Raw genomic sequence first — 56,938 nt, 5'->3', positions numbered from 1 at the left:
GGCCACCGAGCTTGGACGAGTCGGCGATCACGACGACCCGCTTGGCGCGCGCGACCATCAGGCTGTTCATCGACGCCTCGCCCTCGTGATGGGAGGCCGCGCCGAGTTCGACGTCCAGCGCGTCGACACCGAGCAGCACGATGTCGAGGGTGACCTCCTTGAGCAGCGCCCCGCCGAGCGGGCCGACCACCTCGAAGGACTGGGGGCGCACCACACCGCCGGCCACCACGATCTTCATGCGCGAGCGCAGCAGCAGCTCGTTGGCGATGTTGAGGGCGTTGGTGACCACGGTGAGCTGGGAACCCTCACCGCCGGCGTTGAGATCGGGGCGGACCGCCAGCGCCCGGGCCACCTCGGTGATCGTGGTGCCGCCATTGAGGCCGACCACCGTTCCCGGGGTGACCAGGCGGGCGGCGGCCTCACCGATGCGCTGCTTCTCGGCGGAGTGTTTGGCGCTCTTGTAGCGCAGCGGCAGGTCGTACGACACCCCGTTGGCGACCGCGCCGCCCCGGGTCCGGGTGATCATCTGCTGCTGGGCGAGCTGGTCGAAGTCGCGGCGGATGGTGGCCTGGGACACGTCCAGACGCTCGGAGGCCTCCTCAACGGTCACCCGGCCGCTCTCCGTCAGTAGCTCAAGCAGGGCATTCCACCGCGCGTACCGGTCCACCCACCACTCTCCGATGCACGTTCCATGATAAGTGTGTGCACATTAGTGCGCGAAAGGCCCGGAAGCAAAGCCATCTGATGCGCGAAGGGCGTTGGGAGCTTGCCCCCGCGGCAGCACTCTGAGCACAATAACGCGCGAAAGACCCGGGAACCGAGCGCGAATGCGCAGCACCTACCGGTGAGGAACCGACATGAGCCATGTCAAAGCGGAGATCGCCACACAGGCCGAGTGCTGGCGGCAGGCGGCGAAACTAGCCGAGTCACCCGGACTCCCGGCCCGTGGGGAGCGCGTCGCCGTCGTCGGCTGCGGCACCTCCTGGTTCATGGCCAAGTCCTACGCGGTGCTGCGCGAACAGCTCGAACACGGGGAGACCGACGCCTTCCAGGCCTCCGACTTCCCGTACGCCCGGCGCTACGACCGGCTGATCGCGATCACCCGCTCCGGCACCACCACCGAGACCCTCGACGTGATGCGCACGGTCGGTGAGCACACCCCGGTCACCGTCTTCACCGCCGACGCCGCCCAGCCGGCTGCCGAGATCGCCGGCCACGCCGTCGTGCTGGACTTCGCCGACGAGAAGTCGGTCGTGCAGACCCGGTTCGCCACCAGCGTGCTCGCCACTCTCCGTGCCCACCTGGGCCACGACATCGAGGCCGCCGCGGCCGACGCCGAGGTGGCCATCCGGCTGCCGCTGCCGGTGCACCCGGCCCTGGTCGACCAGATCACCTTCATCGGCCGCGGCTGGACCGTCGGTCTCGCCGAGGAGGCCGCCCTCAAGTGCCGGGAGACCGCCGGGTTCTGGACCGAGTCGTACCCGGCCATGGACTACCGGCACGGCCCGATCGCGATCGCCGGGCCGCGCCGGGTGGTGTGGGCCTTCGGTGACGTCCCGGCGGGCCTGGCCGAAGAGGTCGAGGCGACCGGCGCCGCGTTCGTGCACTCCCGCCACCACGGTGGGTACGGGTCGATCGGCCGCTGGGTCGGCAAACGCGCCCCCCTCGACCCGATGGCCGACCTGATCCTCGCCCAGCGGGTGGCTCTCTCGCTGGCCACCACCCAGGGTCTCGACCCGGACAACCCACGCAACCTCAGTCGTTCCGTCGTCCTGCCGTGAACGATCCGATAGTCGTCGCCCTCGACGTGGGCGGCACCGGGATGAAATGCGCCCTGGTCCGGCCGGACGGCACCGTTGCGCACGAGGAACGGCACCCGACCCGGGCCGAGCGCGGCCCGGAGGCGGTCACCGAGACGATCCTGGCGGTCGCCGGGGGACTGGCCGCCCGGGCCCGCGCCGACGGGTTCACGCCGGTCGCGACCGGTATCGCGGTTCCCGGTGTCGTCGACGAACGCAACGGCGTCGCGGTGTGGTCGGCGAATGTCGGCTTCCGGGACGTACCGCTGAAGGAACTCGCCGAGCAGCGCCTGGACCTGCCCGCCGCCCTCGGCCACGACGTCCGTGTCGGCGCCCTCGCCGAGGCCCGCCTCGGCGCCGGGCGCGGCCGGCAGCATGTGCTGTTCGTGGCGATCGGCACCGGCATCGCCGGCGGCCTGGTCATCGACGGCCGCGGCTATCCGGGAGCGCACGGCGCCGCCGGAGAGCTGGGCCACGTCGTCGTCCGGCCCGGCGGGGCGACGTGCGGGTGCGGGCTGCGCGGCTGCCTGGAGGCGGAGGCGTCGGCCAAGTCGATCGGGCGCAGGTACGCCGAGCTGTCCGGTGAACCCGGCGCGACCGCCTTCGACGTGGCCACCCGCGCCGCGCGGGGCGACGAACTGGCCCGCCGGGTCTGGCAGGACGCCGTGGAGGCGCTCGCCGACGGGCTGCTGACCGCGCAGGCGCTCTACGACGTCGGAGTGGTCGTGCTCGGCGGCGGGCTCGCCGAAGCCCGCGACGACCTGCTGCTGCCGGTCCGGGCCGCGGTCGCCGGCCGGGTCACGTTCCACCGCTCCCCCGAGATCGTGCGGGCCGAGCTGGGCGACACCGCCGGCTGCCTCGGCTCCGCCCTGCTCGCCCTGGACAGCCTGAAAGGTTCGCCGTGACCCGAATCTCCGGCCGGATCGTCACCCCCGGCGGGGTCGTCCCCGGCCACCTCGACCTGGACGGGGAGCTGATCACGGCGATCGTGCCGGACGACGGTGTGGGCGACGACGTGATCGTGCCCGGATTCGTCGACCTGCACTGCCACGGCGGCGGCGGGCACACGTTCACCACCGGCGACCTCGCCTCCGCCCGGGAGGCCGCGGCCTTCCACCGGCGCCACGGGACGACCACGATGCTGGCCGGCCTGGTCAGCTCGCCGTTCGAGCTGATGCGGTCGGCGACCCTCGGGTACCGGGAACTCGTCGACGAGGGTGTGCTCGCCGGCATCCACTTCGAGGGGCCCTACCTCTCCGAGGTGCGGTGCGGCGCGCAGAACCCGGCCCACCTGCGTGACCCGTCGATGACGGAGATCGAAGAGCTGATCAAGATCGGCGAGGGCGCGGTACGGATGATGACCGTCGCCCCGGAACTCCCCGGTGCCCTCGACGCCATCACCTACCTGGCCGAACACGGCGTACTGGCGGCGATCGGGCACACCGACGCCACGTACGACCAGACCCGCGCGGGGGTGGCCGCCGGTGCCACCGTGGCCACGCACCTGTTCAACGGCATGCGCCCGCCGCACCACCGCGAACCCGGCCCGGTCGTCGGACTGCTCTCCTCGACGATCGTGTGCGAACTGATCGCCGACAACATCCACCTGCACCCGGGCATGCTGGCGTTCGCCGCACACAGCGCCGGCCCCGACCGGGCGGTGCTGATCACCGACGCGATGGACGCCACCGGCATGCCCGACGGGCAGTACGAGCTGGGCGGCCAGGAGGTCGTCGTCGCCGGCCGGGTGGCCCGGCTCGCGCACAACGGCTCGATCGCCGGCAGCACCCTCACCATGGACGTGGCGCTGCACAACGCGGTCGCGGCCGGCCTGCCGCTGGTCGACGCGGTGGCGATGGCCTCGACCACGCCGGCCCGGATGCTCGGCCTCGCCGACCGGGTGGGCGCCCTGGCCCCGGGCCTGCGAGCGGACGTCGTCGTCATGTCCGCCGAGCTCACCCTCAAGCAGGTTCTGCGAGCCGGTACCCCTGCCTAGAGCTCGTTCCGCCTCGGGCCGCGCGAGCCCGGGGCGTGCAGGCGGGTGAGGCGGGAGGCGAACGGGACCGGGAGGGCCAGCGCGGCTTCCCACGGCACCCGCTCGATCAAGCGGGCCAGAACCACACCGAGGAACAGGGCGGCGACCGAGTCGGTCAGCCAGTGGAAACCGGTGTAGACCGTGGTGACGAAGACGATCGCCACCGGCAGGACGCGGACCGACAGCGTCTCCCGCCGGGTCAGGGCACGCCCGAGGACGCCGGCCAGGAGAACGGCGATCACCGCGTACCAGACCAGTGAGTTGGCGACGTGCCCGGACGGATAGCTCACCGACAGGATCCCGGACGCGTCGGGATTGAAGAGGACGGTCCGGTTCTCCAGCGGGAACTTCGGCGCGGCCCGGTCGAAGAAGATCTTCGCGGGGCCGATGGTGAGGGCGGTCAGTGCGGCACCGGCGGCGAGCGGCAGAGCCGTCCAGATCGACCGGGTCCGGCGCCACCACAGGACGGTCAGGACCGCCGCCACCGGCATCAGCACCGATCCGCCCTGGCCGAGGTAGTTGAAGACCCGGGCGGTCCAATAGACCTGCCGCTGGTGGTGCTGGTCGAAGGACCAGTCGGCCACCCGTTGATCGAGATCCAGCAGGTGGCCGCGGGCCAGGGCGACGGTCAGCGCCACGAAGGCGACGACGGCCAGCAGATCGGGCCACCAGCTGCGGGTGATCTTCTCGGACACCCCTCCAACCTAGAGGTGCGCGCGCAACCTTCCGGCGAGCAGATCCCCGCGGACCCCGGAGTTGGGGCATCCGCCGAAGTGATGCAGGGCGACCACCCGGTTGGTGGCGCGGGAGATCACCGGCGAGCCCGAGGATCCGCCGGAAGTGTCGCAGAAGTACGAGATGTCCGAGTGTGCGGCGTACCCGGTGTAGTCGGGGTTGTCGACGGCGCAGTTGCCGGCCGCCTCACCCTTGCTGCCGGCGATCCGGGCCGGTTCACCGGCGGGGTGCTGCGGCACGTAGAGCTCCTGTCCCCGTTTCGGCCGCGCGGTGTCCAGCAGGAGGTAGCCGAACTTCTGGATGGTGGCGAACCCGTCCACGGTGAACAGCGTGTAGTCGTAGGTCTTGTCGGTGGCAAGCACCTTGTCGCCCCAGACCTTGGTCGGCTTGAACACGTCGAAGCCACCACATTTGGCGCACTGGTAGTTGAACCACACCTCGGTGTCGTACGCCTCGTCGGAGTTGGTCAGGCAGTGGTTGTTGGTGATCATGCGGTTCTTGGCGCCGACCCGCCAGCCGGTGCACAACTCGGTCCCGTTGATCAGCAGCCGGGCGATCGCCTTCGACTTGGTGTAGGCGAGCGGGTCGTTCGACTCGTAGCAGACCGCGTCGGTCGACGTGTCGGTGCCGCAGACCGACTCCTCCCTGCCCGGACCGGCCGGGCCCGGACCGCCGGCACCGGTACCGCCGGAGTCGCGCGCGTTCCCACGGGCCACCCGGTCGATGTCGACGCCCAGGCCGGCGAGCACGCCGCTGAGCGATTCGGCCCGCCGGTGCACCTCCACGACGGCGGTGTCCCCGGTGATCGACATGGCCCAGCGGCCGTCGGCGTCGGCCTCGTACCGGTACGACTCGGTGCCGGCCGGATTCGACACGGTCACGTAGTCACCGGCGGGTACGGCGATCCGCTCGAAGTGCACCTTCACGTAGGAGGCTCCGGGGTACGAGAGCTCCTGCCGTGCCGGGCCGGCCTGATAGCCGAGCAGCTCGTCGACGCGGTGCAGGGTGCCGATCCGCTGCCGGCCGGAGGGTGGCGCCTCGGTCGACTCGAGCCGCCGGTCCTGCACGTGCTCCGGGGTCGGCGGCGCCGCGGACGGTGCGGCCGACCCGCCCGAGGGGTCCGATGTGGCCGATGCGGCCGAAGAGGACGCGGTGACCGAGGGGGCCGATGTGGCGGCCGTGGTCAGCGGGGCCCCCGGGGCGGCGCCGTCCGGGACGACGCCGTGCTCCGCCATCGGGGCGGGCGCCACCGCCGGCGCGTCGTGCCATCCGGCCGGTTCGTCGTTCTGCGCCGCGACCACCGCGCCGGCCACTCCGGCCAGGGCCAGGGCGGCGCACGTTCCGATGACGATGCCTGTCTTGCGTCGCATGCCACTCCCGTTACGTCGTGGGCCGTTTCGCACCTGTGTAACGAGCCACGTGCGGGCACGACGCGCCGTACGAACCGGCACACTTGGTCCGTGCGCATCACCTCTGCCGTCGTCGACCCCGCGCTCCTGGATCTGCCGTGGCACATCCCGCTGGAGGAGTGGCCCGCCGATCACCTGGTCGCGCTGCCGCAGGGCATTTCGCGACACATCGTCCGGTTCGTGAAGCTGAACGGCGTCGTCTACGCCATGAAGGAGACCCGGGAACGGATCGCCGAGAAGGAGTACGACCTGCTCCGCGCCCTGGAACGGATCGACTTCCCGGCCGTGCAGGCGGTCGCGATCGCCACCGACCGGCAGACGCCCGAGGGTGAGCCGCTGGAGACGGTCCTGGTCACCCGGCACCTGCAGTTCTCGCTGCCGTACCGTGCGCTGTTCTCCCGGGTGCTCCGCCCGGAGACGATGAGCCGCCTCCTGGACGCTCTCGCCGCGCTGGTCGTGCGGATGCATCTGACCGGCTTCTCGTGGGGTGACTGCTCGCTGTCGAACACGCTGTTCCGGCGGGACGCGGGTGCCTTCGCCGCCTATCTGGTCGACGCCGAGACCGGCAACCTGTACCCGAAACTGTCCGAGGGTCAGCGCAGCGAGGACATCGAGATCCTGCGGCTGAACATCTTCGGCGAGTGCCTGGATCTGCAGGCCGCCGAGCTGCTGCACGAGTCGATCGACCCGGAGACGGTGGTCGACGACATCGTGGCGCGCTACGACCGGCTGTGGCACGAGGTCACCTACGAGCAGGAGGTGGCGAAGGACGCACGCCACCACATCGAGCGGCGCATCCGGCGGCTCAACGAGATGGGCTTCGACATCGCCGAGGTGTCCATGTCCACGGTGGACGGCGGCTATCTGGTGCGGCCCAAGGTCGTCGACGCCGGCTATCACACCCGGCGGCTGATGCGGCTGACCGGCCTGGACGCCGAGGAGAACCAGGCGCGGCAGCTGCTCAACGACCTCGACGCCTATCGCGCCGAGAGCCACCTGAAAGACGAGCAGCAGGCCGCACACCGCTGGCTGACCGAGGTGTTCGAGCCGGTGGTCCGGGCCGTTCCGGCGCCCCTGCGCCGCAAACTGGAGCCGCAGGAGGTGTTCTCGCAGATCATCCAGCACAAGTGGCTGCTCTCCGAGAAGGCCGGGCGCGACGTCGGGATGGGCCCGGCGGTGCAGAGCTACCTGTCCGACGTGCTGGTCAACAAGCCGGACGAGCAGGCGGTGCTGGGCGTGGAGGCCGAGGAGCTAAGCGGGACGCTGTAACGGCGGACTGGCCAGCTCGACGAGCGCGCGCAGCCCACCGCGGCGGGCCACCACCAGGATCCGGTCGCCCTCGGCGAGCACCCGCCGCCGGTCCGGCACCCAGTCGACCCACTGCTGCCCGGCCGACGACATGCCGAGCACCCGCGCCTCACCCGGATGGTCGGCGTGCTCCAGGGGCGCACCGTCCAGGGGGGACAGCGCCGCGACGGTGACCGTGGCGACCAGCACCGAGTGCCGGTCGACCGGGATGGTGGCGTGCACGTCGCGTTCCAGCAGGGCGGCCGCGAAGACCGGTGCGCAGATCCGGGAGACGCTGCGTGAGGTGTCGATCTGGAAGGCCGACTCGACCCGCTGGGCGAAGTCGTCGTCGAAGAGCCGCAGCACCACCCGCAGGTCCGGGCGGGCCAGCCGGGACTGCAACGCGGCCTGGAGGTTGACCGTGTCGTCGGTGGAGAGCACGACGAGCGCCCGGCAGGTGTCGATCGAGGCGGCCCGCAGGGTGGCCTCCGCGGAGGCGTCGCCCACGATCACCGGCACGCCGCGGCGCTGGGCGGTCTTCACACCGCGGGCGTCGGCGACCCGGTCGATCGCCACCACCCGGACGCCCAGGTCGGTGAGCTGGCGCAGCACCTGGGTGCCGACGTTGCCGAGACCGACGAGCACGATGTGGTCGCTCATCTCGCCGGCGATCCCGCCCCGGCTGAGTGCCAGGCGCGCGTTCACCATGCCGTCCACCACGGCCGCGGTGATCAGCGGAATCAGCGCCAGCCCGGCGATCGTCAGGACCAACTGCGCGGCCTGGGCCACCGGGTCCCGGCCGATCTCCACATCGGACGAGCCGACCGCGGTCAGCAACGTCATGTAGATGGACTCCCAGAGCCCGTGCCCGGACCCGTCGTACTCGGCGAGCACCAGCCCGGCGACGAGCGTGGTGGCCAGGGTGATCAGCACGGCGATGCCGAGTTTGCGGCTGAGTGCGGCGCGCAGCGCGTGCCCGATCGCGCGGCCCGGCTGCCGGCGGCGCCCGGCCCGTCTCAGCAGCTTGCGGGTCACGTCCTCGCCGGCCGGGCGGCCGACCGCCTCGGCCAGCACCAGATCGCGCGGCCGCGCCGCCGCAGGCACCGGCTCGGCTGGCAGGACGCTCACCTCACCCTCACCGTTGGTGCTGGTCAGGGTCAGGACAAACGATCGCTCGGGTACGTCTGCCCGCTCAGCGACATAGAGGGTACGCCCGGCGCGCCGGAAGTGGGTCGGAGCGACCTTCCCCAGAGCCGCCGCGACGAACGCCGGCGCGGCCATCTCGGCGTCGGACAGCACCGCACAGTCCGGGAAGAGCCGGACCACGCTCTGCCCGAGCCCGGTGTTGAACATCCGCACCACCACACGCAGGTCCTCCTCGACCTCGCGGGCACAGAGCGCGGCGTGCAGGTTGACCATGTCGTCGGGCATGACGAGCGCAAGCGCCGAGGATCCGGTCAGCCCGGCGTCGCGGAAGGTACGCTCGTCCAGCCGGTCGGCCTTGAGCCAGACGACGTCGCGGTCGGCGAGCTGGGCGAGGTCGGGCACGTCCGGGCGGATCCGGTGCGGAGTGATCACCGTGATGCGGATCCGGTGGCGGGAGTTGGCCAGTTCCTCGGCCAGCGTGTACACCAGCGCATCGGCGCCGCAGAGCACCAGGTGAGGCCGGGTGTCCTCGTCGGACTCGGAACGGTTGTGGATCTTCTCGGTCGGCGCGGCACTCACATTCACGAATCGTAGTCAGCCGGAACCCGCCCGTGGGGCCGCTCGTTGCCCCCACCGACACCTGATGTCCGACTTGTCGGGTACAACCAGCGGGAGAAGATCAGTGCGCAAGTTGTGGTGTACCGGAGTGATCGCGAGCGGCGTAGTCCTCTTCGGGGCCGCGCCGGCCTGGGCCGACGACACCCCCACCGCCGCGGTGATCCGCACCGTGCCGTTCGCCGGTCTGCCGATGCAGGTGGCCGGTGTCGCGCAGATCATGCCGGACGACGGCGCCCTGCCTGCCGTCCCGGCCCCGGGCATGCCGGCCCTGGACGATCCGGCGCCGGGCACGCCGGCGGACCCGTCGGCTCCGCGAGATCCGTTCACCGTGGAGGGCCCGGCCTTCCCCGGCGACCCGGGCGTCTCGCCGGACCTGTCGACCCCGGAAGACCCCTTCACCTCGCAAGACCCGTCCACCTCGGAAGACCCTTCGACCTCGGAGGATTCTGGGACCTCGCCGGACACGGACGCTCCGGGTGCTCCGAAGGTTCCGGCGGCCGCACCGACGATCGCGCCGACCGCCGGCACCGCGTCGGTCTCCGCCCCGCCGCCGGCCGACGACCCGGACACGGCCGCGCCCACGCCGTCGGCGGCCGGCCCGGCCGCTTCGGGCGCCCCCGTCGCCTTCGCCGCCGCGCAGAGGCGCAAGGCTCCCACGCTGCCCGCCGTCGACGACCCCCGCCTGCTCGAGGAACCGGTCGACGGGTTCGTCAACCGGGAGAAGTGGAAGCGGTAGCGGCCTCCGCGCGGAAGCGGAGAATCGGAGGATGCAGACGTTCCTGCCGTTCGCCGACTTTCTGGCCAGCGCGCGTGCGCTCGACCCGAAACGGCTGGGCAAGCAGCGGGTCGAGGCGATCCAGGTGCTGCGGGGCCTGGTCCGGCCGGGCTACGGCTGGCGGCACCACCCGGCGGTCAAGATGTGGCACGGATACGAGGAGGGTCTGGTCCGCTACGGACTCGACATGTGCGCGGTGTGGACCGCCGAGGGCAATGCGGACACCTGCGCGGTGACCCTGGTCACCGATCTGCGGGCCACGATCGACATCGCGGGGGTACGGGACCAGGCCGCCCTCGCCGCGGCCGGCGACCTGCCGCCGTGGCTCGGTGACGCGGACCTGCACCTGAGCCACCGCTCGGCACTGATCCGCAAGGACGCCGCCTTCTACCGTCCCGTCTTCGGCCCCGACGTACCCGACGACCTGCCCTACGTCTGGCCGTCCTCGGACCGCCCACCGACCCTGGTCCCCTCGTGACCCCCGGCTGGCTCCCACCGCTGTCTCACCGCGGTTGAGACAGCGGTGGGAGCCAGCCGGGGATCTTCGGCGGTGCGCTTGAAGATCTTCGGTAGCTTGTGCCCATGCGTCCGCGGGCCGATCTGGCGATTGCTCCGGTTTACCTGCTCACCATGCTGGCCTTCACCGCCCTGATCGTGCCGGTGGCCACCACCTGGGTGCGGTCCGACGTCGACCCGATCGTCGGCATCGTCATCCTGACCGGGCAGATCCTGGTGTTCTACCTGATCGCCACACAGAGCGAGCGCCCTCCACGGATCGTCCCGCTGGTCGTGGCCACCCTCCTCAACGCCTTCCTGATGGGCGTCGTGGCGATGTCCGTGCAGCTGTCGCTGCTGGAGGACGGCCGGCAGGTCCGCGCCACGGTCGCCGTGGTGTACGACGGGCACAGCGGCCCGCCCGACTACGACCTCGCCGTGGACGGTGACCCGATCCCCGGCCGGCTCTCCGCATGGCCGGGCGACGGCACCGGCGCACCCGGCGACGAGGTGCTGGTGGTGCAGGACCGGAAAGGGCTGGCCGATCCGCGTCTGCCGGACGTTCTGGCCGAGGATCTGGAGGACGACGTCCGGATCCTGATCCTGCCGATCGTCGGCATCCTGGCCGCGCTGTGCCTCGCGGCGGTGTGGCCGAGTCGTCGTCGCAGGACCGATGGGTCCACGGCCGGCGGGTATCGGGCGGGTTCGCGGTGACGGTGCGCTTCAGCCCGGCGGACGCGTCACGGCCGGGACGGACCGCCCACCTCGCGGGGTGGCCCCGGGACGGGATCGTCTGCGGTCGGGGGCCCCTGGTTCGTACCGGATGCGGGGGTTCAGTCTTTCGTCAGGTCCCAGCTGAGAAGTGTGAACGTCATCTCCTCGTCGGCGCCGGCCCGGCGGTAGGTGGCGAGGGCGGCCTTGTTGTCGGACTCGGCGGCGACCCACATGCCGTAACAACCGTTCTTGCGGGCGATTGCGGCCAGCGCGTCGACCAGCGCCGTGCCGACACCCTGCAACCGGGCGACCGGCGCGACCCCCAGCTCGTAGATCAGCATCTCGGTGCCCTTGTCCGGATGGGTGGTCTCGACGCCGGTGATCATGCCGACCGGCCGGTCCGCGTCGTCGTAGGCGAGCAGCAGATGATGGGTGGGATCACTGAGGAACCGGCGGGTCACCGAGTCGATGGGTGGCGCGTCGAAAAGATCAGCCGCACGATGAACGTCGGCCTCGACGGTGACACGTTCGATGCGCATGACGCCACGATAGCCACGGATAAATCACGACTCAGCACTTGCCTTCCGGCCGTCGGGCGTCCGGTCGTTCGCAGGACTGATCGTCAATGCCCTGCTCGGTACCATGGCGGGCCGGTAGGGCGGATGAGGGGCGGGAACATGGCAGGTCAGGGGGACGAGACGCAGCCGGCCGAGGCGGAGGCCACGCAGGCGCGCTTCTCGCCGGGTGTCTCCGAGGCGGCCACGCCGACACCCACGCCGGTGACCGTCCCGCAAGGGCCCGTCTATGCCGAGCCGGTCGACCCGTGGGCGACCGCCGAGGCCGCCGCGATCGCCGCGGGCGGTCAGCCCGGTGGCTACACGCCGCATCCGCATCCGGAGGGCACCTGGACCGTCCCGGGCGCCACCGAGCCGACCGTCGAGAAGCCGTCCCGGCGCCGGCTGGCACTGATCATCGGCGGGGCGGTCGCCGCGGTGACCGCGATCGCGACCACCGCCGCGGTCGTCCTGCTGTGGCCGAAGTTCCCGGCCCTCGACTACCACGCGCTGCGCGAGATCAAGCGGATCACTCCGACGGCACCGTTCACGTCGACCTTCATCGACAGCGAGATGTACGGGGAGCGGGCGTTCTTCGCCGGCGTCACCGAGGCCGGCGTGCTGCACACGGTGGCCGCCGACACCGGGACCGGCACGGCGCTCTGGGAGAACGACCTCGCGGGCCGGGCCTACAGCTGGAAGGGGATGTACGCCCGGGAGTCGGTCGTGGTGTTCCTCTCCGGCATCGACCCCACCACCAGCCGGAGCCGGATGGTGGCGCTGAGCAGCGAGAACGGCCGGCTGGTCTGGGAGCGGGACCTGGGCTCCTCCGACGAGGTCCAGGTCACGTCGGACATCGTGCTGTGGGCGGACCGGGAGGCCAAGAAGCTGACCGGCCTCGACATGTCGGACGGAACGGTCGAGTGGTCGGTCGACGACGCCGACAGCACCACCCTGCAACCGGTCACCAGCCCCGGGGACCTCAACGGGCCGGCCGGCTCGGAGGGACGGCCGTTCACACCGGCCGCCGACGAGAAGCAGAGGTTCGTGCAGATCGACGCCGACCGCACGGTCACGGTCCGCGACGTGCACACCGGTGACGTCGTGCAGACACGCGCCGAGGTGGCGTCCACCAGCGACAAGGTCGCCGCCCACGACGGCCGGCTGTACGTTCTGGAGCCCGGCACCACCAAGCGCGTCTTCCAGTACGACCTGGCCCGGTTGACGGAGACCCAGCCGGTCACCCTCTACACGGCCGGGGACTCCGAGGACGTCAGCCGGCTCACCCCGTGCGGCGAACTGCTCTGTTTCGTCGTGACCACCGGCTACGACCGGAAAGCCGCCGTGATCCGGGCGGTCGGCGGGGAGGGCGCGTGGGACAAGGCCGTACCCGGCGCCGAAGAGCTGGTGGCGGTCGGCGACGACGGTCTACTGGCGATCGGCGACGACGGCACCACCCTGCTCGTCGACGGTGAGGACGCGTGGTACCGGCTCGGTGTCGCGGTCCGGCTGGACGCCCGCAACGTGCTGAGCTTCTCCGGAGACATGACCAGTTCGGTGAACGACCGGGAACTGGCCGGCACCCACCTGGGCGAGAACCCGGTGAGTCTCGGCGTGCTGTCGAAGGTCCGGTCCGGCACCTGCTCGTGGAACACGTCCGTGGTGGCCTGCGCCGCGGACAAGGACTACGTCATCCATGCGTTCGCCGGCTGAACGCTCCTGCACGGAAAAGCGGCCCCCCTCGTGTGGAGGAGGGCCGCTTCTCGCGGATCAGCTGGCGATGCGGAGGCCGGTGCCCGCGTTGAAGAGGTGCAGCGCACTGGTCTGCGGACGGATGTAGATCGTCTCGCCCATGTGCGGCATGTAGCGGCGCTCGGTGCGGACCACGAACCGCTCCGAGCCACCCGGCAGGTCGGAGTGGCCGTAGACGTTGGCGTCCGAGCCGAGGTCCTCGACCAGGTCGACGACGATCGGCAGCGCGTCGGCCGACTCGCTGACGACCTCGGCGGCCTCGGGGCGGAAGCCGACGGTGACCTTGCCCTCGCCGGCCTCGCTGGCCGCGGCGACCTGCTCACGGGTGAGCGGGACGTTCAGAGCGCCGAAGTTGGCACCGATCTCGGTCAGCGGAACGGTCTTGATGTTCATGGCCGGGGAACCCATGAAGCCGGCGACGAAGACGTTGCCGGGGGTGTCGTAGAGCGCCCGCGGGGTGTCCACCTGCTGGAGCACGCCGTCCAGCATGACCGCGACCCGGTGACCCATGGTCATGGCCTCGACCTGGTCGTGGGTGACGTAGACGGTGGTGACGCCGAGCTTCGCCTGGAGCGAGGCGATCTGCGAACGGGTCTGCACACGGAGCTTGGCGTCGAGGTTCGACAGCGGCTCGTCCATGAGGAACACCTGCGGCTGACGCACGATCGCGCGGCCCATGGCGACACGCTGACGCTGACCACCGGAGAGCGCCTTCGGCTTACGCGACAGGTACTCCTCGAGCTGGAGCAGGGCCGCGGCCTCCTTGACGGCGCGGTCGATCTCCGCCTTCGGGGTCTTGCGCAGCTTCAGGGCGAACGCCATGTTCTCGTACACCGTCATGTGCGGGTAGAGAGCGTAGTTCTGGAACACCATCGCGATGTCCCGGGACTTCGGCGGGAGGTGCGTGACGTCCTTGTCGTTGATCATGATGCGGCCGCGGTCCACGTCCTCCAGGCCGGCGAGCATGCGCAGGCTGGTGGACTTGCCACAACCGGAGGGGCCGACCAGGACGAGGAACTCTCCGTCGCCGATCTCGAGGTTCAGCTCGTTGACCGCGGGGCGCTCGGAGCCCGGGTAGATCCGTGAGGCCTTGTCATAGGTAACGGTAGCCATGGTGAAGCGACTTCCTTTCCACCGGCAGGAACGTGCCGGACGATCCGAGTAGAAGGAACAGCCCTGCCACCGTATTTGTTTTCTTCCGACCTGCCAAGATGGCGCCCGCATCACAGGACGTTATGCTGATGACCACTGCCCCTGTAGCTCAGATGGCCAGAGCACCCGTCTTGTAAACGGGAGGTCGTCGGTTCGATCCCGACCGGGGGCTCTTTCACAGGTGGGATCCGAAACGCCGGGCTGTCGCGCTCGCCCGGCCGAATTCACCGGACGCGACCCGGACCCGCCCTTCCCGATCGCGGAGCCCGGCGACCAACCTGACGGCCGATCCTGCCGGTGCCGTCGGGTAACCCACGTTTCGCCACCCGGCGTCCACCGCACCCCCGCCGACCGGCGGGGGTATTTCACTTTTCGGCGCTGAAATCATCAGCGAAAACAACAGATCAGCGAACAATGCGAACGCGCGAATAAGAACTGCGCCCCCACCCTTTACCACCCACGCGTTTCATGTATGTTCGGTAATGCCTGCGGGGAGACACGATCCTTTCCGTACGGCCGTCCATCATGTCGCGGGAGATCCCCGGGCTTTTATGGAAGGGACACCGAACAAATGCGTTCCATCACACGTGGCGCCGTCATGCTCGCCACCGTCGCGGCCGTGCTCACCCCGGCCGCCGCGCAGGCCGCCCCGGCACCGGACGCCACCGGGCTCATGGGCACCTACGGCTTCGGCCGCGCCGCGGTCATCGGCGAGGCCGGTCTCCAGGCCGGAGCGTGGCACTCCTACGCCGTACGCTCGGGATACGCCGGTGACGATCTGATCGTCAGCCACCCGGCGCGGACCAGGCCCCTGGCGGCCGAGAGGGTCGTCTACACCGCCGCCTTCAACGAGGTGGCCGACGCCCAGGCCGAGTGCCAGAAGGTCGGCGCGGCCGGCGTCGCGCAGAAGGCGTGGGTCTCGTTCCGCTGCCGGACCGGCTTCGTGCCGAGCTACACCCTGCTCGTTCGCTGACCACCGGCGAGCCTTTTCTTCTTTTCATTCGTTGTTGTCTCGACGTATACCCTCGACACAATTGAGGACCATTCAATGAAATCGTTCGTCACCCGCACCCTGTCCATTCTCGCCGGCGCCGGAACGGTCGTCGCCCTGGCCGCCACGCCCGCTCTCGCCGCGGACAACACGTTCGAACTGGCCGTCGGAAAGGCCAGCGCCTACGGCACCTACGACCGGATGATGAGCATCCCGGAGCGCCCGGTCCCGCCGGTCGCGGTCAACGGCACCCTGGCCGTCAACAGCCGTAACCGGTGCGCGGTCGTGCAGATCGCCTACAACGGCCCGGCCGACGGCATCGAGTGGCGCACCCTGAACAGCCTGTGCCGGCCCGGGAAGACCAACTTCGCGGCACGCTCCGAGTTCCTGTGGGGCGGCGGCCGGCCCGAGGTGCGGCTGTGCGCCGGCAACACGGTGGCTCGCGCCGAGCAGGGCCGCAACTGCGACGTCTTCACCCCCGCAGCGGACCTCTGACCGGCTGCTCCTCCGCCGCCCGGGCCGATACCGGGCGGCGGAAGAGCCCCGCCCATCATCGATCCCGCCCCCGCTCGTTGATCTTGTGTGAACCTCTTCCTGATAGCCGCCCTGACCGCGGCACTCAGTCTGCCCACCCCGCCAGCACCGGCTCCGGCGCCCGTCTCGGAATGGGCCCAGACCGGGTACGGCCCCGGCCTGACCTTCTACAACCCGCACGAGAGCAGGCTGACCGCGTCGTCGGTCGGCGCGCTCACCAGCCGCTGGGAGATGTCCACCCACGGCGCCCCGGAGTGTGAGGTCGGACGGGAACCGCTGGCCGGGTACGGCAACCTCTACACCAGCGATCCGGGCGGGATCGGCGCGTACGACCCGGCGACCGGCGCCCGCCGCTGGCATGTGGCCCTGGAGCGCCGCGGCGTCACCCGGATGGCCCTGTCCGGGGGCATCCTGGCCACCCTCACCTACGCCTGCGACAACCAGCACAGCTTCCTGAGCGCCTACCGGGCCGGCACCGGCGCCCGGCTCTGGGAGATCCCGCTCGGCGCACCCACCCAGGACATGATCGTGGACCGCGGGGTGGTCGTAGTCGACAGCCGACCCGATTTCGAGGCGTCCACCGTCGCGCACCGCCTGACCACCGGCGCCCGGCTGTGGAAGCTCTACGGCACCCGCGGGGACGGGCTGCTGTCGGCGCAGGGACGGATCCTGTTGCGCACCGAGGGCGAAGGGTCCCGCGCGGTCGACGTCAAGACCGGGACGACGATCTGGAAGACCCCGGAGGACTGGTACGCCGTGGGCAGCAACCCGAGCGGCTCGCGGTTCTACATCGGTGGCCGCAACGGCGGGCTCACCGCGATCGACTCGGCCAACGGCAACAAGGCCTGGGAGTCGACCTGGCCGGCGCCCTCGGTCACCGCCGACAACGAGCGGGTCTACTTTCCGCGGTACCGCAGTGTCATCTGCCTCGACGCGAAGACCGGCCGGAAGCTCTGGTCGGTGCACCTGCCGGACGGCGCGGGGCAGCCGGTACGGGCCGGGTCGCTGCTCTACAGCCCGTCCGGCATGGGGGCGGGACTGTCTATCGCCGACGCGACGACCGGCAGAACGCTGAAGGGCGGCATGCCGAGCAGCCAGAACTACCCACCGACGGTGGCAGGCGGCCGCCTCTTCCTCACGGATGGCAACCGCCTGCGCGCATACTCCTGAAGATCAGCCCTGGTGGCGGCGGCGGCTCACCTCGGCGAGAGTGACCGCTGCCGCCACGCTGGCGTTCAGCGACTCCACGTCGGAGGCCATCGGGATGCTCACCCGCAGGTCACACGTCTCACCGACGAGGCGGGACAGGCCACGGCCCTCGGAGCCGACGACCACGATCAGCGGCCCGATCGCGGCCTCCAGCTCGTAGAGGCCGGTCTCCCCGTCGGCGTCTAGACCGATCGCGGTGAAGCCCGCCTTCTGCGCCGACTTGATCGCCCGGGTCAGGTTGACCACCTGCGACACCGGGACGCGGGCGGCCGCACCGGCGCTGGTGCGCCAGGCCGTCGCGGTGATTCCGGCGGCGCGGCGCTCGGTCATGAAGACACCGTGCCCACCGAACGCGGCCACCGACCGGATCACCGCGCCCACGTTGCGCGGGTCGGTGATGCCGTCCAGCGCGACCAGCAGCGGAGCGGTCTGCTCCAGCGCGGCGTTGACGAGATCGTCGAACTCCTCGTACGCGAACGGCGGCACCTGCAGCCCGATGCCCTGGTGCAGCACACCGCCGGTCATCCGGTCCAGCTCGTTGCGGCTGATCTCCAGGATCGGGATGCCCCGGTCGCCGGAGGTGCGCACGATCTCGGTCACCCGGTCGTCGATGTCGATGCCCTGCGCCACGTAGAGCGCGGTGGCCGGAACCAGCGCCCGCAGCGCCTCGACCACCGGGTTACGGCCGAGCAGCAGCTCGGGACCCTCTTTGGTGGGGTTGGACCGGCGGCCCGGCGCGATCCGGGGACCACGCGGACCGCCACCACGGACGCCGCCGCGGGCCGTCTGCGTGCGGGTGAGCCCGGTGGCACGGCCACCGCCCCGGCCCCAGGTGGTGTCCTTGCTGCCGGGGACGCCGACCTTGGGCGCGCGGCCCTCGGCGGCCGCGGCACGGCGCTCCTTGTCCTGCTTGCGCGCGGTCTTCTCGGGCAGCTTCTCGGTGCCCGAGTAGCCCTTGTGCCACGGGCGCTCGTCGGCCGGCAGAGTTTTGCCGCGGCCCTTCAGCCCGGCACGGTTCTTACCGCCGGAACCGGCGACCGCGCCCTTCTTCGAGGTGGTGCGCTTGCTGGCGTTGAACGAATTTCCCGGCATCAGTGCTGTTCTCCTACCGTCCATCGCGGCCCGGCCGGAGTGTCCTCCACCTGAATACCCGCGTTCTTGAGCTGGTCGCGCACCGAGTCGGCGGCCGCCCAGTCCTTACGTGCGCGGGCCTGGGCCCGCTGTTCCAGTGCCAGCGCGACCAGCGAGTCGACCACCGGCTTCAGGTCGTTGCCGCCCTCGCCGCCGTCCCACTTCTCGTCGAACGGGTCGAGACCGAGGACGCCGAGCATGGCCCGCACCGCGGTCAGCGCGCCCCGGATGCCGGCCTCGTCACCGGCCGCCAGCGCGGTGTTGCCCTCGCGCACCGTGTCGTGCACGATCGCCAGCGCCGCCGACGTGTTCAGGTCGTCGTTCATCGCGTCGGCGAACGCCGGTGGCACCTGCTTGGGCCGGCCCGGCCCGACCACCTCGGCGGCCCGCTGCACGAAGCCCTCGATCCGCCGGTAGGCGACCGCGGCCTCACGCAGCGCCTCGTCCGAGTAGTCGATCCGCGAGCGGTAGTGCGGGCTGCCCAGGTAGTAGCGCAGCTCGACCGGCCGGATCCCGGACTCGACCAGCGAGGCCAGATCGATCACGTTGCCGAGCGACTTGCTCATCTTGGAGTCGCCGAGGTTGAGCAGGGCGTGGTGCACCCAGAAGCGGGCGAAACCGAGACCGGCCGCCTTGGACTGGGCCAGCTCGTTCTCGTGGTGCGGGAACGTCAGGTCGAGGCCACCGCCGTGGATGTCGAACTCGTCGCCGAGGTAGCGCCGGGCCATCGCCGAGCACTCGATGTGCCAGCCGGGACGGCCCTTGCCCCACGGGGACGGCCAGTAGGCGTCGCGCGGCTCGTCCGCCTTCACCCCTTTCCACAGGGCGAAGTCGCGATGATCGCGCTTGTCCCGGACCGGGGCGTCGCCGGCGTCGCGCATCTCCTCCGGCCGCTGACCGGAGAGCGCGCCGTACTCCCGATAGGAGAGCACGTCGAAGTAGACGTCGGCGCAGTCGCCGGCGGCCGGATAGGCGTGACCGCGGTCGATCAGCTCCTGGATCAGCTCGTGCATCTCGGTGATGTGCCCGGTGGCCAGCGGCTCGTAGGTGGGCGCCAGCACGTTGAGCGCGGTGTAGTCGCGGTCCAGGTGGAGGCGGTTCTCATAGGCGATGGCCCAGAACGGCCGGCCCTGCTCACCGGCCTTCTGGAGGATCTTGTCGTCCACGTCGGTGACGTTGCGGACGAACGTGACCTCCAGGCCGGTGTGCAGCAGCCAACGGCGCAGCACGTCGTAGTTGACGGCGGAACGAAGGTGACCGATATGGGGGGTGGACTGCACGGTGACGCCACACAGGTAGATCCCCACCTGACCGGGCGTCGACGGGACGAAGTCCCGGACCGATCGGGTCGCGGTGTCATACAAGCGCAGAGTCACCGTACAAGGGTACCGGCCCCCGTTCAGGGACGCGTCATCCGGAGGACGTCGAGCGCCTCGTCCAGCTGCTCCTCGGTCAGCGTGCCGTTGCTCACATGCCCGCGCTCGACGACCACCTCGCGGATCGACCGGCCGGAGGCCAGCGCCTGCTTGGCGATCGCGGCCGCCTCGTCGTAGCCGAGGAAGCGGTTGAGCGGGGTGACGATCGACGGCGATCCCTCGGCGTATCCGCGGGTGACCTCCTCGTCCGCCTCGAGGCCGTCGATGCAGCGGTCGGCGAACAGGCGGGCCACCGCGGCCAGCAGCCGGATCGACTCGAGCACGTTGCGGGCCATCACCGGCAGCATCACGTTGAGCTCGAAGTCGCCCTGGGTGCCGGCGAAGGCGACCGTCGCGTCGTTGCCGATGACCTGGGCGGCGACCTGGCGGACCGCCTCCGGCACCACCGGGTTCACCTTGCCCGGCATGATCGACGAGCCGGGCTGGAGGTCGGGCAGGCGCAGCTCCCGCAGGCCGGCCCGCGGGCCCGAGCCCATCCAGCGGATGTCGTTGGCGATCTTGTAGAGGCCGGCGGCGATCACCCGGAGCTGGCCGGACGCCTCGACCAGCGCGTCGCGGGCACCCTGCGCCTCGAAGTGGTCACGGGCCTCGGTCAGTGGCAGGCCGGTCTCCTCGGCCAGCAGACGGATCACCGCCGGCGCGAATCCGGGCGGTGTGTTCACGCCGGTGCCGACCGCGGTGCCGCCCAACGGCAGCTCACCGAGCCGGGGCAGGGTGTCGCGGAGCCGTTCGACGCCGTTGGTGACCTGCCGGGCGTACCCGGAGAATTCCTGCCCGAGGGTGACCGGCGTGGCGTCCATGAGGTGCGTGCGGCCGCTCTTGACGGTGTTCTTGAACTCCTCGGCCTTGGCGCTCAGCGCCACCGCGAGGTGGCCGAGCGCCGGGATCAGGTCGGCGCTGACCGCCTCGGTGGCGGCCAGGTGGATCGAGGACGGGAAGACGTCGTTCGACGACTGCGAGGCGTTGACGTGGTCGTTCGGGTGTACCGGGCGGCCCAGGTCACGGCTGGCCAGGGTGGCGATGACCTCGTTGGCGTTCATGTTCGACGAGGTGCCGGAGCCGGTCTGGAAGACGTCGACCGGGAACTGGTCGTCGTAGCCGCCGTCGGCCACGTGTGCGGCGGCCGTCGCGATCGACTCGGCGAGATCCTTCTCCAGCACGCCGAGGTTCGCGTTCGCCCGGGCGGCGGCCCCCTTGATCCGGGCCAGCGCCCGGATGTGGGACGGCTCCAAGCCGCGCCCGGAGATCGGGAAGTTCTCCACCGCCCGCTGCGTCTGCGCCCGCCACAACGCGGCGGACGGCACCCGCACCTCGCCCATCGTGTCGCGTTCGATCCGAAAACCACTCTCGTCAGTCGTCACCGGACCATCCTCTCTCGACCTCCGCCGGATCGCAGTCGATACCGATCTGCCGGAACAATCCGGCGGCCCTCGCCCGGAGGTTCGCCGCCTCCGGATCGCCCGGGTCCAGGCAGGCGGCAAGTCCGGCCTGGGCACGGGCGATCGAGTACGCCATCTGCCCCGCCGTGGCCAGCCGGAGGGACCGTTCGTACATCGCCCGGGCGCCCGGGACGTCCCCCGCCCGGTGCAGCGTGGTGGCCAGGTCGTGGCTGAACTCGGACTCGTGCCGGGTGTCCCGCATCCGTACCGCGATGTCCAGGGCCCGGCGGTGCTCGGCGCACGCGTCGGCGTACCGGCCGGTGTCGCGGAACAGCCGGGCCCGGTCGTTGTGCAGATCGGCCATGATCGACCGCGAACCGCTGCGGACGGCGAGCCGCCGCGCCACGTCGACGTACCGGTGCGCGGTGTCCACGCCGATCAGGCCGCAGGCGTACTTGAGGCGCTGGAGCAGCAGCATCGCCAGGGCGAGCGGCCCGTCCTCCTCGTGCTCGATCACCGCGAACAGCCGCAGCCGCGCGTAGTGCAGCGCCTCGTCGTACCGGCCGAGCCGGCCCAGCACCTCGGCCAGCGTGCCGAGCGGCCCGGCCGACGAGGTCTGCATCCGCCGGCGGGCCACGATCCGGCGGGACGTGCGGATCGCCTCGATGGCCTCGGCGAACCGCCCCTGCGACTGGTAGATCGTGCCCAGGTTGCCGTAGCTGGTGGCGATCGCACCGGCCTCGCCCAGTTCCCGGCGCAGCCGGATGGCCAGCAGCAGGTACTCCTCGGCCGGGCCGTGCTCACCGCCGCGCGAGTAGGCCGAGGCCAGGTAGTTGGCGATGGTGGCGATGGCCGCCTTGTCACCGGACGACCCGACCCCCTCCATGGCCCGCTGGTGCAGGTCACGGATGTCGTCCATGTAGCCGCGGAAGAAGAGCGGCTGCCAGGCGGCCCGCGGGATCCGCCACGCGTAGCCGAAATGCCCGGCGGCCGCGGCGGCGTCGACGAAGGCGGCCAGGCCGGGCCGCACCCGCTCCAGCCGGGCGTACGGGTCGTCGAGCGCCGCCGGCAGGTCCGGCCGGGCGGGCCGTGGCCAGCCGAGATCCCGGTTCAGGACGTCGTGGTGACTGGACGCGACCGCCGCGATCAGGGCATGCAGTTCCAGGTCGAGCACACCGGTCAGAGCCGCGTGCCGGTCCGGTCCGGGCAGGTCGGCGGCGAGCATCCCGGCGTACTCGCGGATCAGGTCGTGCATCCGGTAGACGCCCCGCTCCGGTTCCTCCAGCAGGTGCACGTCGACCAGCTCGTCGAGCGCGTCCCGGGCCTCGTCCAGCGACAGCCCGGCCAGGGCGGCCACCGCGAGGTCGTCGACGGTGACGCCCGGGTGGACCCCGAGCAGCCGGAACACCCGCTGCAACGGTGCCGGGAGCTGCCGGTAGGTGAGGGTGAACGCGCCGGCCACGGTCCGGTCCTCGGCGGCCAGCTCGGGCAGTGCCGACTCACCGAGCCGGCGCAGCAGGTCGGACACCCGCCAGCGGGGCCGGTGGGCGAGCCGGGCGCCGGCCAGCCGGACCGCCAGCGGCAGGGCGCCGCAGCGCCGGACCACCTCGGCGGCCGCCTCCGGGTCGGCGCGGACCCGCTCCCCGACGATCCGTTCCAGCAGCGCCATCGCCTCGTCGTGCGCCAGCACCGGCAGTGACTCCAGCTGGATGCCGTCCAGTCCGGCGAGCCGGCGGCGGCCGGTGACCAGGGCCAGACTGCCCGGGGTGGTCGGCAGCAGATCGGCGATCTGGGCGCTGGTGGCCGCGTTGTCCAGGACGATCAGCAGGCGCCGGCCGGCCACCTGGGTACGCCAGAAGCCGACCCGTTCGACCGGGTCCGGCGGGATCTCCTCGGCGCTGTGCCCTAGCTGCCGGAGCAGCACGAGCAGTGCGGCCGCCGGGTCGACCGGGGCCTGCTCGCTGTGTCCCTTGAGGTCGACGAAGAGGTGCCCGTCCGGGAAGCGGTCGCCGATCAGGGTGGCGACGTGCAGGGCCAGGGTGGTCTTGCCGCTGCCGGCCATCCCGTCGAGGACGGCGACCACCGGTCCCGCCGGCTCGGCCGTCCCGATCCCGGCGATCAGCCGGTCGACCTGCTCGGTACGGCCGGTGAAGTCGCTGATCGTACGGGGAAGGCATCGGATCGCCCCGTTGGCCGGCATCGCCGGTGCCGCCACCAGGACCTCGGGCGCCGCATCGGCCAGGATGTCGCGGTGCAGGTCCTGAAGCTCCCGGCCGGGTTCGATGCCCAGCTCGTCGCGCAGCACGTCACGGGCCCGCCGGAACTCGGCCAGCGCGTCGGCCCGCCGCCCGGACTGGAACAGCGCCAGCATCAGCTGGCCGCGCAGCCGCTCCCGCAGTGGGAACCGGTCCACCAGGGCGGCCAGTTCGCCGAGGAGTTCCCGGGCCCGGCCGGCGGCCAGCTCCAGGTCCATCGCGTCCTCGTGGGCGACCGCCCGCCGCTCGTCGAGCATCGCCGCCGCCTGCCGGACCGCCGACGCGTCGATCTCCGCGCACGCCGGGCCCCGCCACAGGTCGAGGGCCTCCCGGTACGCCGCCCGCGCGACCTCGGCCCCGGACGCCGACCGGGCCGTGTCGACCAGGGCGAGGAACCGCTGCGAGTCGAGTTCGCCGGGTTCGACCCGGATCCCGTACCCCGCCGGATCGGTCATGATCGCGTCGACCGGGAGACTGCGCCGCAGCCGGGACACGCAGGTCTGCACCTGACCCCGCGCGGTGGCCGGTGGATCGGCGCCCCAGATCGCCTCGGTCAGCTCGCCCAGGCTCACGATGCGCCCCGGGTTCAGAAGCATCATCGCCAGCACGACACGGTCACGCCCGGCCGTCACGGCTACCGGACGTTCATCTCTCGTCACTGAGAGTGTTCCTAAAATGTGGTAGCGCAAAGTAGCCATCCCCGTCCTGTGCGCTCGCGATCGAAGCCTACCGAGATCTACGAGAGCGGATCGACAGAGAATCGATAGCGGCCTACGGCACCCTTCTCCCCAGCGCCGTCTCGCCGCCGATGCTTCCAGGAGCGCCCCCAGTGCGTGGCGAGACGGCCCGGCTTCAACGGGGGAGGTACAGCCCGCTCGCGGTACGCCGCGAGCGGGCTGTTCGTACTTCAGCGATCACACAGAGTTGGACGTCGCTGGCTTAGTTACGTACCGTCGGCTGAGTTTGGATGACCCCGACGAAGAGGAATCTCCGATGCGACGCGCCATCCTGGCCGTGATCGCGGGCGGTGTGCTGGTTACCAGCGCCGCCTGCGGCGACGACGCGAAGAACGAGGACACCGCGGCGCCGGCCGTCACCACCCCCGCCGCGGCCTCGGCCCCGGAACCCGCCGCGTCGTCCGCGGCCCCCGATTTCACCGCCGACAACGTCAAGGTCTGTGACCGCCTGGACAAGGCGTTCAACACCGAGTTCGGCGATTTCGGCGTGGCGCTGGGCAGGATGATCGCCTACAAGGAGGCGAAGGACACCGCCAACGCGACCAAGGCGGAGAAGCAGGCCGCCACCGAACTGAAGGCCCTCGGCACGCAGATCCGCAAGGAGACCGCGAACGCCCAGGACCCGGAGCTCAAGGCGATGGCGACGGCCTCGGCGCAGCGGATCGAGACGAGCGCCAAGGACCTCGACTTCATCCAGGACATCAAGACCACCAAGGACCTGGACCGGTCGTCGCAGGAGCAGTTCACCGAGTGGATCAGCCCGGTCGTGGGCTACTGCGCCGTCAGCCGGGCCGCCGCGTCACCGTCGGCGTCGTCGTCCGGGGTGCCGTCGGATCCGCCCGTCTCGGCGGTCCCGTCGGCTTCCTGAACGTCGGCCTCCCTGAGCGTGCGTCCCTGAGCGTCAGGGTTTCCTGACGCTCAGGGGGTCCTGACGCTCAGGGCTTCTTGAGCGTCGGCTTCCCCGGCGTCAGCGGCGGCCGATGTTCAGGACCGGCTTCGGCTTGGTGACCTCGGCGAAGAAGTCGTTGCCCTTGTCGTCGACGACGATGAAGGCGGGGAAGTCCTCGACCTCGATCTTCCAGACCGCCTCCATGCCGAGTTCGGGGAACTCCAGCACCTCGACGTGGCGGATGCAGTCCTGAGCCAGCCGGGCGGCCGGGCCGCCGATCGAGCCGAGGTAGAAGCCGCCGTACGTCTGGCAGGCGTCGGTGACCTGCTGGGACCGGTTGCCCTTGGCGAGCATGACCATCGACCCGCCGGCCGCCTGGAACTTCTCGACGTAGGAGTCCATCCGGCCGGCCGTGGTCGGGCCGAAGGAGCCGGACGCGTACCCCTCGGGGGTCTTGGCCGGGCCGGCGTAGTAGACCGCGTGGTCACGCAGGTACTGCGGCATCGGCTGGCCGGCGTCGAGCCGCTCGGCGATCTTGGCGTGCGCGATGTCCCGGGCGACCACGAGCGGGCCGGTCAGCGACAGCCGGGTCTTCACCGGGTACTTGCTGAGTTCCTCGCGGATCTCGGCCATCGGCCGGTTGAGGTCGATCTGGACGACCGGCTCGGCACCGAGGTCGACGTCGGGCAGGTAGCGGGCCGGGTCGGTCTCCAGCCGCTCCAGCCAGACCCCCGACGGGGTGATCTTCGCAACCGCCTGCCGGTCGGCCGAGCAGGACACCGCGATCGCGACCGGGCAGGACGCGCCGTGCCGGGGCAGGCGGATCACCCGGACGTCGTGGCAGAAATACCGCCCGCCGAACTGGGCGCCGATCCCGAAGTCGCGGGTCAGCTCCAGCACCGCGGCCTCCAGCTCCAGGTCCCGGAAGCCGTGCGCCAGCATGGTGCCGGACGTGGGCAGGTTGTCGAGATACTTCGCCGAGGCCAGTTTCGCGGTCTTCAGCGCGTGCTCGGCACTGGTGCCGCCGACGACCACCGCGAGGTGGTACGGCGGACACGCGGACGTGCCGATCAGGCGCAGCTTCTCGTCCAGGAACTGCATCATGCGCTGGGGGTTGAGCAGCGCCTTCGTCTCCTGGTAGAGGTACGACTTGTTCGCCGAGCCGCCGCCCTTGGCCATGAAGAGGAACTTGTACGCGTCGGGGTGACCGCCCGGGTCCTCGGCATACAGCTCGATCTGGGCCGGCAGGTTGGTCCCGGTGTTCTTCTCGTCCCACATGGTGATCGGCGCGAGCTGCGAATACCGCAGGTTGAGCCGGGTGTACGCCTGGTAGACGCCGAGCGCGACGGCCGCCTCGTCGGTGCCGTCGGTGAGCACGTGCCGCCCGCGTTTGCCCATCACGATCGCGGTGCCGGTGTCCTGGCACATCGGCAGCACACCACCGGCCGCGATGTTCGCGTTGCGCAGCAGGTCCAGCGCGACGAAGCGGTCGTTCGCCGACGCTTTCGGGTCGTCGATGATGGCGCGCAGCTGGGCCAGGTGGGCGGGCCGCAGGTAGTGCGCGATGTCGTGCATCGCCTCCGCGGTGAGCTGCGTGAGCGCGGCCGGCTCGACGGTCAGGAACCGTCGCCCGCCCGGGCCCTCGACGACATCGACACCCTCGTCCGTGACCAGGCGGTACTCGGTGAGGTCCGCTCCGGTCGGCAGGAGCGGCGAGTACCTGAAATCGGCGCTGGAGCTCATGAACCGAAAGATTAGGCCAGCGGGGCGGCGCGACGCGAACCCATCCCCGGCGGTCCGCTTTTCAGGCGAACGGCAGGTACGCCATGTCACGTCCGGCGACCAGGACCATGCCGTCCGGGCCGACGGCGAAAACCTTCGCATCGGTACGCACATCGGCACGAACCGTCCCGCTGCTGAGGCTGAGTGCCGTCACCCGCCCTTTCGAGGCCACGATCGCGGCGTACGGGGTGAGCGCCGCACCCGCGTCCGGACGGTCGTCCTGCCGCCACACGTTGCGGTCCCGGGTGAACGAGAACCCCCGGATCGTGGCGTCCTTGCGGATCACCGCGTACGAGTCGTTGACGGCGAGGACCGTGGACTCCTTGTCGCCGTACCAGAGATTGCGCCCGTCGTAGCCGTTGATCAGGACCTCACGGCCGTACGGGTCGACGCCGAGCACCACGTTGTAGCCGCCCGCCGGGTCCTGGTCCTGCTCGCAGGCCGAGCCGTTGTCGGCGGTCCGCAGGTTCAGGCCGTCGCGCTGCCACACGACCTCGCCGGCCGGGCTCCCGCCCACCACGGCGTAGTAGCAGGTGCCGTCCCGGGCCGTGCCGGTGACCGTGAGCACCCGCCCGCCGACGACCGCCACCCGCTGGTCCCGGGCCGGGCGCACGGTCTGCACCAGCCGCCCGGTGGCCGTGTCGATCACCCGGACCTCGCCGTCGTGCGGCAGCCCGAGCAGGCCGGGCAGCACCGGCGGCCCGGCGACGTCGTCGTCCACGGCTCCGGACACCAGCCGCCGGGTGTCCGGCAGGTCCGGGTTGGCGGCGTCCAGGACGAAGCCGATGCCGCCGGTGCCCACGCTCCACAGCTGGGTGCCGGCCCGCGGGTCCCAGGCGGTGAGCCGGCAGTCATTACCCCCGCTGCAGCTCAGGTCCACGATCGCGTCCTGGTATGTCCAGACCGCCGACGCCGCGGTGTCGGAGCGCCGCACCGCGCCGGTGGACGGGTCGAGTACCTGGTAGCCCTTGGTCAGCAGGCGCCCGGTGACGACGACCGCGCCGGCGCCCTTGCCGGCGACCGCGGCCCAGTCGGCGTCGGAGGCCCACAGTTTCACGGCCGCGGTCAGGCCGTACGCCTCGACCGACGTCCGGTATTCGACGATCACCGCGTCACCGGCGATGGCCACGCTCTGCGGGGTGCCGCCGAGGGACTGCTGCCAACGGGTGCCCGGTGCGACCGGCCCGCTCGTGGTGATCCAAGCCCAGAGCTGCGGAAACGGGTTCCAGGTGTGGGTGGCGGCCAGCACGGTGAGGGCCACCGCGGCGACGGTGACCACCCAGAGTCCCTTCCAGGAACCGCCTCCCGAGGCCATGCGGGCAGGGTAATGACCTTCGATCCCGGAAGGGTCGAGCGCGGAAAGTCCGTGTCGTCACACTATGCGTGACTTGCCGACCGGACCAGCGGCACGGTCCGGTACGGGATCAGCTCCGCGAGCGCGATGATCGTATGCGCCCGGACGATCCCCTCGTAGCCGACGATCTGATCGATCACCCGCTGCAGGTCGGCGTTCGAGCGGGCCACGATCCGGCACAGGATGTCCCCGCTGCCGGTGATCGTGTGCGCCTCCAGGACCTCGGGGATCTCCGCCAGGTGCCCGGCGACGGCGTCGTGCCCGTACCTCTGGCTGATCTCCAGCGTCACGAAGCTCATCACGCCGAACCCGATCGCATCGGGTGCCACCTCGGGCCCGAAGCCCTTGATCGCGCCCCGCGCGATCAGCTTGTCCAGCCGCGCCTGCACCGTGCCGCGCGCCACCGCGAGCCGCCGGGAGAGTTCGAGCACACCGATCCTCGGCTCGGCCGCGAGCATCGTGATCAGGCGCGCGTCGAGCGCATCGAGCTGGACAGTCTGCTCACCCACATCCGGAACCTACCGCACCGATTGCGCACCTTGACCATCGATGATCGGAAGGGTTGCTCATGGCCATGGGCTGCGTCACTGTCAGGCGACCTGTGACACTGTGATCAGGCCCTCGCGGTGGACGACCACTGCGCAGGGAAGTGTCAGGCTGTCGTGGTAAAGGTTTGCGCATGAGTTCCGTTCCCGCGGGTTGGTACAAGGACCCGGCCGACACCAGTACCCAGCGCTATTGGGACGGTGAGGGCTGGCTGGGCAAGGCCATCCCGGCGGACGCCGTGCCGCCGGACGGCCCACCCGCGGCCGAGCCGGAACCCGTCGTCGAGCCGTCCGTGTCACCGGTCACCCCTCAGGCCGCCCCGCCCGGCATGCAGCCCCCGCCCGGCGCGCAGCCCCCGCCCGGCTGGATGCAGCCGCCACCCCCGCCTCCGCCCGGCTGGGCGCCGCAGCCCCCGCCGCCGCCGGGATGGCAGCCCCCGCCCGGCATGCAGCCCCCGCCGGGATGGCAGCCGCCGCCCGGAGCACAACCGCCGCCCGGCTGGCAGCCGCCGCCGCCCGGAACGCAACCGCCGCCCGGCTGGCAGCCGCCACTCGGAACGCAGCCGCCGCCCGGCTGGCAGCCGCCGCCCGGCTGGCAGCCGATGGCCGGGGCGCCGCCGATGGGCGCCTATCCGTACCCGTATCCGTTCCCGATGCCGGAGGCCCGGCCGCACGGCATGGCCCTGGCCGGGCTCGGCAAGCGGCTCACCGCGCGACTCATCGACATCGTCGCCGTGCTGCTGCTCAACGCCGTGGTGAACGGCTATTTCGTGTACCTGTACCTCCAGGACTTCATGCCGATCTTCCGCAACATCATGGATCAGACGGCGGCCGGCTCCAGCGTGCCCATGGCTCAGCAGGGCACTCCGCGGATGCAGACGCTGACCGTGGCGATCGTCATCATCGCCACACTGCTCTGGCTGGCCTACGAGGCGCCGGCGATCAGCAACAGCGGGCAGACCCTCGGCAAGCGGATCATGGGGATCAAGGTCGTCCCGGTGGAGAAGACCGGGCAGCTCGGCTTCGCGCGGGCGTTCACCCGGTGGGCGCGACTCGGCATGTGGACCCTCTTCTGGTCGTGCGGCGTCGGCGTGGTCATCCAGTTCCTGTATGCGCTGTCGCCCGTCTTCGACCCCCGCCTGCGCCAGGCGTGGCACGACAAGGCGGCGGCCACCGTCGTCGTGGACGTGCCCGCGGGCGGCGTACCACCGACCATCAAACCCGGAGGATCCCGATGACCCGCCTCACCCGCGCCGACCTGGACGCGTTACCCGCCTACGTGCCCGGCCGCAGCGTCGCCGACCTGGCCCGTGAGCTGGGCATCGCCGAGGCGGTGAAGCTGGCCAGCAACGAGGTGCCGTACGGTCCGCTGCCCGGCGTGGTGGAGGCGGTCACCGAGGCCGTCCGGACCGTCCACCGGTACCCGGACATGGGCGTCGTCGAGCTCCGCGACCGCATCGGCACCTGGCTCGGCGTCGACCCGGCCCGGGTGGTCACCGGCTGCGGGTCGGTGGCGCTGGCCGAGATCCTGGTCAAGGCCACCTGCCTGCCCGGTGACGAGGTCGTCTACTCGTGGCGGTCGTTCGAGGCGTACCCGATCATCGCCGCCGGGGCGGGTGCCACCAGCATCCGCGTGCCGAACACCGCGGCGCACGGGCACGACCTGGCCGCCATCGCCGCCGCCATCACCGACCGCACCCGTATCGTCTTCGTCTGCAACCCGAACAACCCGACCGGCACGTTCCTGCGCCGGGCCGAGCTGGACCGCTTCCTCGCCGACGTGCCCTCCGACGTGCTGGTGGTGCTCGACGAGGCGTACCGGGAGTTCGTCACCGACCCGGACGTGCCGGACGGCCTCGACACCTACGGCGACCGGCCGAACGTCGTGGTGCTGCGCACCATGAGCAAGGCGTGGGGTCTGGCCGGCCTGCGGATGGGCTATCTGGTCGCCCCGCCGGAGGTCGCCGCCGCCGTCCGCAAGGTCGTCACCCCCTTCTCCACCAGCCTGGTCGCCCAGGCCGCGGCGCTCGCCGCCCTCGATCAGGAGGAGGAGGTACGCCGTCGCTGCGCCTTGGTCGTGTCGGAGCGGGCCCGGGTCACCGAGGCACTGCGCAAGCTCTCCCTCGACGTGCCGGACAGTCAGGCCAACTTCGTCTGGCTGCCGCTCGGCGACCGGACCGCCGGGTTCACCGGGGCCTGCGAGAGCCGTGGCGTCATCGTGCGCGGTTTCCACCCGGAGGGCGTCCGCGTCACCATCGGCACCCCCGAGGAGAACGACCTCTTCCTGGCGACCGCCGAGGCCGCACTGAGCTGACCGGCTCAGTGCAGGGCCGCGGCCTCGGTCCGGTGATGCTCCTCGGAGCTGATCCGGGCCGGGAAGACGCCCCGCCAGCACGCCACCAGCACACACGCCAGCAGCACGAACCCGGCGCCGAGCACGGGCAGGGTTCCGAGTCGCCCGGCGCTGACGAACCGCTCCCCGACAAACGCACCACTGCCGATCCCGATCTGGAACGCGACCACGTACACCGCCGACGCCGCGTCCCGTGCGGCCGGTGCGACCCGCAGCGCCGCCGACCCCAGGAACACCGGGATCGCGTTGAACGCGCCGCCCCAGACGAGTACCGCGGCGATCGTCGCGGCCGGCCCGAGCACCGGGGCGAGCAGCACCATCGAGCCGGCCGCGGCGGCGGTCAGCCCGATCACGAACGGCCCCGGCCGCCGGTCGACGAACCGGCCCACCACGAAGTTGCCGATCAGCCCGACCGCGCCGTACCCCAGCAGCAGTGCGCTGAGTGCCGCCCCGTCCAGTCCGGCGTCCCGGCGGACCAGCGGCGCGATGTAGGTGTACGCCGCGAAGTGCCCCACCACCAGCACCACGGTGATCACACAGAGCCCGGTGACCCGGCCGTTGCGCAGGATGAGCACCGCGTCCCGCAGCCGGTTACCGAGTGCCGCCTCCCGGTCCCGCGGCAGCGGTTGCATCGGTGGCAGCAGCAGGAGCAGGGCGACCAGGCAGACCGCCCCGGCGACCGCCATCAGCCCGATCGACAGCCGCCAGCCCAGCCACTGCCCGAGAGCGGTGCCGAGCGGCACGCCGAGCACGATGGCCAGCGAGTTCCCGATGAAGACCAGTGAGGTGGCCCGGCCCACCTGACCGGGCGGCGCGAGCCGGGCGGTGATCGGCCCGATCACCGACCAGAACACCCCGTGCGCGAGCGCGCAGACGAGCCGGGACAGGACGAGGACGAGGAAGGTGGGCGCGAGTGCCGCGGCCGCCTGGGAGACGACGAAGACGGCTACCGTGGCGGCGAGCAGACTGTGCCGCGGCAGCCGCATGGTGAGCGCGGTGAGCGGGATCGTGCTGACCGCGGCGACCACCGCATAACTGGTGAGCAGCAGGCCTACCTGCGCCTCGGTGACGTCGAGGCCGGCCGAGATCTGCGGGAGGAGACCGACGGGCAGGGTCTCGGCGGTGACGTAGCAGAAGGTGGAGGTGCCGAGGACGACGAGCGCCGGGCGATTGAGTCTCACCCCTCGCACAATAAACTCTAAGGCAGAGCTTAAACAGGGAGAACCGATGTGACGACCCGCTCCACCGCACTGCTCCGCATGGTGCACCGGCATCCGGGCGTGACCCGCGCCGACGCGGCCCGCCTCCTCGGCATCGGCACCGGAGCGGCCACCGAACTCGTCACCCGGCTCAGCCGCGCCGCACTCCTCACCCAGGCACCCGCGGCTCCCAGCGGCACCCGCGGCCGCCCCACCACGGTCCTGCTGCCGCACCCCGACGGCCCCCTCGTCCTCGCCCTGGCGATCACCCACGAGGCGTGGCGGCTCGACGTCGTGGCCCTCGGCGGCGCCACCCTCGCCTCCCTCTCGGAGCGGCACGGCGGCGCCCCCTGGGCCGAGGTCCGCGCGGCGGTCACCGTCGCGATCATGAACTTCCTCTCCCGGTACGGTGGCCGCCTGCACGCCATCGGCATCTCCGTCCCCGGTCCCGTCTCCCGTGACCTGCGCCTGGACGCGTTCAACTCCGACTGGCACGGCATCGACCTGAACGAGCTGTGGCCCGAAGCCGGCCTGCTCGTCGCCGGCAACGACGCCACCCTCGCCGCCACCGCCGAACACCGCCGCGGCGCCGCCACCGGAGCAGCCGTGGCACTGCACCTGCGCATCGAAGCCGGCCTGGGCGGGGCCGTCATCGACGACGGTCACCCGGTGATCGGCGCCCACGGCGCCGCCGGCGAGTTCGGCCACATGCCGTTCGGCGACCCCACCGTCCGCTGCGGTTGCGGAGCCCACGGCTGCTGGGGAAGCTCCGTCGACGGCACCGCACTGGCCCGCCTCCTGGGCGATCCCCGGCCCCGCGACCCGGTCACCTACGCCCGCCGCGTGATCAGCACCGCGACCCGGGCCCTGAGGTCCCAGCGCTCCCGCCAGGAACTGGCCGGCCTCCCCCCGCCCACCCCCACCGGCAGCTCAACCGACCCGGCCGCGCTCCCGGACGATCGGGCCGGGCTCTCAGGCGCTCCGGCCGGGCCCTCGGGTGGTTCCCCGGGGCTCTTGGGCAATCCGGCCGGGCTCTCCGGTGGTCTGGCCGGGCACTCGGACGGTTTAGCGGGGCTCTCGGGCAATCCGGCCAGGCACTCGGACGGTCCAGCGGGGCACTCGGGCGGACCCGTGGGGCTCTCGGGTGATCCGGCCGGGCCCGTCAGCCCTTACAGCGCGGGTGAGAGCGGCCCGGACGTCGATCCGGACGCCGCCGTAGAGGCGGTCCGTGCCGTGGGCATCGCGCTCGGCCGAGGCATCGCCGGCCTGGTCAACGCTTTGGATCCCGACCTGGTGACGCTCGGTGGCCTGGGCGTCGACCTCTTGGCCGCGGCCCCCGAAGCCATCGACACCGCCTACCGCGACGGCCTCATGCTGATCCATCGAGAGTCTCCGCCCCCGATCCGCCCGGCTACCCTGCCCGATGACGAGGGTCCCATCGCCGGCGCGGCCGAAGAGGCCTGGTCAGCCCTGATCCCGCACCTCGCCTGACCGACCCTCGCCGCCCGGGTGGCCCTCAGTCGGGAAGCGCGACGAGCAGCACCGTGTCGAGGGTGAGGTAGTAGATCGGGGACTCCGGATCGTCCGGCGCATCCCGATTGAGGCGTTCGATCGCGAGGAACCCGTCGGTCACGTGGAAGAGACCCGGCTTCCATTTCAGGGTGTCCTCCTTGTCCGGCACGAAGAGCAGCCGATACGAGTACTTCTCCCGCCCGGTCCGGGCGTCCACCCCCTTCAGCCGGTTGCCCGGCGTCAGCAGCAGCACCGTCTCCGAGTCTCCACCCAGCACCCGTACCGGCCCCGGCGTTGTCCACAAGGCCGCTCCGTCCACAGACCGTCCGACGACCGCCTCGAAATAGGAGGAGGGTGAGGTCCCGGCGGGCGCCGACGGCAGGGGGCCGGCCGGAGCGAGGCTGGAGGGTGCCGTTCCGGCAGCCGGAGTGGAGGACGAGGTCGAGGCCCCGGCCGAGGGAGGAGGCTCCACCGGAGCGGAGGTCGAGGGAGAGGGATCCACGGCCGGCGACCCGGGGCCGGGTGTGACAGCCGGCGAGGCGGGCGACGACGGAAGGAGGGCACCGGCGTGCGTGGCGGTGATGACGACCCCGGCCACGATCGTGGCGAGCGGGTCGTCGAGTGCGGGAGCCCGGCGAGGCTCCGCGGTGGTGACGAGCCACCCCTGTCCGGCTCCGTCTCGGAACGCCTCACACCCGGAGGTCCCGCAGCCGACCGGGCTGTAGGGGCCGGCCGGCCAGCCGGTGAGCGCTGCCCCCGACGTCGTGTCGTAGACACCGGTCGCACAGAGGTAGGCGTTACCGCTGGTGGTGAAGCCCTCCACGCACCCGGCCGGGACGGTGGCCGTCCAGAGCGACTGGCCGGTGCTCACGGCGTACCCGGAAAGGGTCTGCCCTTCGGTGACCAGGACGGTGCCGGTGGCGGTCCGCAGACCGGGCGGGTCCCAGACGGCCGCGGCCCCGGTCCGGTGTCCGGCATAGCCGGGCGCGTCCGGCCCGTCGGCCCGCCAGATCTCCTTGCCGGTACGCGCGTCGATCGCCACCAACTTCCCGTCCGACCACCGGGTGACGACCGTCGTGCCGCTCGCCACGACCGCACTGAGCTGCTCCGGCCACCGGCGGAACGACCACCGCGCGGTGTACACGGCGCGCGCCGTGACCGGCCCGTCCGCCCGCACCTGGTGTTTCGCCGCGTAGACGCGGACGGTCCCGTCGACGATCAACGGCGCCACGTTCAGACGGCTGGTCACGCCGAGCAGTTCGGTCGACGGGGTGGGAGGGGTCGGCGTCCTGGCGCTCGCCGACAGCTCCGCGGGAGCCAGCACACGCCAGCCGATCAGGCCGCTCACCACCAACAGAAGCGCGGCCGCCATGATTCGCAGCAGCACCCGGTTCACGGCCGAGAGTATTCCAGGTCGAGTCCAGTCGGCTCACCTGCGGGCAACCCACGTCCCCCACGGGCCAGGCAACGTGCCCGGCCGCGGGCCGGCCGTGAGCCGCTGGAGAGCTTGCGCAGTCCCGGCCTCGTTTCCGCGTGTGAAGTCGAGTCACGAACAGCTGTGAGCTGCACATATGCGGCTGCTATTGCTCGCAGAGTGGCCGGTCCGGCGCCGACGGCGGCGATACCGACCGGCGCAGCTGCGAGCGACACCGCTCCGACGCCGATGCCGCAGGCACTGGACTACAAGCCGCACCGCTCCGATCCTGACGTCGGAGGCACTGAACTACGAACCGCACCACCCCGACCCCGAGGCCGCAGGCACTGAACTACGAACCGCACCACCCGGACCCTGACGCCGCGGGCACTGGACTGCGAGCCGCACCGCCCCCACCACCGCCTGGGGCAGTGATCTGCGAACGCACCTGTCGGCCGCACCGCCTGGGGCGCGATGTTCTGCGAGCGACGATGGGGGCACACGTAACGCTTGTGTGGGTTCCTGTCATTGCCATGACCTCGGTGAGCGCACGCAATCGACGGATCGTGTGCGCCTATACGTCCCATGGACGAGGCGAGAGCCCACGTTGGGCGATAGTGTGCGCTGATCGACGTCGCCGGCGCTGCTGTCGGCGCCAGGTGGCGCGTCGATCATCCCGGCCGGAAACCGCAAACGTGACGGCCAGGGTAGGCCGGCGGGCGCTGCAGACCGGCGGGCGCTGTGGACAACCCGCAGGCGCTGCGAACCGGCGGGCACTGCGAACCGACGGGCACCGCTAACCGGCGGGCACTGCGAACCGGCGGGCACCGCGAACCGGCGGGCACCGCGGATCAGCGACGGCTGCGAACAGACGGGCACCGCGAACCGACGGGTGCCGCTGAACGGCGGGTGCTGCGGGCCGACGGGTGCTGCGGACCGGCGGGTGCTGCGGACCGGCGGGTGCAGGCCATCGATCGCCGGCGACGTCGGCGGCGTGCCCGGCAGTCATGCGGAGACCGGTCGGCGGCGATGCCGGCTCGCGGTAAGTCGGGCTCGGGCGAAGCTGTTCGAGGACCGCGAGGTCTCACGGTTCCTGGACCGGCACGGACACCGCATGACACCCGGCCCTGACTGCGAAGGCTCTCTAGCATTCCGCTGATGAACCTGAATGATCTACAGGCCCGCGCGCTGGAGATCGCCGAGCTCTACGACCGGCAGCGCACCGCGGCCGGTCGTCGGATCTGGAGCACCGGCGATCTGGCGCTGGGTTTCGTCGGCGATGTCGGTGATCTCGCGAAACTGGTCATGGCGGTCGACGGGCGCCGGATCATCCCGGACGCCGAGGCCCGGCTCGGCCATGAGCTGGCCGACTGCCTGTGGTCGGTGCTCGTGCTGGCCGGCCGCTACGACGTCGACCTGGTCGCCGAGTTCACCCGGATGACGGACGGCGTCGAGCAACATCTCCGGACGGAGGAGAAGCAGGCCGGCATACGGACGGAGGAGGAGCAGGCCGGCGTACCTACGGACACGGAAACCGACTGATCACCCGGCCGTCACTCGTAACCGCCGCTGATCAGGCCGAGGCGGACCAGCTCCGTCAAGGGCTCGACGACGTTAGCGGCACCGAAACCGACGAAGAGCGGGCGGGGCCCGTCGCGGTGGCTGCGGGCCGGCTCGACCAGCGGGACCGGGTGGGTGGCCGCGAGGGCTTCCGCAACCTCCGCGACCTCGCCCCCGTCGGCGGCGATCAGGGTGGCGACCAGCACGTTGAGGAACCCGTGGTGGGTGAAACCGGTCTCCGGGTCGGTGTGCCGGGTGGCGTGCCGCAGGCCGGCGGCGAGTTTGAACGGCAGCTGCCGGTCTCGGCAGGCGCAGATCACGGCCGCCAGCTCGACCGGGGTGGGGAACAGTTCCGCGGCCAGCCCGCCGACCCGGAACTTCGGCGCGATCGACAGGCCACCGGCCCGGGCTTCGGCGACCGTGTCCAACGCGGAGAGCAGGCCCCAGCTGAGCGGGATCTCGGCGTACAGCGGCAGGCCGTTCTGGGTCTCGGCGAACCTGCACAGGGTGGCGACGCCGGGTTGCGGGTCCTCACCGCGGCGGGCCACGGCGGCCTCGATGTGCTCGACCACGACACCGGACGCGCGGAGTTTCTCGACGGTGGCCGGCAGCGCCGCGGCCGGCACGTCGCCGATCAGCCCCGCGGTGAGCCGGGGAATCTGCTCGATGCCGACCGTCGAGGCGGGCACGAGCAGGGATCCGACCAGGCCGCTGTACCAGGCGGTGCCGTGTTCGTGGTGTTTGGCGACGGCGTCGGCGAGGCCGATCGGGCTGGGTGGGAGCAGGGAAGCGTCATCGACCAGCCCGGCGTAGAGCGGAGGCACCATCGTTGACACGAATCCGAACCTAATAGACGGCGCGAGATACGGACAACCAAGTCCGTTATGTCACTTCCCAGCCCGATCGGGCAACGCGACGCCGACCATCCGACCCGAGACGCCTCCGGAGCCGGAGCCGGAGGCAGGGCCGGAGTCGGAGCCCGACGCAGTGCCGGACGCAATGCCGGTGGCGGCGCTGGAGCCGGAGCCGGTGGCAGTGCCGGTGGCAGTGGCGGTGGCAGTGGCAGTGGCGGATCAGGGACGGCGGCGGATCAGCATCAAAACTTCGGCCACCGCCGCGGTGAGCATTCCGGCGACCAACGGCACCGGGCCGCCGACCACCGCGTACGCCAGCAGGAACAACGGCGCGGCGAAGGCGAGGTAGACCGCCACGGCGAGTTTCCGGTCGCTGCCCCGCAGACGACGCAGGACGACGCCCGCCGGTTCGGGTAGACGACTGCGGAACCAGAAGACGACAGCACCGAAGACGAGCACCCCGATCAGGCCGGCCCACACCCGGGAGATGCCGGCGCTGATGAGGGTCATCGCGGAAGTCAGGACGGCGGCGACGACGACACCCCCGGCGCCATAGCCGACGGTCTCCCGAACCGCCGCGGCCGATTCCTCGGAGATGTCGAGAACCGGCCGGCTGGGCAGGCTCACCGAGGGCGGCGGCGGTGCGGCCGGTGACGGCTGAGCTTTCGGTGACGACGGGCCTTCCGGTGAAGACGGGGCGTCCGGTGACCGCGGGGCCTCCGGTGACTGCGGGGCCGGTGACGGCGGGACGGACCCGTCAGACTTCGGTGCGGCGGGCGTCTCCGGCGACGGCGGGATCGGCGGCGCCTGCGGACCGCTGAGTGACGCCTCCTCGGCGAGATCCTCGATGGCCCTGGCCCATCGGCGCCGCTCGAAGCGGACGATGCCGGTCTCACGGCCGGCGTCGCCGATCGTCGAGTCGAGATCGAGAGCCTCGCCGTACGCCCTCTGCGCCAGGTCGAACAGCCGCAGCCGGGCGGCGACCACGGCCAGCACCAGGTGCGCCTCGGCCTCGGTCGGCGCGACCCGGACGCCGTTCCAGGCGGCGTTGAGTGCCTCCTGGCCGTTCCGGGACTCGCTGAGCAGGGCGGCCCCGGTGCGCTGCGCATACGGATCTTCGGGCCAGTCCCGCAGGATCTCGCCGGCGATCCGGGCGGCCTCGGCGTATCGGCGGATGTCGACGAGCGCCATGGCCCGGACCACGAGGGCGGGCAGGGCCTTCGGGTCGGCGGTGACCGCCCGGTCGGCGGCGGCCAGGGCCTCGGTGGGCTGCTCGGCGATGAGGTGGATGCGGGCGAGCGTCGCCAGGAGGTTGACCTCCAAGGGCTCGGCGGTCAGGCCGGCAGCGATCTCGTCGGCCGCTTCGTCGTAGCGGCCGAGGTCGGCGAGGAGGAGGGCACGCTGGCGGTACTCCTCCGGGGTGGTGTCGGGCTCCAAGGGGGCGGGCACCTGCCGACTGTAGGCCGTCTACCTGGAAATCACGCGAGTCGGGGTGACCCTGCACACCACACGGGCGGTGCCGGGCGTGTCGGCGGTCCACGGGGCGTTGGCGTACTTGTAACTGAGCTGGCCGATCAGGTCGTCCTTGTCGTCGGTGAGCCCGACGATCCCCTCGACGGTGATGTACGCGTACGGCTGCGCCGGGTCGAAGGCGCAGATCGACACACGCGGGTCCCGTTCCATGTTCCGGGTCTTGATCCGGTCACGGGTGGTGGAGAAGAGGACGTCGTCACCGTCGCGCTTGACCCAGATCACGGTCGATTGTGGGCTGCCGTCGTCGTTGATCGTGGTCAGCACCGCATACGTGGGATTGTCGATCAGCGTCCGGGCGGGTCCGGGCAGCGCGACGGTCATGGCAGTGATCATGCCCGATGCGGCTCCTCCCTCTCCCCGTGACGCTCACCACCGGCGTAGACGATCGCCACGGCGGTGCCGGCGAGTCCCTCCCCGCGGCCGGTGAGCCCCAGTCCGTCCGTGGTGGTGCCGGCGACCGTGACCGGCGCCCCGACCGCCTCGGAGAGGACCTTCTCGGCCTCGGCGCGGCGTTTCCCGATCTTCGGACGGTTGCCGATGACCTGGATCGACACGTTGCCGATCATGAAGCCGGCGGCCCGTACGCGGCGCGCGGTCTCGGCGAGGAGCGTGATGCCGGCCGCGCCGGCCCATTCCGGCCTGCTGGTGCCGTAGTTGCTGCCGAGGTCGCCGAGCCCGGCGGCGGAGAGCAGGGCGTCACAGGCGGCGTGTGCCGCCACGTCGGCATCGGAGTGCCCGGCCAGACCGGGTTCGCCGGGCCAGTGCAGGCCCGCCACCCAGCAGGGACGCTCCGGGTCGAAGGCATGGACGTCGGTGCCGATCCCGGCGCGCGGAATGATCACCCCGAGAGCCTATCGCCAGGCCGCGCCGAGGTCCGCCGCCGGCGACGAAGGCAGGCCACGGCGACGAACGGCGCGGCGCATAAAAGGCACGGCGAGCGAACAGCGCGACCAAGGCACGGCGCACAAGAGGCAAACAGCGCGACCAAGACGCGCACCAGCGGCGCCCCAAAGAACAGCGCGACCAAGACGCAGCGCACCAGCGGCGCGCCCAAAGAACAACGCGACCAAGGCGCCGCGCATAAGGGAAGCGGCGAACGAACGGCGCTAGGTCTCGAGGGTCAGCAGGTGGGTGGCGAGGGCCAGATCGAGCGGCCGGGTGACCTTCAGCGCGAAGTCGGACCCGGGCACACAGATCACCGGCCGGCCCAGTTTCTCGACCGCGCCGGCGTCGTCGGTGTGCAGGTCGGCGGCGGCGGCGTGGGCCGCCCGCAGCACCGGGGCCCGGAAGCCCTGCGGGGTCTGCACCGCGCGCAGCACCGACCGGTCGACGGTGCCGAGCACCCGGCCGTCGGCGGCCACCTCCTTGATCGTGTCGACCACGGGCAGCGCCGGGATGACCGCGTCGGCCCCCGCACGCACCGCGGCGGCGACCCGCTCGAAGAGGTCGGCGGGCGCCAGGCAGCGGGCCGCGTCATGGACCAGGACGATGTCGATGTCGTCGGGGACGACGGCCAGTGCCGCGGCGACGGAGTCCTGCCGCTCGGCGCCGCCGGCCACGACGACGACCGGGGCGACCGGGCTGAGCAGCGCGTGGACGGCTTCGACGTCGGCCGGTGGCGCGGCCACCACGATCATGCGGACCGAGGGGGCGGCGGCTGTCCGGCGGACGGCGTGGACGAGGAGCGGTTCGCCGTCGAGCAGGCGGAGGGCTTTGGGGGCGCCGGGGCCGAGGCGCACGCCGGCGCCGGCCGCCGGAACGACGACGGCGACGTCACCGCGAGCATTGAGCTGCGCGGTCACGTCGCCGTCGTTGTCGCCGGACACACCAGGTGAGTCAGACACAGTGAAGAGGGATGGCGTCGATCGGATCAGGCCTCGGTGAGGACCTTGTCGAGCAGGACCTCGGCCTCATCCTTGGTGCTCTTCTCGGCGAGGGCGACCTCGCCGACCAGAATGTCACGAGCCTTGGCGAGCATCCGCTTCTCACCCGCGGACAGACCACGCTCACGCTCACGACGCCAAAGGTCACGAACAACTTCCGCGACCTTGAGCGGGTTACCGGAAGCGAGCTTCTCCAGGTTGGCCTTGTAGCGCCGCGACCAGTTGGTCGGCTCCTCGGTGTGCGGTGCGCGGAGGACGTCGAAGACCTTGCCGAGGCCTTCCTCGCCGACCACTTCGCGCACGCCGACTTCTTCGGCGTTCTCAGCGGGCACCCGAACAGTCAGATCGCCCTGGGCGACACGCAGAACGAGATACTGCCTTTCGACGCCCTTGATGACCCTAGTCTCGATTGCCTCGATGAGTGCGGCCCCGTGGTGGGGGTAAACAACGGTCTCGCCGACACTGAAAACCATAGGTTCGAAACCCCTTTCGCTGTGTCTAGGGTAACACGCTCAGGCGGCCGTGTCTCGCCCTGACGGTCACTGTTAGTGCAGCTCAGAGGCCCTGTGACGGGGCTTTCTACCGCTTGACAGCGAAGCCGGAAGCTGCCTAAGTAACGTAAAGTGACATTACTGTCACGGCCCACGCCGGTGAGCCCGCGCCTACCAAGTCGGGAATTCCGGACCTGATGGCTTTGTGAGATCAAGCTTATCGCTAAGGTCCGCATCAGTGCAGCACTGGCGATGCGGGCCGCCGTGCGGGACGCTGGACGAAGGTTCCCCGACCGAAGCAGGATCTGGTCGGCCAGGGGGGAGGTGAGTCATGGCTGGCGCGAGCGACAACGGCGGCAGGCCGCCCGGGGGTGGTCCCCCCGGCGACCTCCCGGACTTCCCCGAGGAGTGGGGCGTCATCGTCATCCCCGACGACCTCTCGGAGCTGGCCGACGAGGTCGAGGCGGTGCGCGCCGAGCTGCACACCGGCCCGCCGCTGACCGGCTGGCAGCGCTTCGTGCGCCGGTCCGCGATCCGGCGGCTGCGCAGAGCGGGCAGCCTGCTCGTGCGTACGCCGGCGCTGATCGTCTCGATGGCCGTCCTGGTCACCGTGGCCAGCCTCTTCGCCTCGGCCTGGCCGGGCCCGCCCCGGCAGCCGGCCACCCAGCGGACCTCCGGCATGACCGAGACCCACAGCGACACGCTGCCCGCCCTCGATCTGATCAACACCGACGGCGGCGCCGTGCCGATCCGCGGCCGCCTGCCCGCCGTGCTGCTGCTCACCGAGGGATGCGACTGCGCGAGGCTGATCGCCGACACGGTCGCGGCCGCGCCGTCCGAGGTCACGGTCCTGGCCATCTCGTCGATTCAGGCGTCGGTCAGCGCCACCACCGCGGCCGCGCCCCCGCCCGCCCGGACCCCGGCGTCGGACGGCAGGAGCGTCACGTATCTGCACGACCCGACGGATACTCTCCGTAATCATCTGCACCTGAGCACCCCGGACGGAACCGCCGCGGTGATCCTGGTCGACAAACTCGGCAAGATCGTCCGAACCCACCCGCGCACCGCCTCCATCGAGACGATCCGTCCCGATCTGCTCCGCTTATAACGACCAAACCCCTGATTCGGTACGAGCCAGGCCGAACCCCACCGCAACCACCCGCCCCGAGCTACGACCCGACGCTCCGGGCCGTCGTCTGCATGACGGCCCCGCGGGGCCGGATCACCCTTTCGAGCGCTGGAGGGCGTAGCGGAGGACGATCGGGCCCGGGGACTCGACGGCGACGCGCAGGTGGAGTTCGCCGGAGAGACCGGCTGAGAAGACCTCCGGGGTCCGGGAGCCTGAGCAGCGCAGGTCACGGCCGGAGTCACCGGCGCCGAGGCCCACCCGGATCCGGCTGCCGTCGTCGCCGGCACAGACCACCGAGATCAGGAAGTCGCCCTGCTCGACGTCGACGACCTCCTCGTGGCCGGTGCCACCCTCCAGGGCGAGGGTGTTCGCCAGCTCCTGGTCGCCGACGTCGGGCAGCAGTTGTTCGGCGCTGTGCCGCCAGGCGACCAGCCGGTCGTCGGCGGTCTGGCGGGGTGCGGCACGCCACCACCACCAGACGCCGACCACCAAGATCAACGCGACCAGTGCGTACAGCACGGCGCCGCGTCCCCGTTCCCCGCTCACGCTCCGAGAGTAGAGCCCTCCAGAAGAGTGATGTAGAGCGTGAGCCCGGGCCCGAACGCGAGCATCACCGTCAACCTCGGCGGGACCGGACGGCGACGGAGCTCGTCGAGCACCAGCAGGACGGTCGGCGACGAGCAGTTGCCGTGGACGGCGAGGACCGAGCGGGACTCGGCCAGGGCCGCGGCGGGCAGCTCGAGTTGCTCCTGGACCACGTCGAGGATCTTGGGGCCGCCCGGGTGCACGGCCCACCCGTCGACGTCGGCGATGCTCCGCCCGTGCCTGGCGAGGACCTGCTCGACGAGGCCCCGGACATGGGTGGCCAGCACCGCGGGCACCCGCGGGGACAGTCCCATCCGGAAGCCCTGGTCACTGATCTCCCACGTCATGTGGTCGGCGGTGGAGGTGTCGGTGATCGCGGCGACCTCGCGTACGGCGTACCCCGAAGGGCTGTCGGTGACCACGACGGCGACCGCGGCGTCGGAGAAGAGGGCGTGCGAGACGATCTGCTGGACGTCCGTCCGGGAACCGGGCGGCTGCAGGTGCAGGCTGGTGAGTTCGGCGCAGAGCAGCAGGGCGGGCCGGCCCCGGGCGGCGACGAAGTCGCTGACCGCACCCAGTCCGGGTAAGGCCGCGTAACAGCCCATGTGGCCGACGACGAGCCGTTGCACGCTCGGCGACATGCCCATGTCGCGGGCGAGCAGGATGTCCGCTCCGGGGGTGGCGTATCCGGTGCACGAGCAGACCGCGAACAGGCCCAGATCGCCGGCGGCGAGGCCCGCGTCGGCGAGCGCCCGGCTGATCGCCGCCTTGCCGAGCGGCATGATCTCGGTCTGGTAGCGGCGCATCCGGCGCTCGGTGGACCACTCGGACACGTCCTCGATCAGCGGGCTCACCGCGGCGTGCCGGGTGGTCACCCCGGAGTTCGCGAAGATCCGCCGGGCCAGGCCGCGGCGTGATCCGTCGTAGTGCCGGCTGAAATAGCCGTCCCACAGCTCGTCCTGCGCCGTCGACGGCGGGAGCGCCACTCCCAGGCCGGTGATCGCGGGGGCGGTCACCACCGCGGGGCCGTGCCGTCGGTGTCCGGGTCGCCGCCGAGCGCGTCCACACCGAGCCAGTCGGCGCAGACGTCGCTGGTGGCGGGTTGCAGTGACCCGGCCCGGGCGTCCCGGTAGAGGCGTTCGAGTGGATGGCCACGGCGCATCGCGGAGGTCCCGGCGGCCTCCAGCATCGACGCCGCCACCTCCGCCGCGGTCGTCCCGGCGAGCAGTTTCGCCCGCCACACCCAGCGGTTCGTCTCGGCCTCGCCGGGTGACGCGTCGACCCGGCGGGCCGCCTCGCCCACCACGAGACGGGCGGCGGCCACCGCGGCGTCGGCCCGGCCGATCCGGGCCCGCACGGCGGGCAGCCGTCCCAAGCCCCGGGACTGTACGTGCTCGACGGCGGCGTCCACCGCGGCCCGGGCCACACCCACGTAGACCGCGGCGTAGCTGGCCACCATCCAGTGCGGTGCCAGCTGCGCCACCGCCAGGGCGAGGCCCTCGACCCCGCCGAGCAGGGCCTGCGCCGGAACCGTGACGTCGACGTGCAGGTCGTGCGAGGCGGTGGCGCGCATGCCGAGTGCGTCCCAGGTCGGTTCGACCGTCAGCCCCGCCCCGGCCGGGACCAGGAACTGGGAGACCTGCGACGGATCGTCGGCATTGCGGGCGGCGATCAGATACGCGTCGGCGTGCCCCGCACCGGAGCAGAACGTCTTCGAGCCGCGAATCCGGTAACCGTCGCCGTGCCGCTCATAGGTGGTGGCCAGCTGGGACAGCCGGGAGCCGGCGCCGCGTTCGCTCATCGCCACCGCATACCAGCTGCCGGCTGCGGCCTCCTTGAGCGCGTCGTCACGGGCGGCCAGCGCCTCCGGCGGGAGCCCGAGTGCCTCGGCCAGCTCGTCGGTGACGCCACTGAGGGCACCGGTCACCGACGCGTGCATGTTGAAGACCAGGGCGGTGGCGCCGTTGCCCCGGGCCAGTTCGTAGGCCACCTCGGCGTACTCGCTGAAGCCCGCTCCGGCACCGCCCAGCCGGGCCGGAACCATCAGGCCGAAGAATCCGCCGTTTTTCAGATCGGTGAAATCGTCCACCGGGAAGGCGCCGTCCCGGTCGGCAGCGGCCGCACGGGCCGCGAACCGTGGTGCCAGCCGTCGCGCCTCATCCAGCATCCGGAGCTCCTGTGTCGTGGTCACGCCCTTCGATACCCCGGATTTTCGTGCCGACGCCTTGATAGAGCACCGCGGTGGACGGCACCGGGACGATCCGCCGGCCGTTCGCCGCCTGCCGCAGCACCAGCCAGCGGAACAGCCCGGTCAGGCTGGGTCGCACCCCGCGGATCCGCAGGCGGACCCCGTGCCGGGCGAACTCGGCGACGAGCCGGCGCGGCGGCACGAACAGCGCCGGGTCGTGCAGACCGACCGGGGCGACGCCGAGCCGCTCGCCGAGGGTCACCGTGATCAGCCGGCTCAGGCCGGTGTCGTTGATCGTGTCCAGCACCACCAGGCCGCCCGGGCGCAGCACCCGGCACAACTCGGCGACCGTGCCCGGCAGGTCGGTGACGTGCTCGAGGATCTCGCCGGCCACCACCACGTCGGCGCCGCCGGCCTTCAGCGGCAGCGCCGTCACGTCGCCGTTGACCGCGGTCACGCCGCGCGGCACGGCCTGCTCCAGTCCGGTACGGCGCAGATCGACGCCGACGTGCCGGTAACCCTTGCCGTGCAGGTGCGGTGCGAGCAGGCCCCCGCCGCAGCCGGCGTCGACCAGGATCCGGCCGGGTGCGGCCGCGGGCGGGACGAGAGCGGCTCGCGCGGCGGCGAGCCAGTGCAGGAGGGCGAAGGTTCCGGCGGGTTGCCACCACTCGGCGGCGAGGTCGTCGTACTGGCGTGGATCGTTGCGCTGCATCGATCGCATGCGATCAAGCCTGGCACGGGTTCGCCTCAGCGGCCACACTTGTCAGACATGTCCCGAGTGCTCGCGCTGATCAGATCGGCGCATCCGGAACCGGGTGGCGCGGTCACCGTCGCCATCACGCTGCTCGCCCTCGGCGCGGGGCACCGCGGGTGGCGGCTCGCGGCGGTCGCGGCGACGGTGGCGGCCTCCCAGCTCGCCGTCGGCTGGGTCAACGACCGGCTCGACGCCGAACGTGACAGGCTCGCCGGGCGGCGGGACAAACCGCTGGTGGCGGGGGTGGTCTCCGGGCGTACCGTCGCGATCGCGGGGTTGATCTCCGCCCTTGCCGTCCCCCTGCTGGCGCTTCCGCTCGGCGGCCGGGCGACGGTGGCGATCACGGTGGCCACCACGGTCGCCCTGCTCTACGACTGGCCGCTGAAGAGCACCGTGTTCTCGGTCCTGCCGTACCTGATCGCCTTCGGTCTCCTGCCGGCCTTCGTGGTACTCGCGCTACCCGGCTCCCCGGCCCCGCCGGTGTGGCTGGTCGCGGCGGGCGCACTGCTCGGCGGCGGCGCCCACTTCGCCAACGTGCTGCCGGACCTCGCCGACGACGCGGCCACCGGGGTGCGCGGCCTGCCGCACCGGATCGGTTCCGCGGGTTCACAGCTCGCCGCCGCGGTGTTTCTGCTGGGTGCGACGGCCGCCCTGGTCCTCGGACCGCCCGGGCCGCCGTCGTGGTCCGGGCTGGCGGCGGGCGCGGCCGCCCTCGTGGTCCTGCCCCTCGGGTGGTACGCCGCACGCCGCACCGCGGGACGCCCGGTCGCCCTCTTCCGGGCGGTGATCGTCGTGGCCCTGATCGACGTCCTGCTGCTGGTTCTCAGTGGCCGCGTCACCTGATGGACGGGTCCCCGCACGCGCGTGATCGCCGCCCACTACGCTGATCTAACACCTTGGTGTCTCTATTTGGAGGATCGTGATGCGCTCCCTGGGAACCCGTCGCGCCGCTCTGGTCGCGGGTGCCGCCACGGTCGCCGCCCTGGCTCTGGGCGGGTGTTCGGCCGGCCAGGTCGCCGAGACCGCCATCCTGGACACGCCGATCGCCGGCGTCAACGCGGCCTCCGAGTCCGAGGCCGGCAAGGTGCTGGTCCGCAATCTCCAGGTGGAGTACAACGGCATCGAAGGCTACGAGGCCAACGAGAACGCGCCGCTCGAGGTGAGTCTCTTCAACGAGACCAACGAGGCGGTCACGGTCACGATCAGCAGCCAGCCCGCGGCGAACCGGCCCGACGTCCTCACCGCGAAGCAGGTCGGGTTCGTCAGCACGGCGACGGTGACCACACCGGGCGAGGTCGCGAGCGCGTCCGCCGAGCCCGGTGCGTCCGCCTCGCCGTCGGCGAGTGCCGAGCCGGCCAGCTCGGTCCGCCCGGCTCAGATCAAGATCGGCCCGCAGGGTTCGGCGGTGTTCCGGCCGACCGACGCCGCCCAGCTCCAGGTCGTCGGCCTGAGCGGTGAGCTCAAGCCGGGCATGACGGTCAACCTGGTCTTCGAGTTCAGCAACAACGCGACGCCGCTGGTCCTTCAGGCCCCGGTCGCCTCCCCGCTGACCCCGGCCCCGCGCGGCTCCGCCGAGATCCACGAGGAGACCGAGGGCGGCGGCCACTGAGCCGGTCCCTCCCGGACAGGCTCGTGCCGAGCCGGGAAATGTCGGACCCCCGAGCTAGCGTGTCGGGGTGACGACCTCCCGTTCGGCCGCCAAGGCTCCCCGGGCCGCCTACGTCTGTGACGCGTGCGGCCACCAACCCCCCAAGTGGCTGGGCCGGTGCTCGGAGTGCGGCGAGTGGGGCTCGATCATCGAGTCCACGGTGACCGTTCCGGTCTCCGGGCGCGTGGTCAGCTCCCGCATGCCGTCCGAGCCGGCCCGCCCGATCGCACAGATCAGCGCGGCTCCGGCACGCGCGGTCGCCACCGGTGTGGGCGAGCTCGACCGGGTCCTCGGCGGCGGTCTGGTGCCCGGCGCGGTGGTGCTGCTGGCCGGCGAGCCCGGTGTGGGCAAGTCCACCCTGCTGCTCGACGTCGCCCAGCAGTGGGCGGCCGGCGCGGGCACCCCGTCGCTGGTGGTCAGCGGTGAGGAGTCGGTCAGTCAGGTCCGGCTGCGGGCCGAGCGGCTCGGTGCCCTGCACGAGCGGCTCTATCTGGCTTCGGAAAACGATCTGGGCACCGTCATCGGTCATCTAGACGCGGTCAAGCCCGGCCTGCTGGTCCTCGACTCGGTGCAGACCATCTCGGCGCCCGGCACCGAGGGTGTGCCCGGCGGTGTCACCCAGGTCCGCGCGGTGACCGCCGCGCTCGTCGCGATCGCCAAGGAGCGGGGCATCGCCACCGTCCTGGTCGGTCACGTGACCAAGGACGGTCAGGTCGCCGGTCCCCGTGTGCTGGAGCACCTGGTTGACGTGGTGCTGCACTTCGAGGGTGACAAGCATTCCTCGCTGCGCCTGGTCCGCGGTGTGAAGAACCGGTTCGGCGCCGCCGACGAGGTGGGCTGTTTCGAGATGCACGAGGGCGGCATCAGCAGCCTGCCCGACCCGTCCGGGCTGTTCCTCACCCGCTATGTCGAGCCGGTGCCCGGCACCTGCGTCACCGTGGCCATGGAGGGCCGGCGCGCGCTCGTCACCGAGGTGCAGGCGCTGATCGGCGCCGAGGTGCAGGGCTCACCCCGGCGCACCGTGTCCGGCCTCGACCATGCGCGGCTCGCCATGGTCCTGGCCGTGCTGGAGCGCCGCACCAAGCAGCTCAAGCTCTACAACCGTGAGGTGTTCGCGGCCACTGTGGGCGGCATCCGCCTGATCGAGCCGTCCGCCGACCTGGCGATGGCCCTGGCCGTCGCGTCCGGTGGGCTCGACCTGGCGATGGCGCCGACCCTGGTGGCGATCGGTGAGGTCGGCCTGACCGGTGAGATCCGCCGGGTCGGGGCGGTCGGCCGCCGGCTCGCCGAGGCTGCCCGGCTCGGTTTCACCGTCGCGCTGGTCCCCCCCGGCTGCGGGCCCGACGGGACGTCCGGTCCGCCCAAGGGCATGCAGGTGATCGAGGTCAACAATCTGCAGTCAGCGTTGCAGAGCGCAGCGCGCGCCTCGGCGGAACACGGCAACCGATGACGGAGAGTCACGTTTCATCACGCTACGGAGCATTCATCAAACCACGGCTCGTTGGCGTGGATGACAGTCCGTAGAATGTCCGGGTGCCGCTCGACCGCGATGCCCCCAAACCCGCTGCCAGTTCAACGCCGCGTCCCGGCGTCAACGGCGCGGGACATCGCGCGATGACGCCGTCCACAGGCCCCGGCCTGACCGGAGGCGCCAGCGATCCGCTGCGGGCCAACCTCGCCCTGATGGCCCCTGGTACAGCGTTGCGCGACGGTCTGGAGCGCATCCTTCGGGGCCGTACCGGCGCGCTGATCGTCCTCGGCTACGACGCCGTCGTCGAGACCATCTGCACCGGCGGTTTTCCGCTCGATGTGGAGTTCTCCGCGACCCGGCTGCGTGAGCTGTGCAAGATGGACGGCGCGGTGGTCCTGTCCAGTGACGGCACCCGGATCGTCCGGGCCGCCGTCCACCTGATGCCCGACCCGTCGATCCCTTCGGAGGAGTCCGGCACCCGGCACCGGACCGCCGAGCGGGTGGCGAAACAGTCCGGCTACCCGGTGATCTCCGTCAGCCAGTCGATGCACATCATCGGCCTCTATGTGAACGGGCAGCGCCACGTCCTCGACGACTCGGCCGCGATCCTGTCCCGTGCCAACCAGGCCCTCGCCACGCTGGAGCGTTACAAGCTCCGGCTCGACGAGGTCTCCGGCACCCTGTCCGCGCTCGAGATCGAGGATCTGGTGACCGTCCGGGACGCCGTCGCCGTGGTGCAGCGTCTCGAGATGGTCCGTCGTATCGCCGACGAGATCTCCGGTTATGTCGTCGAGCTCGGGACCGACGGCCGGCTCCTCGCGCTTCAGCTCGACGAGCTGATGGTCGGGGTCGACGCCGACCGGACCCTGGTCATCCGTGACTACCTGCCGACCGGCCGCAAGGCCCGCACCCTCGACGAGGGTCTCGTCGAGCTGGACCTGCTCACCGCCACCGAGATGATCGACCTGGTCGCCGTGGCGAAGGCCATCGGCTACCCCGGCGCCTCCGACTCGCTGGACGCGGCGGTCTCGCCGCGGGGGTTCCGCTTGCTGGCGAAGGTGCCGAGGCTGCCCGCCCAGATCGTCGACCGTCTCGTCGACCACTTCGGCAGCCTGCAACGCCTGCTCGGCGCCACCGTCGAGGATCTGCAGGCCGTCGAGGGTGTCGGCGACGCCCGGGCCCGTGGCGTCCGTGAGGGCCTGTCCCGCCTCGCCGAGGCCTCGATCCTGGAACGCTACGTCTGATCCGGCTCCGGCCGCTCCATCCATCGCCGTGTCCCGCCCGGGAGCAGCTGTCGGGCGGTTTCCGGCGGGGCCGGAGGTGGGACGGACCCGGCAACGGGGATGGCAATCAGCACTCGGTCAGTGAATTTCGCCACTCCCGAATGGGAGTGGCGGGGAACCGTTTTTCCCGCAGATGTGACGGACAGGCATCGGTGGCGCAAATGGGGCACCCCTATGCGTGAGGTGGAAATTCGGATGGCACAAAAACCTCGGCGCCTGAGAATTGCCGCGAAAAACCTGTTCTCCTCAGCGGAAGTGTCGGCGCGTAGCCGGTGATGCGGGTTCGCAGCCCGACGGTCGCGGCAGGGCCGGGACCCGGCAGTCACCTCGCGGGGTAGCCACGGGCGTCCTTCTGCCGCGTACGAAATAGGGATTTTCAGAGCGGATGACTGATGTCGTTGACGTGATCGGCCACCGCGGCACCGACGACCGTGGCCCGCATCGGGAGGTATTCGAGGCAGCGGCGGACCGCCGGGGCCATCATCGGGTTGGGCACGCGCAGCGAGACGGTGCAGTGCGGCACCCACCGGCCCGGCCGGTAATGCTCCCAGATGTCGACGCCGCCGGCCGTCAGGCGTTCGTGGACCGCCCGGTGATGGGCTAGCAGCTCTTCGGTGACGGTCACACCGAGCCACAGCACACGGCCCACGAACTGGCCGACGAAGTCGATGCCGACGGTGAGGTCGCGGCCGGCCGGGAAGCCGTCGAGGGCTTCGGCGACGGCGTGCGGGTCGATGCGATGGGCGGCGGCCAGGGAGATGTGTGGACGGTGCTTCTGGTGCAGCGAGCCGAGCGACGGGATGCCGTCGGCGTCCAGCGCGCGCCACAGGGTGCGCACCCGGCGTGTGGTGTCGACGTCCAGGTACAGCTCCAGCGCAGCGACCAAGGTCAGTTCACGATGGTCAGCACGACCGGGGCGCTGACGATCGTGTCGAGGCGGCCGAGCAGCTGGTAGGCACCGGTCGGCGGGACCGGGCCGGAGGCGGAGGCGCCGGTGCACTGGTTGGACTGCTTGCCGTTCCAGGTGACCTCGAAGGTCTGCTCGGCGCCGGCGGCGAGGGTCTGCACGTCGCTGCCCTTGGCGGCGGCGCACTGGTCGGAGGACCAGACGCGCTGGGCGCCGTCGGCGATGTAGAGCTCCTGGGCGCTGGCGCCCAGGTCACGGGTGCAGCTCCGGTTGCCGATGTTCTTGATCTTCAGCTTGATCTGGGTGGAGGCGCCCCGCTGCGGCGACGTGTCCACCGGGACCGGGGTGAGCGACATCTCAGCGTCGGTGCATGCGGCGCCGGCCGCCGGCGGGTTGTTCACGGGGGCCGCCGAGTTCGCCGGGGCGGGCAGCACCTCACCGTCGTCGGGCTCCTGCGACAGCAGGTCGTTGGGGTCCGGGTACGCCGGGCCGACACCCGGGTCGGCACTGTCCTCCAGGGACGGCGTGGGGGACGCGCTCGGGTCCTTGGCGTCCGGTGTCGGATACTGCGAGGCCTCCGACGACGCCTTCTTCGGGCCCGATTCGTCCTCGCCGGAACAGGACATGAACAGCACGATGACGCCGAGCAGAACCGCGCCCAGCACGACCAGACGCCGCCGCCAGTAGACCGCGGGTGGGAGGGGACCAACCGTCGCACGCATGATGCCGCCCACCGTAAACCCGGACGACCGTCACTATGTGCATGACGCGCCGGTCGTACGACACCAACTCGCGGACGGTTCGTTAAAGATGGACCTTGCGCTCCGGCCGCCTACAGTTGACGGGCTATGACTCTCGCCGACGACGCCATCGCCTGGTATGCCGTGAATGCCCGTGATCTGCCCTGGCGGCAGCCGGACACCACCCCGTGGGGGGTGCTGGTCAGCGAGGTGATGCTCCAGCAGACCCCGGTCGTGCGGGTCGAACCCGCGTGGCGCTCCTGGATGACCCGCTGGCCCACCCCGGCCGCGCTCGCCGACGACCCGCCGTCGGAGGCGATCCGCATGTGGGGGCGGCTCGGATACCCGCGACGGGCGATGCGGTTGCACGCCTGCGCGGTCGCGATCGTGGAACGCCACGGCGGTCGCGTCCCCGACGATCTGGACGAGCTGCTGGCCCTGCCGGGCGTCGGGACCTACACCGGGCGGGCGGTGGCGACGTTCGCCTACGGGCAGCGGCACCCGGTCGTCGACACCAACGTGCGGCGGGTCGTGTCCCGGGCTGTCGAGGGCCGACCGGACGCCGGCCCGGCGACCACCGCCGCCGACCTGACCGCGATGTCCGAGCTGCTACCCCAGGACCAGGCCACCGCGGCGAGAGCCAGCATCGCCTTCATGGAGCTCGGCGCGATCGTCTGCACGGCACGGGCGCCGAAATGCGTCGACTGCCCGTTCCACGACGTGTGCGCGTGGCGGCTCACCGGGCAGCCGCTGCCCGCGGGCCCCAGCCGCAAACCGCAGCGCTACGCGGGCACCGACCGGCAGGTTCGCGGCCTGCTCCTGGAGGTGCTGCGGCACACCACCGGGCCGGTCCCGCAGCAGCGCCTGGACGTCGTCTGGAACGACGAGATCCAGCGGGCCCGGGCGCTCGCCGGTCTCGTCGAGGACGGGCTCGTCGAGGCGCTCGGTGCGGGCGATTTCGTCCTGGCGGGCGATGCACCTGCAGGCGACGTGCAGACCCTCTAGAGGGACGCGCCCACCCGCGCGGCGATCGGAGCGGGCAATGGATAGGGCCGCTCGGCCGGCAGCAGCGCCCCCGCGGCCTCGTCGTCGCCAGCGTCCAGGTGTCCCCGGATCTCGCGCACCAGCGGCGTCACGTCGGTGATCCCGGTGATCCACTCGTCGGCGTAGAGCGGCGCCGCCGCCCCACCCAGCCCCAGCTGCAACGACCGGTACGGCAACTCCCGCAGCCGCAGATCGCGCTCCGGGTCCCACTGCACCCGGGTCGGCGCCCGTTTGAGGTTCCGCTGCCAGGTGACCCGGTCGGGATGGACGTCACGCTCGTAGTGGCTGAGCTCGGCGTGCGAGAGCGCCCACTCGAAGCCGGCCCGGGTGATCGTGACAGCGAGGACGTGCTCCTGGCCGGGCTTGGTGGCCCAGCCGCAGCGGTACATCATCCACAGGAACGACGGCTTGATCCACGTCATCCGTTCCCGGCGGAACGGCGGCACGAACCGGCCGGCGGCCACGGCCGGCACCGCGATCGCCGGTGAGTAGGCCTGATAGACGGTGACGGTGCGGTCGTCGTACACGGCACGGATCTGACGCTTCATGACCGGCATGATCGCGCTCGGCGCCCGCCCCCGTAAACCGAAAAAGCCCGGCCGCGTCACCGCGGCCGGGCTTCTCGTCAGAGCTGTTACTCCTCGGTGGTGGTCGCCGTGCCGAGGTCGGCCGGCACCGCGTCGGGCACCGTCACGCCCTTCTCGGCGCCGCGGAAGACCAGCTTCGCCTTCTCGAACTTGGCCGGGTCGCCCTCGCAGTCCACCACGACGATCTGGCCGGGGCGCAGCTCGTTGAAGAGGATCTGCTCGGACAGGGTGTCCTCCAGCTCGCGCTGGATGGTCCGGCGCAGCGGCCGGGCGCCGAGGACCGGGTCGAAGCCCTTGGCCGCCAGGTAACGCTTGGCGTTGTCGGTCAGTTCCAGGCCCATGTCCTTGTTCTTCAGCTGCCCCTCGATGCGGGCGGTGAAGATGTCGACGATCTGGAGGATCTCCTTCTCACGCAGCTGGTGGAAGACGATCGTGTCGTCGATACGGTTCAGGAACTCGGGGCGGAAGTGCTGCTTCAGCTCGTCGTTGACCTTGATCTTCATCCGCTCGTAGCTCGACTCCTCGGCCTCGGAGGCCTGGAAGCCCAGCGACACCGCCTTGGCCACGTCACGCGTGCCCAGGTTGGTGGTGAGGATGATGACCGTGTTCTTGAAGTCCACGATCCGGCCCTGACCGTCGGTGAGACGGCCGTCCTCCAGGATCTGCAGGAGCGTGTTGAACACGTCCGGGTGGGCCTTCTCGATCTCGTCGAACAGCACCACGGAGAACGGCTTACGGCGCACCTTCTCGGTCAGCTGGCCGCCCTCGTCGTAGCCGACGTAACCGGGAGGGGCACCGACGAGACGGGACACCGTGTAGCGGTCGTGGAACTCGGACATGTCGAGCTGGATCAGCGCGTCCTCGGAGCCGAACAGGAACTCCGCGAGCGCCTTGGAGAGCTCGGTCTTACCGACACCGGACGGGCCGGCGAAGATGAACGAGCCGGACGGGCGCTTCGGGTCCTTCAGACCGGCACGGGTACGCCGGATCGCCTTGGAGACGGCCTGGACCGCGTCCTCCTGGCCGATGACGCGCTTGTGCAGCTCGTCCTCCATGCGCAGCAGGCGGGAGGTCTCCTCCTCGGTGAGCTTGTAGACCGGGATACCGGTCCAGTTGCCCAGCACCTCGGCGATCTGCTCGTCGTCGACCTCGGACACCACGTCCAGGTCGCCGGCCTTCCACTCCTTCTCCCGCTGCGCCTTCTGACCGAGGAGGGTCTTCTCCTTGTCACGCAGCTGGGCGGCGCGCTCGAAGTCCTGCGCGTCGATCGCGGACTCCTTGTCGCGGCGCACCTGGGCGATGCGCTCGTCGAAGTCGCGGAGGTCCGGCGGCGCGGTCATCCGGCGGATGCGCATCCGTGCGCCGGCCTCGTCGATCAGGTCGATCGCCTTGTCCGGCAGGAAGCGGTCGGAGATGTACCGGTCGGCCAGCGTCGCCGCGGCCACCAGGGCAGCGTCGGTGATGCTGATCCGGTGGTGCGCCTCGTAGCGGTCGCGGAGACCCTTGAGGATCTCGATGGTGTGCGCCAGCGACGGCTCGCCGACCTGGATCGGCTGGAAGCGGCGCTCGAGGGCCGCGTCCTTCTCCAGGTGCTTGCGGTACTCGTCGAGGGTGGTCGCACCGATGGTCTGGAGCTCACCACGCGCGAGCATCGGCTTCAGGATCGAGGCGGCGTCGATCGCGCCCTCGGCGGCACCCGCACCCACCAGGGTGTGGATCTCGTCGATGAACAGGATGATGTCGCCGCGGGTACGGATCTCCTTGAGCACCTTCTTCAGGCGCTCCTCGAAGTCACCGCGGTAGCGGGAGCCGGCGACCAGGGCGCCCAGGTCGAGGGTGTAGAGCTGCTTGTCCTTCAGCGTCTCGGGCACCTCGCCCTTGATGATGGACTGCGCCAGGCCCTCGACCACGGCGGTCTTGCCGACGCCGGGCTCGCCGATCAGCACCGGGTTGTTCTTGGTGCGGCGGGAGAGCACCTGCATGACCCGCTCGATTTCCTTCTCCCGGCCGATGACCGGGTCGAGCTTGCCCTCGCGGGCGGCCTGCGTCAGGTTGCGGCCGAACTGGTCGAGCACGAGCGAGGTGGACGGCGCGGCCTCGCCGGTGGCGGTACCCGCGGCGGCCGGCTCCTTGCCCTGGTAGCCGGAGAGGAGCTGGATGACCTGCTGGCGGACCCGGTTGAGGTCGGCGCCGAGCTTGACCAGCACCTGGGCGGCGACGCCCTCACCCTCCCGGATCAGGCCGAGCAGGATGTGCTCGGTGCCGATGTAGTTGTGGCCGAGCTGGAGCGCCTCCCGCAGGGAGAGCTCCAGAACCTTCTTGGCGCGCGGCGTGAACGGGATGTGCCCGCTCGGTGCCTGCTGCCCCTGGCCGATGATCTCCTCGACCTGCTGCCGGACCCCTTCGAGGGAGATGCCCAGGCTCTCCAGAGCCTTGGCGGCGACGCCCTCGCCCTCGTGGATCAGGCCGAGCAGGATGTGCTCTGTCCCGATGTAGTTGTGGTTGAGCATCCGGGCCTCTTCTTGGGCCAGGACGACAACCCGTCGCGCTCGGTCGGTGAACCGCTCGAACATGCCCTCGTGCTCCTCACGTGCCGTGCGCCAATGCTGAGCCTGTCTCAACAGCTGGCGGGGCCAGCGCACGGGCATCGGTGATGCCCGTGCTGTAACTCTATCGCCGCTGAAGCCGTCCGCTGGGCCTCCGCAGCCCCTCGAAACGATCCGCAACGTTGATTTAGCCAACTTCGCACGCTCAGCGGCTGTTCCCCCACCCGAACGTGTACGCGTACAGCGAAATCCTGCCGATCCACAGCCTGTGGACAACGCTGTCCATCCCTGTGGATAACGGTAGTGACCGCGGCGCGCGCCCGGCGGGTAAACGCGGAGAGGGCGCGCCGACGTCGTAGTCGGGGCGCCCTCTCCGAGGTCGTGCCGTAGATCAGGCCCGGCCCGGGCCCTTCGCGTGGAACTCGTCCACGATCTCCTGCGGGATCCGGCCCCGGTCGGAGATCTCCTTGCCCGACTTCTTGGCCCACTCCCGGATCGCCTTGTTCTGCTCCCGGTCGGCGGTCGCCCCGCCACGGCCACGAGC

Annotated in this window: 52 protein-coding genes and 1 tRNA gene (2 of these 53 cut by a window edge); 23 read left to right on the top strand and 30 right to left on the bottom strand. The window is 71.3% G+C overall.

Translation table 11 applies throughout. From position 1 onward, the window contains the following. A protein-coding gene (locus BC793_RS22055; protein ID WP_109595111.1) for a DeoR/GlpR family DNA-binding transcription regulator crosses the window boundary here: on the bottom strand, positions 1-667 show its 5' portion. The gene continues 119 nt to the left of window position 1, outside the view; the window shows 667 of its 786 coding nt (coding positions 1-667); its start codon is at positions 665-667; its stop codon lies off the left edge, out of view. Between the two features lie 190 nt (positions 668-857). Between BC793_RS22055 and BC793_RS22050 the strand changes: the two genes are divergently transcribed. From BC793_RS22050 to nagA, 3 genes are read left to right on the top strand one after another with little or no spacing between them, the layout of a single operon-like run. Next, positions 858-1,781, top strand: coding sequence for an SIS domain-containing protein (locus BC793_RS22050; RefSeq protein WP_109595109.1), 924 nt, complete (start codon positions 858-860; stop codon positions 1,779-1,781). Beyond that, on the top strand, positions 1,778-2,704 hold the full coding sequence (locus BC793_RS22045) for an ROK family protein (RefSeq protein WP_109595108.1): 927 nt from the start codon (positions 1,778-1,780) through the stop codon (positions 2,702-2,704). Before BC793_RS22050 ends, BC793_RS22045 begins: the two co-directional genes overlap by 4 nt. Next, the gene (gene nagA, locus BC793_RS22040; protein ID WP_109595106.1) at positions 2,701-3,795 is read left to right on the top strand and encodes an N-acetylglucosamine-6-phosphate deacetylase; all 1,095 of its coding nucleotides are present in this window, start codon (positions 2,701-2,703) and stop codon (positions 3,793-3,795) included. The genes BC793_RS22045 and nagA overlap by 4 nt, the downstream gene beginning before the upstream one ends. Here the strand turns inward: nagA and BC793_RS22035 are convergent. Further along, the gene (locus tag BC793_RS22035) at positions 3,792-4,529 is read right to left on the bottom strand and encodes a phosphatase PAP2 family protein (protein ID WP_109595104.1); all 738 of its coding nucleotides are present in this window, start codon (positions 4,527-4,529) and stop codon (positions 3,792-3,794) included. The two genes, nagA and BC793_RS22035, sit on opposite strands and share 4 nt — an antisense overlap. A gap of 9 nt (positions 4,530-4,538) precedes the next feature. Further along, positions 4,539-5,939 carry a trypsin-like serine peptidase gene (locus BC793_RS22030; RefSeq protein WP_109595102.1) on the bottom strand — a complete coding sequence of 467 codons (1,401 nt, stop codon included), beginning with the start codon at positions 5,937-5,939 and terminating at the stop codon, positions 4,539-4,541. Positions 5,940-6,029: 90 nt separating this feature from the next. Here BC793_RS22030 and BC793_RS22025 point away from each other — a divergent pair, with 90 nt between their 5' ends. Continuing rightward, positions 6,030-7,247, top strand: coding sequence for a DUF4032 domain-containing protein (locus tag BC793_RS22025; protein WP_109595100.1), 1,218 nt, complete (start codon positions 6,030-6,032; stop codon positions 7,245-7,247). Here BC793_RS22025 and BC793_RS22020 read toward each other — a convergent pair. After that, positions 7,230-8,990: an NAD-binding protein gene (locus BC793_RS22020; RefSeq protein WP_239170214.1), complete on the bottom strand. Its 1,761-nt coding sequence runs from the start codon at positions 8,988-8,990 to the stop codon at positions 7,230-7,232. The genes BC793_RS22025 and BC793_RS22020 overlap by 18 nt on opposite strands. A 103-nt stretch (positions 8,991-9,093) precedes the next feature. On the opposite strand from BC793_RS22020, the gene BC793_RS22015 reads away from it, so the two are divergent. The 3 genes from BC793_RS22015 (at position 9,094) to BC793_RS22005 (ending at position 11,013) form a co-directional block, all read left to right on the top strand. Beyond that, positions 9,094-9,765 carry a hypothetical protein gene (locus tag BC793_RS22015; RefSeq protein ID WP_146246386.1) on the top strand — a complete coding sequence of 224 codons (672 nt, stop codon included), beginning with the start codon at positions 9,094-9,096 and terminating at the stop codon, positions 9,763-9,765. Between the two features lie 31 nt (positions 9,766-9,796). Then, positions 9,797-10,282, top strand: coding sequence for an MSMEG_6728 family protein (locus BC793_RS22010; RefSeq protein WP_109595096.1), 486 nt, complete (start codon positions 9,797-9,799; stop codon positions 10,280-10,282). A gap of 104 nt (positions 10,283-10,386) precedes the next feature. After that, positions 10,387-11,013 (top strand): hypothetical protein, encoded by a 627-nt coding sequence (locus tag BC793_RS22005; RefSeq protein WP_109595094.1) that lies wholly within the window; start codon positions 10,387-10,389, stop codon positions 11,011-11,013. Positions 11,014-11,132: 119 nt separating this feature from the next. Here the strand turns inward: BC793_RS22005 and BC793_RS22000 are convergent, their stop codons facing one another. Next, entirely contained in the window at positions 11,133-11,552 is a 420-nt protein-coding gene (locus BC793_RS22000) for a GNAT family N-acetyltransferase (RefSeq protein WP_093619474.1), read from the bottom strand. Between the two features lie 138 nt (positions 11,553-11,690). Here BC793_RS22000 and BC793_RS21995 point away from each other — a divergent pair, with 138 nt between their 5' ends. Further along, on the top strand, positions 11,691-13,280 hold the full coding sequence (locus BC793_RS21995; RefSeq protein ID WP_109595092.1) for an outer membrane protein assembly factor BamB family protein: 1,590 nt from the start codon (positions 11,691-11,693) through the stop codon (positions 13,278-13,280). 57 nt (positions 13,281-13,337) lie between these two features. On the opposite strand, the gene BC793_RS21990 is transcribed toward BC793_RS21995, so the two are convergent. Continuing rightward, complete coding sequence (locus BC793_RS21990) at positions 13,338-14,432, bottom strand: ABC transporter ATP-binding protein (RefSeq protein ID WP_109595091.1); 1,095 nt, start codon at positions 14,430-14,432, stop codon at positions 13,338-13,340. A gap of 137 nt (positions 14,433-14,569) precedes the next feature. Between BC793_RS21990 and BC793_RS21985 the strand changes: the two genes are divergently transcribed. From BC793_RS21985 to BC793_RS21970, 4 genes are all read left to right on the top strand, one after another. Further along, positions 14,570-14,643, top strand: a tRNA-Thr gene (locus BC793_RS21985). Positions 14,644-15,042: 399 nt separating this feature from the next. Beyond that, entirely contained in the window at positions 15,043-15,444 is a 402-nt protein-coding gene (locus tag BC793_RS21980; protein WP_109595089.1) for a hypothetical protein, read from the top strand. 75 nt (positions 15,445-15,519) lie between these two features. Next, entirely contained in the window at positions 15,520-15,957 is a 438-nt protein-coding gene (locus BC793_RS21975; RefSeq protein ID WP_109595087.1) for a hypothetical protein, read from the top strand. An 87-nt stretch (positions 15,958-16,044) separates the two neighbouring features. Beyond that, positions 16,045-17,166: a PQQ-binding-like beta-propeller repeat protein gene (locus tag BC793_RS21970; RefSeq protein ID WP_109595085.1), complete on the top strand. Its 1,122-nt coding sequence runs from the start codon at positions 16,045-16,047 to the stop codon at positions 17,164-17,166. A 3-nt stretch (positions 17,167-17,169) separates the two neighbouring features. Here BC793_RS21970 and rlmB read toward each other — a convergent pair whose 3' ends face one another. The 4 genes from rlmB to BC793_RS21950 are packed head-to-tail and all read right to left on the bottom strand — an operon-like array spanning position 17,170 to position 24,104. Next, positions 17,170-18,297 carry a 23S rRNA (guanosine(2251)-2'-O)-methyltransferase RlmB gene (rlmB, locus tag BC793_RS21965; protein WP_109595083.1) on the bottom strand — a complete coding sequence of 376 codons (1,128 nt, stop codon included), beginning with the start codon at positions 18,295-18,297 and terminating at the stop codon, positions 17,170-17,172. Further along, positions 18,297-19,712 carry a cysteine--tRNA ligase gene (cysS, locus tag BC793_RS21960; RefSeq protein WP_109595081.1) on the bottom strand — a complete coding sequence of 472 codons (1,416 nt, stop codon included), beginning with the start codon at positions 19,710-19,712 and terminating at the stop codon, positions 18,297-18,299. Before cysS ends, rlmB begins: the two co-directional genes overlap by 1 nt. A 23-nt stretch (positions 19,713-19,735) precedes the next feature. Next, positions 19,736-21,091 carry a class II fumarate hydratase gene (locus BC793_RS21955; protein WP_373871245.1) on the bottom strand — a complete coding sequence of 452 codons (1,356 nt, stop codon included), beginning with the start codon at positions 21,089-21,091 and terminating at the stop codon, positions 19,736-19,738. A gap of 31 nt (positions 21,092-21,122) precedes the next feature. Continuing rightward, entirely contained in the window at positions 21,123-24,104 is a 2,982-nt protein-coding gene (locus BC793_RS21950) for an AfsR/SARP family transcriptional regulator (RefSeq protein ID WP_109595077.1), read from the bottom strand. Positions 24,105-24,399: 295 nt separating this feature from the next. On the opposite strand from BC793_RS21950, the gene BC793_RS21945 reads away from it, so the two are divergent. After that, positions 24,400-25,011, top strand: a complete 612-nt coding sequence (locus tag BC793_RS21945; protein WP_203896325.1) for a hypothetical protein — start codon at positions 24,400-24,402, stop codon at positions 25,009-25,011. A gap of 99 nt (positions 25,012-25,110) precedes the next feature. On the opposite strand, the gene BC793_RS21940 is transcribed toward BC793_RS21945, so the two are convergent. The 3 genes from BC793_RS21940 to BC793_RS21930 form a co-directional block, all read right to left on the bottom strand. Beyond that, the gene (locus BC793_RS21940; RefSeq protein ID WP_109595075.1) at positions 25,111-26,775 is read right to left on the bottom strand and encodes a fumarate hydratase; all 1,665 of its coding nucleotides are present in this window, start codon (positions 26,773-26,775) and stop codon (positions 25,111-25,113) included. Between the two features lie 61 nt (positions 26,776-26,836). Continuing rightward, the gene (locus BC793_RS21935; RefSeq protein WP_109595073.1) at positions 26,837-28,129 is read right to left on the bottom strand and encodes a hypothetical protein; all 1,293 of its coding nucleotides are present in this window, start codon (positions 28,127-28,129) and stop codon (positions 26,837-26,839) included. A 62-nt stretch (positions 28,130-28,191) separates the two neighbouring features. Continuing rightward, positions 28,192-28,677: an Lrp/AsnC family transcriptional regulator gene (locus BC793_RS21930; RefSeq protein WP_109595071.1), complete on the bottom strand. Its 486-nt coding sequence runs from the start codon at positions 28,675-28,677 to the stop codon at positions 28,192-28,194. 170 nt (positions 28,678-28,847) lie between these two features. On the opposite strand from BC793_RS21930, the gene BC793_RS21925 reads away from it, so the two are divergent. Beyond that, on the top strand, positions 28,848-29,951 hold the full coding sequence (locus BC793_RS21925) for an RDD family protein (RefSeq protein WP_109595069.1): 1,104 nt from the start codon (positions 28,848-28,850) through the stop codon (positions 29,949-29,951). Further along, on the top strand, positions 29,948-31,027 hold the full coding sequence (gene hisC / locus BC793_RS21920) for a histidinol-phosphate transaminase (RefSeq protein WP_109595067.1): 1,080 nt from the start codon (positions 29,948-29,950) through the stop codon (positions 31,025-31,027). The genes BC793_RS21925 and hisC overlap by 4 nt, the downstream gene beginning before the upstream one ends. A gap of 5 nt (positions 31,028-31,032) precedes the next feature. On the opposite strand, the gene BC793_RS21915 is transcribed toward hisC, so the two are convergent. Next, complete coding sequence (locus BC793_RS21915; protein WP_239170216.1) at positions 31,033-32,247, bottom strand: MFS transporter; 1,215 nt, start codon at positions 32,245-32,247, stop codon at positions 31,033-31,035. 48 nt (positions 32,248-32,295) lie between these two features. Between BC793_RS21915 and BC793_RS51485 the strand changes: the two genes are divergently transcribed. Continuing rightward, positions 32,296-33,756, top strand: coding sequence for an ROK family transcriptional regulator (locus BC793_RS51485; RefSeq protein ID WP_239170217.1), 1,461 nt, complete (start codon positions 32,296-32,298; stop codon positions 33,754-33,756). A gap of 25 nt (positions 33,757-33,781) precedes the next feature. On the opposite strand, the gene BC793_RS51480 is transcribed toward BC793_RS51485, so the two are convergent. After that, entirely contained in the window at positions 33,782-35,173 is a 1,392-nt protein-coding gene (locus BC793_RS51480; RefSeq protein WP_239170218.1) for an outer membrane protein assembly factor BamB family protein, read from the bottom strand. A gap of 1,176 nt (positions 35,174-36,349) precedes the next feature. On the opposite strand from BC793_RS51480, the gene BC793_RS21895 reads away from it, so the two are divergent. Further along, entirely contained in the window at positions 36,350-36,733 is a 384-nt protein-coding gene (locus BC793_RS21895) for a nucleoside triphosphate pyrophosphohydrolase family protein (RefSeq protein WP_109595065.1), read from the top strand. Positions 36,734-36,744: 11 nt separating this feature from the next. On the opposite strand, the gene BC793_RS21890 is transcribed toward BC793_RS21895, so the two are convergent. The 6 genes from BC793_RS21890 to BC793_RS21850 all read right to left on the bottom strand — a co-directional run bounded on the left by BC793_RS21890 (position 36,745) and on the right by BC793_RS21850 (position 41,494). Then, the gene (locus BC793_RS21890) at positions 36,745-37,587 is read right to left on the bottom strand and encodes a hypothetical protein (protein WP_203896326.1); all 843 of its coding nucleotides are present in this window, start codon (positions 37,585-37,587) and stop codon (positions 36,745-36,747) included. A 237-nt stretch (positions 37,588-37,824) separates the two neighbouring features. Next, entirely contained in the window at positions 37,825-39,054 is a 1,230-nt protein-coding gene (locus BC793_RS48920; protein ID WP_146246384.1) for a tetratricopeptide repeat protein, read from the bottom strand. A gap of 18 nt (positions 39,055-39,072) precedes the next feature. Continuing rightward, positions 39,073-39,471 (bottom strand): PPOX class F420-dependent oxidoreductase, encoded by a 399-nt coding sequence (locus tag BC793_RS21865; protein ID WP_109595063.1) that lies wholly within the window; start codon positions 39,469-39,471, stop codon positions 39,073-39,075. After that, positions 39,468-39,980 carry a 2-C-methyl-D-erythritol 2,4-cyclodiphosphate synthase gene (gene ispF, locus BC793_RS21860; protein ID WP_109595061.1) on the bottom strand — a complete coding sequence of 171 codons (513 nt, stop codon included), beginning with the start codon at positions 39,978-39,980 and terminating at the stop codon, positions 39,468-39,470. Before ispF ends, BC793_RS21865 begins: the two co-directional genes overlap by 4 nt. Before the next feature lie 264 nt (positions 39,981-40,244). Further along, positions 40,245-40,940 (bottom strand): 2-C-methyl-D-erythritol 4-phosphate cytidylyltransferase, encoded by a 696-nt coding sequence (ispD, locus tag BC793_RS21855; RefSeq protein ID WP_109595285.1) that lies wholly within the window; start codon positions 40,938-40,940, stop codon positions 40,245-40,247. A 68-nt stretch (positions 40,941-41,008) separates the two neighbouring features. Beyond that, on the bottom strand, positions 41,009-41,494 hold the full coding sequence (locus BC793_RS21850; protein WP_014447856.1) for a CarD family transcriptional regulator: 486 nt from the start codon (positions 41,492-41,494) through the stop codon (positions 41,009-41,011). Between the two features lie 349 nt (positions 41,495-41,843). On the opposite strand from BC793_RS21850, the gene BC793_RS21845 reads away from it, so the two are divergent. After that, complete coding sequence (locus tag BC793_RS21845; protein WP_109595059.1) at positions 41,844-42,620, top strand: hypothetical protein; 777 nt, start codon at positions 41,844-41,846, stop codon at positions 42,618-42,620. Positions 42,621-42,734: 114 nt separating this feature from the next. On the opposite strand, the gene BC793_RS21840 is transcribed toward BC793_RS21845, so the two are convergent. From BC793_RS21840 to BC793_RS21825, 4 genes are read right to left on the bottom strand one after another with little or no spacing between them, the layout of a single operon-like run. Beyond that, the gene (locus tag BC793_RS21840) at positions 42,735-43,187 is read right to left on the bottom strand and encodes a DUF6023 family protein (RefSeq protein WP_109595057.1); all 453 of its coding nucleotides are present in this window, start codon (positions 43,185-43,187) and stop codon (positions 42,735-42,737) included. Continuing rightward, positions 43,184-44,245, bottom strand: coding sequence for a type III polyketide synthase (locus tag BC793_RS21835; RefSeq protein ID WP_373871241.1), 1,062 nt, complete (start codon positions 44,243-44,245; stop codon positions 43,184-43,186). Before BC793_RS21835 ends, BC793_RS21840 begins: the two co-directional genes overlap by 4 nt. Beyond that, complete coding sequence (locus BC793_RS21830) at positions 44,239-45,393, bottom strand: acyl-CoA dehydrogenase family protein (protein WP_109595056.1); 1,155 nt, start codon at positions 45,391-45,393, stop codon at positions 44,239-44,241. The genes BC793_RS21835 and BC793_RS21830 overlap by 7 nt, the downstream gene beginning before the upstream one ends. Next, positions 45,383-46,135: a class I SAM-dependent methyltransferase gene (locus BC793_RS21825; RefSeq protein ID WP_109595054.1), complete on the bottom strand. Its 753-nt coding sequence runs from the start codon at positions 46,133-46,135 to the stop codon at positions 45,383-45,385. Before BC793_RS21825 ends, BC793_RS21830 begins: the two co-directional genes overlap by 11 nt. Positions 46,136-46,183: 48 nt before the next feature. Between BC793_RS21825 and BC793_RS21820 the strand changes: the two genes are divergently transcribed. From BC793_RS21820 to disA, 4 genes are all read left to right on the top strand, one after another. Further along, positions 46,184-47,011, top strand: coding sequence for a UbiA family prenyltransferase (locus BC793_RS21820; RefSeq protein WP_109595052.1), 828 nt, complete (start codon positions 46,184-46,186; stop codon positions 47,009-47,011). 79 nt (positions 47,012-47,090) lie between these two features. Continuing rightward, positions 47,091-47,777 carry a hypothetical protein gene (locus BC793_RS21810; protein WP_158319328.1) on the top strand — a complete coding sequence of 229 codons (687 nt, stop codon included), beginning with the start codon at positions 47,091-47,093 and terminating at the stop codon, positions 47,775-47,777. A 67-nt stretch (positions 47,778-47,844) separates the two neighbouring features. Further along, positions 47,845-49,266 carry a DNA repair protein RadA gene (gene radA / locus BC793_RS21805; protein WP_109595048.1) on the top strand — a complete coding sequence of 474 codons (1,422 nt, stop codon included), beginning with the start codon at positions 47,845-47,847 and terminating at the stop codon, positions 49,264-49,266. Positions 49,267-49,349: 83 nt separating this feature from the next. Next, positions 49,350-50,531, top strand: coding sequence for a DNA integrity scanning diadenylate cyclase DisA (gene disA, locus BC793_RS21800; RefSeq protein WP_109595046.1), 1,182 nt, complete (start codon positions 49,350-49,352; stop codon positions 50,529-50,531). Positions 50,532-50,946: 415 nt separating this feature from the next. Here the strand turns inward: disA and BC793_RS21795 are convergent, their stop codons facing one another. Then, on the bottom strand, positions 50,947-51,456 hold the full coding sequence (locus BC793_RS21795; protein WP_109595045.1) for a 2'-5' RNA ligase family protein: 510 nt from the start codon (positions 51,454-51,456) through the stop codon (positions 50,947-50,949). 2 nt (positions 51,457-51,458) lie between these two features. Continuing rightward, complete coding sequence (locus tag BC793_RS21790; RefSeq protein WP_109595281.1) at positions 51,459-52,199, bottom strand: adhesin; 741 nt, start codon at positions 52,197-52,199, stop codon at positions 51,459-51,461. 126 nt (positions 52,200-52,325) lie between these two features. Between BC793_RS21790 and BC793_RS21785 the strand changes: the two genes are divergently transcribed. Next, on the top strand, positions 52,326-53,222 hold the full coding sequence (locus BC793_RS21785) for an HhH-GPD family protein (RefSeq protein WP_109595043.1): 897 nt from the start codon (positions 52,326-52,328) through the stop codon (positions 53,220-53,222). Here the strand turns inward: BC793_RS21785 and BC793_RS21780 are convergent. The 3 genes from BC793_RS21780 to BC793_RS21770 all read right to left on the bottom strand — a co-directional run. Then, positions 53,219-53,818, bottom strand: coding sequence for a DUF4291 domain-containing protein (locus BC793_RS21780; RefSeq protein ID WP_109595041.1), 600 nt, complete (start codon positions 53,816-53,818; stop codon positions 53,219-53,221). The two genes, BC793_RS21785 and BC793_RS21780, sit on opposite strands and share 4 nt — an antisense overlap. A gap of 77 nt (positions 53,819-53,895) precedes the next feature. Beyond that, on the bottom strand, positions 53,896-56,421 hold the full coding sequence (locus BC793_RS21775) for an ATP-dependent Clp protease ATP-binding subunit (protein ID WP_109595039.1): 2,526 nt from the start codon (positions 56,419-56,421) through the stop codon (positions 53,896-53,898). 364 nt (positions 56,422-56,785) lie between these two features. Continuing rightward, positions 56,786-56,938 carry the final stretch of a histone-like nucleoid-structuring protein Lsr2 gene (locus tag BC793_RS21770; RefSeq protein ID WP_093619447.1) on the bottom strand. Its footprint extends 204 nt past the window's final position, so the window shows 153 of its 357 coding nt (coding positions 205-357); its start codon lies off the right edge, out of view; the stop codon is at positions 56,786-56,788.

The organism is Actinoplanes xinjiangensis, from assembly GCF_003148685.1.
Classification (GTDB): Bacteria; Actinomycetota; Actinomycetes; order Mycobacteriales; family Micromonosporaceae; genus Actinoplanes; species Actinoplanes xinjiangensis.
The sequence above is the reverse complement of the archived record's forward strand: the minus strand, read 5'-3'. Positions and strand labels throughout refer to the sequence as shown.

What these genes read in the sequence shown, in the direction of transcription:
- rlmB (WP_109595083.1), bottom strand. Translation starts at nt 18,297, where the DNA reads ATGCCGGGAAATTCGTTCAACGCCAGCAAGCGCACCACCTCGAAGAAG.
- BC793_RS21895 (WP_109595065.1), top strand. Translation starts at nt 36,350, where the DNA reads ATGAACCTGAATGATCTACAGGCCCGCGCGCTGGAGATCGCCGAGCTC.
- BC793_RS22000 (WP_093619474.1), bottom strand. Translation starts at nt 11,552, where the DNA reads ATGCGCATCGAACGTGTCACCGTCGAGGCCGACGTTCATCGTGCGGCT.
- BC793_RS21990 (WP_109595091.1), bottom strand. Translation starts at nt 14,432, where the DNA reads ATGGCTACCGTTACCTATGACAAGGCCTCACGGATCTACCCGGGCTCC.
- BC793_RS21975 (WP_109595087.1), top strand. Translation starts at nt 15,520, where the DNA reads ATGAAATCGTTCGTCACCCGCACCCTGTCCATTCTCGCCGGCGCCGGA.
- BC793_RS21830 (WP_109595056.1), bottom strand. Translation starts at nt 45,393, where the DNA reads ATGCTGGATGAGGCGCGACGGCTGGCACCACGGTTCGCGGCCCGTGCG.
- BC793_RS21955 (WP_373871245.1), bottom strand. Translation starts at nt 21,091, where the DNA reads ATGGGCGAGGTGCGGGTGCCGTCCGCCGCGTTGTGGCGGGCGCAGACG.
- BC793_RS21810 (WP_158319328.1), top strand. Translation starts at nt 47,091, where the DNA reads ATGCGCTCCCTGGGAACCCGTCGCGCCGCTCTGGTCGCGGGTGCCGCC.
- hisC (WP_109595067.1), top strand. Translation starts at nt 29,948, where the DNA reads ATGACCCGCCTCACCCGCGCCGACCTGGACGCGTTACCCGCCTACGTG.
- BC793_RS22050 (WP_109595109.1), top strand. Translation starts at nt 858, where the DNA reads ATGAGCCATGTCAAAGCGGAGATCGCCACACAGGCCGAGTGCTGGCGG.
- BC793_RS21845 (WP_109595059.1), top strand. Translation starts at nt 41,844, where the DNA reads ATGGCTGGCGCGAGCGACAACGGCGGCAGGCCGCCCGGGGGTGGTCCC.
- BC793_RS21820 (WP_109595052.1), top strand. Translation starts at nt 46,184, where the DNA reads ATGTCCCGAGTGCTCGCGCTGATCAGATCGGCGCATCCGGAACCGGGT.
- BC793_RS21865 (WP_109595063.1), bottom strand. Translation starts at nt 39,471, where the DNA reads ATGATCACTGCCATGACCGTCGCGCTGCCCGGACCCGCCCGGACGCTG.
- BC793_RS21945 (WP_203896325.1), top strand. Translation starts at nt 24,400, where the DNA reads ATGCGACGCGCCATCCTGGCCGTGATCGCGGGCGGTGTGCTGGTTACC.
- BC793_RS22030 (WP_109595102.1), bottom strand. Translation starts at nt 5,939, where the DNA reads ATGCGACGCAAGACAGGCATCGTCATCGGAACGTGCGCCGCCCTGGCC.
- BC793_RS21785 (WP_109595043.1), top strand. Translation starts at nt 52,326, where the DNA reads ATGACTCTCGCCGACGACGCCATCGCCTGGTATGCCGTGAATGCCCGT.
- BC793_RS21790 (WP_109595281.1), bottom strand. Translation starts at nt 52,199, where the DNA reads ATGCGTGCGACGGTTGGTCCCCTCCCACCCGCGGTCTACTGGCGGCGG.
- BC793_RS21995 (WP_109595092.1), top strand. Translation starts at nt 11,691, where the DNA reads ATGGCAGGTCAGGGGGACGAGACGCAGCCGGCCGAGGCGGAGGCCACG.
- BC793_RS21940 (WP_109595075.1), bottom strand. Translation starts at nt 26,775, where the DNA reads ATGAGCTCCAGCGCCGATTTCAGGTACTCGCCGCTCCTGCCGACCGGA.
- BC793_RS21935 (WP_109595073.1), bottom strand. Translation starts at nt 28,129, where the DNA reads ATGGCCTCGGGAGGCGGTTCCTGGAAGGGACTCTGGGTGGTCACCGTC.
- BC793_RS21780 (WP_109595041.1), bottom strand. Translation starts at nt 53,818, where the DNA reads ATGCCGGTCATGAAGCGTCAGATCCGTGCCGTGTACGACGACCGCACC.
- BC793_RS21950 (WP_109595077.1), bottom strand. Translation starts at nt 24,104, where the DNA reads ATGGCTACTTTGCGCTACCACATTTTAGGAACACTCTCAGTGACGAGA.
- BC793_RS22010 (WP_109595096.1), top strand. Translation starts at nt 9,797, where the DNA reads ATGCAGACGTTCCTGCCGTTCGCCGACTTTCTGGCCAGCGCGCGTGCG.
- BC793_RS21980 (WP_109595089.1), top strand. Translation starts at nt 15,043, where the DNA reads ATGCGTTCCATCACACGTGGCGCCGTCATGCTCGCCACCGTCGCGGCC.
- BC793_RS21850 (WP_014447856.1), bottom strand. Translation starts at nt 41,494, where the DNA reads ATGGTTTTCAGTGTCGGCGAGACCGTTGTTTACCCCCACCACGGGGCC.
- BC793_RS21775 (WP_109595039.1), bottom strand. Translation starts at nt 56,421, where the DNA reads ATGTTCGAGCGGTTCACCGACCGAGCGCGACGGGTTGTCGTCCTGGCC.
- BC793_RS21925 (WP_109595069.1), top strand. Translation starts at nt 28,848, where the DNA reads ATGAGTTCCGTTCCCGCGGGTTGGTACAAGGACCCGGCCGACACCAGT.
- BC793_RS22005 (WP_109595094.1), top strand. Translation starts at nt 10,387, where the DNA reads ATGCGTCCGCGGGCCGATCTGGCGATTGCTCCGGTTTACCTGCTCACC.
- BC793_RS21825 (WP_109595054.1), bottom strand. Translation starts at nt 46,135, where the DNA reads ATGCGATCGATGCAGCGCAACGATCCACGCCAGTACGACGACCTCGCC.